Annotated in this window: 44 protein-coding genes (1 of these 44 running past the window's edge); 21 read left to right on the top strand and 23 right to left on the bottom strand. The window is 67.4% G+C overall.

What is annotated here, in order from left to right; translation table 11 throughout:
• The 4 genes from AC1VXD_RS10625 to AC1VXD_RS10610 all read left to right on the top strand — a co-directional run.
• Window positions 1-456 carry the 3' portion of a M23 family metallopeptidase gene (locus AC1VXD_RS10625; RefSeq protein WP_482992037.1) on the top strand. Its footprint begins 429 nt before the window's first position, so only the last 456 of its 885 coding nucleotides appear in the window; its start codon lies beyond the left edge, outside the window; its stop codon occupies window positions 454-456.
• 66 nt (window positions 457-522) lie between these two features.
• The gene (locus tag AC1VXD_RS10620) at window positions 523-2,127 is read left to right on the top strand and encodes a peptide chain release factor 3 (protein ID WP_482992036.1); all 1,605 of its coding nucleotides are present in this window, start codon (window positions 523-525) and stop codon (window positions 2,125-2,127) included.
• 155 nt (window positions 2,128-2,282) lie between these two features.
• Window positions 2,283-2,921: a PAQR family membrane homeostasis protein TrhA gene (trhA, locus tag AC1VXD_RS10615; RefSeq protein WP_482992035.1), complete on the top strand. Its 639-nt coding sequence runs from the start codon at window positions 2,283-2,285 to the stop codon at window positions 2,919-2,921.
• An 82-nt stretch (window positions 2,922-3,003) separates the two neighbouring features.
• The gene (locus AC1VXD_RS10610) at window positions 3,004-4,992 is read left to right on the top strand and encodes an AsmA family protein (protein ID WP_482992034.1); all 1,989 of its coding nucleotides are present in this window, start codon (window positions 3,004-3,006) and stop codon (window positions 4,990-4,992) included.
• Window positions 4,993-5,486: 494 nt separating this feature from the next.
• Here the strand turns inward: AC1VXD_RS10610 and AC1VXD_RS10605 are convergent, their stop codons facing one another.
• The 3 genes from AC1VXD_RS10605 to mtgA all read right to left on the bottom strand — a co-directional run bounded on the left by AC1VXD_RS10605 (window position 5,487) and on the right by mtgA (window position 8,108).
• Window positions 5,487-5,918: a CBS domain-containing protein gene (locus AC1VXD_RS10605; RefSeq protein ID WP_482992033.1), complete on the bottom strand. Its 432-nt coding sequence runs from the start codon at window positions 5,916-5,918 to the stop codon at window positions 5,487-5,489.
• Entirely contained in the window at window positions 5,878-6,897 is a 1,020-nt protein-coding gene (locus tag AC1VXD_RS10600) for a glycosyltransferase family 2 protein (protein WP_116865462.1), read from the bottom strand. Before AC1VXD_RS10600 ends, AC1VXD_RS10605 begins: the two co-directional genes overlap by 41 nt.
• Window positions 6,898-7,352: 455 nt before the next feature.
• Window positions 7,353-8,108, bottom strand: a complete 756-nt coding sequence (gene mtgA, locus AC1VXD_RS10595) for a monofunctional biosynthetic peptidoglycan transglycosylase (protein ID WP_482992032.1) — start codon at window positions 8,106-8,108, stop codon at window positions 7,353-7,355.
• Window positions 8,109-8,185: 77 nt separating this feature from the next.
• Between mtgA and hslO the strand changes: the two genes are divergently transcribed.
• From hslO to AC1VXD_RS10580, 3 genes are all read left to right on the top strand, one after another.
• Entirely contained in the window at window positions 8,186-9,079 is an 894-nt protein-coding gene (gene hslO, locus AC1VXD_RS10590) for an Hsp33 family molecular chaperone HslO (protein ID WP_482992031.1), read from the top strand.
• Window positions 9,080-9,198: 119 nt separating this feature from the next.
• A complete protein-coding gene (locus tag AC1VXD_RS10585; RefSeq protein ID WP_482992030.1) occupies window positions 9,199-10,056 on the top strand; it encodes an XOO1806 family protein in 858 nt (285 codons plus the stop codon).
• 379 nt (window positions 10,057-10,435) lie between these two features.
• Window positions 10,436-13,276, top strand: coding sequence for a TonB-dependent receptor domain-containing protein (locus AC1VXD_RS10580; RefSeq protein ID WP_482992029.1), 2,841 nt, complete (start codon window positions 10,436-10,438; stop codon window positions 13,274-13,276).
• Between the two features lie 138 nt (window positions 13,277-13,414).
• Here the strand turns inward: AC1VXD_RS10580 and AC1VXD_RS10575 are convergent, their stop codons facing one another.
• Window positions 13,415-14,017: a TetR/AcrR family transcriptional regulator gene (locus AC1VXD_RS10575; protein WP_079222832.1), complete on the bottom strand. Its 603-nt coding sequence runs from the start codon at window positions 14,015-14,017 to the stop codon at window positions 13,415-13,417.
• A gap of 141 nt (window positions 14,018-14,158) precedes the next feature.
• Here AC1VXD_RS10575 and AC1VXD_RS10570 point away from each other — a divergent pair, with 141 nt between their 5' ends.
• Together AC1VXD_RS10570 and AC1VXD_RS10565 are read left to right on the top strand one after the other, a co-directional pair.
• Window positions 14,159-15,076: an alpha/beta fold hydrolase gene (locus AC1VXD_RS10570; protein ID WP_482992028.1), complete on the top strand. Its 918-nt coding sequence runs from the start codon at window positions 14,159-14,161 to the stop codon at window positions 15,074-15,076.
• Window positions 15,073-17,550 carry an acyl-CoA dehydrogenase gene (locus tag AC1VXD_RS10565; protein ID WP_482992027.1) on the top strand — a complete coding sequence of 826 codons (2,478 nt, stop codon included), beginning with the start codon at window positions 15,073-15,075 and terminating at the stop codon, window positions 17,548-17,550. Before AC1VXD_RS10570 ends, AC1VXD_RS10565 begins: the two co-directional genes overlap by 4 nt.
• Before the next feature lie 214 nt (window positions 17,551-17,764).
• Here AC1VXD_RS10565 and AC1VXD_RS10560 read toward each other — a convergent pair whose 3' ends face one another.
• Together AC1VXD_RS10560 and AC1VXD_RS10555 are read right to left on the bottom strand one after the other, a co-directional pair.
• Window positions 17,765-18,121, bottom strand: coding sequence for a DUF1304 domain-containing protein (locus AC1VXD_RS10560; RefSeq protein ID WP_482992026.1), 357 nt, complete (start codon window positions 18,119-18,121; stop codon window positions 17,765-17,767).
• A 78-nt stretch (window positions 18,122-18,199) separates the two neighbouring features.
• Entirely contained in the window at window positions 18,200-19,528 is a 1,329-nt protein-coding gene (locus tag AC1VXD_RS10555; RefSeq protein WP_482992025.1) for an NTP/NDP exchange transporter, read from the bottom strand.
• Between the two features lie 284 nt (window positions 19,529-19,812).
• On the opposite strand from AC1VXD_RS10555, the gene AC1VXD_RS10550 reads away from it, so the two are divergent.
• Window positions 19,813-21,213, top strand: a complete 1,401-nt coding sequence (locus tag AC1VXD_RS10550) for a serine hydrolase domain-containing protein (protein WP_116864699.1) — start codon at window positions 19,813-19,815, stop codon at window positions 21,211-21,213.
• A 75-nt stretch (window positions 21,214-21,288) separates the two neighbouring features.
• On the opposite strand, the gene AC1VXD_RS10545 is transcribed toward AC1VXD_RS10550, so the two are convergent.
• Window positions 21,289-22,047, bottom strand: a complete 759-nt coding sequence (locus AC1VXD_RS10545; protein ID WP_482992024.1) for an SDR family oxidoreductase — start codon at window positions 22,045-22,047, stop codon at window positions 21,289-21,291.
• Window positions 22,048-22,161: 114 nt separating this feature from the next.
• On the opposite strand from AC1VXD_RS10545, the gene AC1VXD_RS10540 reads away from it, so the two are divergent.
• Window positions 22,162-23,055, top strand: coding sequence for a LysR substrate-binding domain-containing protein (locus AC1VXD_RS10540; protein WP_482992023.1), 894 nt, complete (start codon window positions 22,162-22,164; stop codon window positions 23,053-23,055).
• An 87-nt stretch (window positions 23,056-23,142) separates the two neighbouring features.
• On the opposite strand, the gene AC1VXD_RS10535 is transcribed toward AC1VXD_RS10540, so the two are convergent.
• The 5 genes from AC1VXD_RS10535 to AC1VXD_RS10515 form a co-directional block, all read right to left on the bottom strand.
• The gene (locus AC1VXD_RS10535; RefSeq protein WP_482992022.1) at window positions 23,143-23,670 is read right to left on the bottom strand and encodes a hypothetical protein; all 528 of its coding nucleotides are present in this window, start codon (window positions 23,668-23,670) and stop codon (window positions 23,143-23,145) included.
• Window positions 23,671-24,444: 774 nt separating this feature from the next.
• Entirely contained in the window at window positions 24,445-24,840 is a 396-nt protein-coding gene (gene gcvH / locus AC1VXD_RS10530; protein WP_482992021.1) for a glycine cleavage system protein GcvH, read from the bottom strand.
• Window positions 24,841-24,934: 94 nt separating this feature from the next.
• Entirely contained in the window at window positions 24,935-26,047 is a 1,113-nt protein-coding gene (gene gcvT, locus AC1VXD_RS10525; RefSeq protein ID WP_482992020.1) for a glycine cleavage system aminomethyltransferase GcvT, read from the bottom strand.
• Window positions 26,048-26,699: 652 nt separating this feature from the next.
• Window positions 26,700-27,443 (bottom strand): FadR/GntR family transcriptional regulator, encoded by a 744-nt coding sequence (locus AC1VXD_RS10520; protein ID WP_108769676.1) that lies wholly within the window; start codon window positions 27,441-27,443, stop codon window positions 26,700-26,702.
• 102 nt (window positions 27,444-27,545) lie between these two features.
• A complete protein-coding gene (locus tag AC1VXD_RS10515; RefSeq protein WP_482992019.1) occupies window positions 27,546-30,437 on the bottom strand; it encodes a TonB-dependent receptor in 2,892 nt (963 codons plus the stop codon).
• Between the two features lie 240 nt (window positions 30,438-30,677).
• Here AC1VXD_RS10515 and AC1VXD_RS10510 point away from each other — a divergent pair, with 240 nt between their 5' ends.
• From AC1VXD_RS10510 to AC1VXD_RS10485, 6 genes are all read left to right on the top strand, one after another.
• A complete protein-coding gene (locus tag AC1VXD_RS10510) occupies window positions 30,678-32,117 on the top strand; it encodes a polysaccharide lyase 6 family protein (RefSeq protein ID WP_482992018.1) in 1,440 nt (479 codons plus the stop codon).
• The gene (locus AC1VXD_RS10505; protein WP_482992017.1) at window positions 32,114-34,342 is read left to right on the top strand and encodes an oligoalginate lyase; all 2,229 of its coding nucleotides are present in this window, start codon (window positions 32,114-32,116) and stop codon (window positions 34,340-34,342) included. The genes AC1VXD_RS10510 and AC1VXD_RS10505 overlap by 4 nt, the downstream gene beginning before the upstream one ends.
• Entirely contained in the window at window positions 34,339-35,643 is a 1,305-nt protein-coding gene (locus tag AC1VXD_RS10500; RefSeq protein WP_482992016.1) for an MFS transporter, read from the top strand. Before AC1VXD_RS10505 ends, AC1VXD_RS10500 begins: the two co-directional genes overlap by 4 nt.
• Before the next feature lie 46 nt (window positions 35,644-35,689).
• Window positions 35,690-36,442, top strand: coding sequence for an SDR family NAD(P)-dependent oxidoreductase (locus tag AC1VXD_RS10495; RefSeq protein ID WP_079222850.1), 753 nt, complete (start codon window positions 35,690-35,692; stop codon window positions 36,440-36,442).
• An 18-nt stretch (window positions 36,443-36,460) separates the two neighbouring features.
• Window positions 36,461-37,648, top strand: a complete 1,188-nt coding sequence (locus AC1VXD_RS10490; RefSeq protein WP_482992015.1) for a GDSL-type esterase/lipase family protein — start codon at window positions 36,461-36,463, stop codon at window positions 37,646-37,648.
• 209 nt (window positions 37,649-37,857) lie between these two features.
• Window positions 37,858-38,160 (top strand): Mpo1-like protein, encoded by a 303-nt coding sequence (locus tag AC1VXD_RS10485; protein WP_108757977.1) that lies wholly within the window; start codon window positions 37,858-37,860, stop codon window positions 38,158-38,160.
• A 126-nt stretch (window positions 38,161-38,286) separates the two neighbouring features.
• Here the strand turns inward: AC1VXD_RS10485 and AC1VXD_RS10480 are convergent, their stop codons facing one another.
• The 4 genes from AC1VXD_RS10480 to nudE are packed head-to-tail and all read right to left on the bottom strand — an operon-like array spanning window position 38,287 to window position 40,820.
• Window positions 38,287-38,613: a YnfA family protein gene (locus tag AC1VXD_RS10480; RefSeq protein WP_482992014.1), complete on the bottom strand. Its 327-nt coding sequence runs from the start codon at window positions 38,611-38,613 to the stop codon at window positions 38,287-38,289.
• A complete protein-coding gene (gene mazG, locus AC1VXD_RS10475; RefSeq protein ID WP_482992013.1) occupies window positions 38,610-39,443 on the bottom strand; it encodes a nucleoside triphosphate pyrophosphohydrolase in 834 nt (277 codons plus the stop codon). The genes AC1VXD_RS10480 and mazG overlap by 4 nt, the downstream gene beginning before the upstream one ends.
• Window positions 39,444-39,456: 13 nt before the next feature.
• Complete coding sequence (gene cysQ, locus AC1VXD_RS10470) at window positions 39,457-40,260, bottom strand: 3'(2'),5'-bisphosphate nucleotidase CysQ (protein WP_482992012.1); 804 nt, start codon at window positions 40,258-40,260, stop codon at window positions 39,457-39,459.
• A complete protein-coding gene (gene nudE / locus AC1VXD_RS10465; protein WP_482992011.1) occupies window positions 40,257-40,820 on the bottom strand; it encodes an ADP compounds hydrolase NudE in 564 nt (187 codons plus the stop codon). The genes cysQ and nudE overlap by 4 nt, the downstream gene beginning before the upstream one ends.
• 77 nt (window positions 40,821-40,897) lie before the next feature.
• Here nudE and bioA point away from each other — a divergent pair, with 77 nt between their 5' ends.
• Both bioA and AC1VXD_RS10455 read left to right on the top strand, forming a co-directional pair.
• Window positions 40,898-42,289: an adenosylmethionine--8-amino-7-oxononanoate transaminase gene (bioA, locus tag AC1VXD_RS10460; protein ID WP_482992010.1), complete on the top strand. Its 1,392-nt coding sequence runs from the start codon at window positions 40,898-40,900 to the stop codon at window positions 42,287-42,289.
• Window positions 42,280-43,017, top strand: a complete 738-nt coding sequence (locus AC1VXD_RS10455; protein ID WP_482992009.1) for a 16S rRNA (uracil(1498)-N(3))-methyltransferase — start codon at window positions 42,280-42,282, stop codon at window positions 43,015-43,017. The genes bioA and AC1VXD_RS10455 overlap by 10 nt, the downstream gene beginning before the upstream one ends.
• An 88-nt stretch (window positions 43,018-43,105) precedes the next feature.
• On the opposite strand, the gene AC1VXD_RS10450 is transcribed toward AC1VXD_RS10455, so the two are convergent.
• From AC1VXD_RS10450 to pilG, 7 genes are all read right to left on the bottom strand, one after another.
• Window positions 43,106-43,570 (bottom strand): chemotaxis protein CheW, encoded by a 465-nt coding sequence (locus AC1VXD_RS10450; RefSeq protein WP_367380079.1) that lies wholly within the window; start codon window positions 43,568-43,570, stop codon window positions 43,106-43,108.
• Window positions 43,567-44,907, bottom strand: coding sequence for a chemotaxis protein CheB (locus AC1VXD_RS10445; protein ID WP_482992008.1), 1,341 nt, complete (start codon window positions 44,905-44,907; stop codon window positions 43,567-43,569). The genes AC1VXD_RS10450 and AC1VXD_RS10445 overlap by 4 nt, the downstream gene beginning before the upstream one ends.
• A complete protein-coding gene (locus AC1VXD_RS10440) occupies window positions 44,894-51,595 on the bottom strand; it encodes a hybrid sensor histidine kinase/response regulator (protein WP_482992007.1) in 6,702 nt (2,233 codons plus the stop codon). The genes AC1VXD_RS10445 and AC1VXD_RS10440 overlap by 14 nt, the downstream gene beginning before the upstream one ends.
• Before the next feature lie 100 nt (window positions 51,596-51,695).
• Entirely contained in the window at window positions 51,696-53,732 is a 2,037-nt protein-coding gene (locus AC1VXD_RS10435) for a methyl-accepting chemotaxis protein (RefSeq protein WP_150455357.1), read from the bottom strand.
• 41 nt (window positions 53,733-53,773) lie between these two features.
• Window positions 53,774-54,304 carry a chemotaxis protein CheW gene (locus tag AC1VXD_RS10430; protein ID WP_150455356.1) on the bottom strand — a complete coding sequence of 177 codons (531 nt, stop codon included), beginning with the start codon at window positions 54,302-54,304 and terminating at the stop codon, window positions 53,774-53,776.
• Window positions 54,304-54,666 (bottom strand): response regulator, encoded by a 363-nt coding sequence (locus AC1VXD_RS10425; RefSeq protein WP_108769692.1) that lies wholly within the window; start codon window positions 54,664-54,666, stop codon window positions 54,304-54,306. The genes AC1VXD_RS10430 and AC1VXD_RS10425 overlap by 1 nt, the downstream gene beginning before the upstream one ends.
• Before the next feature lie 17 nt (window positions 54,667-54,683).
• Window positions 54,684-55,085, bottom strand: a complete 402-nt coding sequence (pilG, locus tag AC1VXD_RS10420) for a twitching motility response regulator PilG (protein WP_005418455.1) — start codon at window positions 55,083-55,085, stop codon at window positions 54,684-54,686.
• 240 nt (window positions 55,086-55,325) lie between these two features.
• On the opposite strand from pilG, the gene gshB reads away from it, so the two are divergent.
• Window positions 55,326-56,273, top strand: a complete 948-nt coding sequence (gene gshB / locus AC1VXD_RS10415) for a glutathione synthase (protein WP_482992006.1) — start codon at window positions 55,326-55,328, stop codon at window positions 56,271-56,273.
• The gene (locus AC1VXD_RS10410) at window positions 56,273-57,157 is read left to right on the top strand and encodes an energy transducer TonB family protein (RefSeq protein WP_482992005.1); all 885 of its coding nucleotides are present in this window, start codon (window positions 56,273-56,275) and stop codon (window positions 57,155-57,157) included. The genes gshB and AC1VXD_RS10410 overlap by 1 nt, the downstream gene beginning before the upstream one ends.
• Window positions 57,158-57,671 lie beyond the last annotated feature (514 nt).

Raw genomic sequence — 57,671 nt, 5'->3', positions numbered from 1 at the left:
CGCGTGGACCAGGCCCCGAACGGCCGCTTCAGCCATCAGGACGACGAAAACCGCGACGCGGTGGATTTCGCCCTGCCCGAGGCCACCCTGGTGATGGCCGCGCGCGAGGGCACCGTGATGCAGGTGCAGGATGGCTTCAAGGCCAATGGCCAGATCCGCGAACGCGATGCCGGCCGCGCCAACTTCATCCGCATCCTGCACAGCGACGGCAGCATGGCGCTGTACGGCCACCTGCAGGCCGGCGGCATGCGCGTGCGCCCGGGCCAGGCGGTGCAGGCCGGGCAGCCGATCGGCCTGTCCGGCAACAGTGGCTACAGCACCGCCCCGCACCTGCACTTCGTTGTGCAGGTCAACCGCGGCATGGGCCTGCGCTCGGTGCCGGTGCGCATTTTCACCTCGCAGGGCCAGCTGCAGTTTGCCCGCCAGGGCGACGCCGACGGTGGCATCGGGCGCTGACCGGCCCCGGCCGGTATAATCGGGCGCTTATCTCCTTGAAAAGCGCCCCGGGCGGGCGCCACTGCCATGTCCGAAGTCGCCAACGAAGCGTCGCGTCGCCGCACCTTCGCCATCATTTCCCACCCTGACGCCGGCAAGACCACGCTGACCGAAAAGCTGCTGCTGTTCGGCGGTGCGATCCAGATGGCCGGTTCGGTGAAGGGCCGCAAGGCCGCCCGCCACGCGACGTCCGACTGGATGGCGCTGGAAAAGGAGCGCGGCATCTCCGTCACCTCTTCGGTGATGCAGTTCCCGTACGAAGGCAAGATCGTCAACCTGCTCGACACCCCCGGCCACGCCGACTTCGGCGAGGACACCTACCGCGTGCTGACCGCGGTGGACTCGGCGCTGATGGTGATCGACGTGGCCAAGGGCGTGGAAGAGCGCACCATCAAGCTGATGGAAGTCTGCCGCCTGCGCGACACCCCGATCATGACCTTCATCAACAAGCTCGACCGCGAGGGCAAGGACCCGATCGAGCTGCTGGATGAAGTGGAGACCGTGCTGGGCATCCAGTGCGCCCCGGTCACCTGGCCGATCGGCATGGGCCAGCGCCTGAAGGGCGTGGTCCACCTGCTGACCGGCGAAGTGCACCTGTACGAACCGGGCCGCAACTTCACCCGCCAGGATTCGACCATCTTCCCGTCCATCGATGCCCCCGGCCTGGCCGAGAAGATCGGCGCACAGATGCTGGCCGAGCTGCGCGACGAACTGGAACTGGTGCAGGGCGCCAGCCACCCGTTCGACCTCGACGCCTACCGCGCCGGCAAGCAGACCCCGGTGTTCTTCGGCTCGGGCGTGAACAACTTCGGCGTGCAGCCGCTGCTGGACTTCTTCGTCGAGCACGCCCCGCCGCCGCAGGCGCGCACCACCACCGGGCGCGTGATCGCGCCGGAAGAGAGCAAGCTGAGCGGCTTCGTGTTCAAGATCCAGGCCAACATGGATCCGCAGCACCGCGACCGCGTGGCGTTCATGCGCATCTGCTCGGGCCGCTTCAGCGCCGGCATGAAGACCTTCCACGTGCGTACCGGCAAGGACATGAAGCTGGCCAACGCACTGACCTTCATGGCCAGCGACCGCGAGATCGCCGCCGAAGCGTGGCCGGGCGATGTCATCGGCATCCACAACCACGGCACCATCTCCATCGGCGATACCTTCACCGAAGGCGAAGCGGTCACCTTCACCGGCATCCCCAACTTCGCCCCGGAACTGTTCCGCCGCGCGCGCCTGCGCGATCCGCTCAAGCTCAAGCAGCTGCAGAAGGGCCTGGCCCAGCTGTCCGAGGAAGGTGCGACCCAGTTCTTCCGCCCGCTCACCAGCAACGACCTGATCCTGGGTGCGGTGGGTGTGCTGCAGTTCGACGTGGCCGCCTACCGCCTGAAGGACGAGTACGGCGTGGAAGCGACCTTCGAGCCGGTCAGCGTCACCACCGCGCGCTGGGTCCACTGCAGCAACGAGAAGAAGCTGGAAGAGTTCCGCGAGAAGAACGCACTGAACCTGGCCCTGGACGCCGCCGGCCACCTGGTCTACCTGGCCCCGACCCGGGTGAACCTGCAGCTGGCCCAGGAACGCTCGCCGGACGTGCGCTTCTCGGCCACCCGCGAAGCGGCGCACACCGTCCCGGCGGGTTGATGCAAGGGGGGGCAGATCCGCGCCTCGGTAGATCCACGCCATGCGTGGATAGGCGCGGATTCATCCCCCATACGGTGACGGGGGTGCAAGCGCCCGCCATCGCGGCGATGATAGGGGGGCTGCGGGTCCCCCTCCCCGCGAACCACGTCATCACCATGTCCTCCACGCCTGCTGCCTCCATCCGTGAAGAAATCGCCAGCGCCCTGACCCACGGGCTCGGCGCCGTGTTCGCGCTGGCCGCCAGCGCGGTCCTGATCACCCTGGCCGCCATCTACGGCGACGGCTGGCAGCTCGCCAGCGCCATCGTGTTCGGTATCGCCCTGCTGCTGCTGTACACCGCCTCCACCCTGTACCACGCCATCCAGCACCCCACGGCCAAGGGTCGTCTGAAGGTTTTCGACCACTGCGCGATCTACGTGCTGATTGCCGGCACTTACACCCCGTTCACCCTGATCGGCCTGCGCGGGCCTTGGGGCTGGGGCCTGTTTACCGCCATCTGGGCGCTGGCCCTGGGCGGGGTGGTGTTCAAGCTGTTCTATACCGGTCGCTTCAAGGCGCTTTCCACCGGCATCTACATCGCAATGGGCTGGCTGGTGATCGTGGCGATCAAGCCGATGTGGGCCTCCATCGACGGCGGGACCCTGGCCTGGCTGTTCGCCGGCGGCCTGTCCTATACGCTCGGCACCTATTTCTACCATCGCGAATCGATCCCCTATTCGCACGCGATCTGGCACCTGTTCGTGATCGGCGGCAGCGTCTGCCACTTCGTCGCGGTGACCATGCAGGTCCTGTAACAATGACGGCAGGCGCCCGTGTGCACACCATGCACATGAGCACTTCGCGCCCCGTCCACCCGGATGGGGCAACCATGGCAGCGTGAATGCTGCCCCTGCCCCTGCTGCACCGCGCGCTTCGCGCTGGCGCCTCCGCCGCCCCGGCCGACGTGGCCAGCGCTGGCTGGCGGTGCTGGTGTTCCTGCTGGCCGCATTGCTCATCCTCATCGCGCTGTGGGACTGGAACTGGTTCAAGGGGCCGGTGGAACGCGCGGTACAGGCCCGCACCGGCCGCGCCCTGCACATCGGCCACCTGGATGTCGACCTCGGCCGTACCAGCACCATCCGCGCCGATGCGATCACCTTCGCCAATGCCGCGTGGTCGAAGCAGGCCACGATGGCCAATGCCGACCGCGTGGAGATCGACGTCCGCGTCTGGCCGTTGCTCCGTGGCAGCATCCAGCTGCCGGAAGTACGCCTTACCCGCCCCGACGTGCTGCTGGAAGCCGCCCCGCGCAAGGGTGAGGCCGGCAACTGGGATTTCCTGCCGGCCAGCGATGGCAAGAGCTCGCTGCAGCTGAAGGGCCTGCGCATCGACGACGGGCGCCTGCAGTACCTGGACGCCCTGGGTCGCACCGACATCCGCGTCGGCGTGCGCAGTGGCGAAGCGACCACCACCGCAGACACGCGGGTTGACGCCGCCCCGCCGCTGCTGGTGAAGGGCCAGGGCCGCTGGCAGGGCAATCCGTTCACTCTCAGCGGTGGTACCGAATCGCCGCTGCAGCTGACCGACAGCGCGCATCCCTTCCGCATCCACCTCGATGGCCGTGCCGGCAGTACCCATGCCGTGGCCACCGGCACGCTGACCAACCCGTTCGCGCTGCAGGTGTTCGACCTGCAGTTCGCGCTCAGTGGCCAGGACCTGGCCGACCTCTACCCGCTGCTGGGCATCGCCATCCCGCCCTCGCCGCCGTACGCCCTCGATGGCCGGCTCAAGCGCGACCACAACGTGTGGCGCTACGAGGGCTTCACCGGCAAGGTCGGCGACAGCGACCTGGGCGGCAACCTGCAGTTCGAGGTGGGCCGCGACCGCCCGCGCCTGACCGCCACGCTGGAATCGCGCCGGCTCGATTTCGACGACCTGGCCGGCTTCGTCGGCGCCCCGCCGAAGACCGGCGGCGGCGAGACCGCCAATGCCGAACAGAAGGCGCAGGCCGCACAGGCCGCCGCCAGCCCGCGCGTGCTGCCGGACAAGCCGTACAACCTGGGCAAGCTGCGCGCGATGGATGCCGACGTGCGCTGGAAGGCCCACCGCATCAATGCGCCCTCGCTGCCGCTGGACGACATGGACGCGCACCTCCTGCTGGACGATGGCGTGCTGCGGCTGGATCCGCTGAACTTCGGCGTGGCCGGCGGTGACATCCGCAGTACCATCCGCATGGATGCACGCCAGCCGCAGATCGCCACGGCGCTGAAAGCCAGCGTGCGCGGCGTGCAGCTGGGCCAGCTGTTCCCGGATGCGAAGCTGGCCGAGCAGGCCAAGGGTGGCATCAGCGGCCAGATCGACCTGACCGGCCGCGGCAATTCCATTGCCGCCATGCTCGGCGGCAGCAGCGGCGACGTCGGCGTGGCGATGGGCCGTGGCCATGTCGGCAACCTGGTGATGGAGCTGGCCGGCCTGGACATCACCGAGTCGCTGAAATTCCTGTTCACCGGTGACCGGCAGATTCCGCTGCGCTGCGCCTTCGCCGATTTCGGCGTGCGCGATGGCCTGATGACCAGCCGTGCGTTGGCGGTGGACACCACCGACACGATCATCATTGGCGAAGGTACGGTGAGCCTGCGCGATGAGCGGATGGACCTGCTGCTGAAGCCGCGTCCGAAGGACAAGAGCATTCTGGTGCTGCGCTCGCCACTGCGCATCGGCGGCACGTTCAAGGACCCGTCGTTCCGCCCGGATTTCAAGGCGCTCGGTCTGCGCGGCGCGGTGGCCCTGGCGCTGGGAAGCATCGCCCCGCCGGCAGCGCTGCTGGCCACGATCGAAACGGGGCCGGGCAAGGATGCCAACTGCGGTGGGCAGTACGCGAAGTAAAAGCGGTTGTTCGCGGCGCCTCTGTTGATCCTGGTGTGAGTGGGACGGGTGGGCCAGTCAGGACACGTCGTAAACCCGTCCTTGGGGGCTCGATGGCGCCATCCATGGCGCCAACGGTCCTGCCTTGCCCACCCGTCCCACTCCTGACAGTTTCCTGCGCGCGCGGAACGAGAGCGGGAATTCAAAAGAAAACAGCAAAAAGCCAAATCAAAAGCTGTGCCAACCAAGGTTGGCACCTACCAGGAGCGGATGTTCGGCGCTGAAACGCACCGCGCTCGCGGGATATGTCTGGAGGCGGAGGGCATGGCCGTGCAGGACCGTAGGCGCCAAGGACGACGCCTACGAGCTACATGGACGTATTTACCGCGTGTCCTGCACGGCCATGCCCTTCGCCTCCCCACGCATCAGGAGGCGCTGCTCTTGAGCTCTGGCTCTGGCTCTGGCTCTTGCTTCGAAAAGCGGGCCGGCGGGCTGCAAGCCCGCCAGCGAAAAACTCACCCCGCCACGATGTACTGCTGCAGCCGGTCCAACTCCCGCCGCTGCGCATCGATCACCGCCTTCACCAGGTCGCCGATGGAAATCACCCCCAGCACCGACCCGTTCTCCACCACCGGCAGGTGGCGGATGCGGTAGTCGGTCACCAGCTGCAGGCAATGTTCCACCTGCTCACCCGGCGACACCGTCACCACCTTCGCCGTCATGATCTCCGACACCGCCGTATCGCGCGAGGAACGATCGTGCAGCACGATCTTGCGCGCGTAATCGCGCTCGGACAGGATGCCGACCAGTCGCGGCCCGTCCATCACCAGCACCGCGCCGATGCCCTTCTGGGCCATCAGCCGGATCGCATCGATCACCGCCGCGCCGGGCGCGACCGCGTGTACTTCAGGGGACTTGCCGTCCAACAGTTGCCGTACCGACGTCATCTGCCTGCCCTCCCAGGGTGGGTTGCAGGGCCGAGTCTGCCACGGAAGGTGCTAGCCACGCGTCAACCAGGTACAGGGGCCGCTGCTTGGACTCCTCATACAGGCGGCCCAGGTACTCGCCGATCAGCCCCAGCGCGATCAGCTGCACGCCGCCCAGGAACAGGATCACCGCCATCATCGTCGGCCAGCCCGCCACCCGGTCGCCGTACAGCGCCGCCTTGATGATCACCCAGACGCCGAACACGAACGCCGCCGCCGCGGTCGCCAGGCCCAGGTAGGTGGCCGCCCGCAGCGGCACGGTCGAGAACCCGGTGATGCCTTCCAGTGCAAAGTTCCACAGGTTCCAGAGGCTGAACTTGCTGTTGCCGGCCAACCGCGCGTGGCGGTGGTAGGGCACGGCCACGCGGCGGAAGCCGACCCAGCTGAAAAGGCCTTTCATGAAGCGATGGCGCTCGCGCATCTCGCGCAGCGCGCTCAGCGCCCGCGGCGACAGCAGGCGGAAATCGCCGGTGTCGGCGGGAATCGGCGTGCGCGACAGGCGGCCGATCACGCGGTAGAACATGGCCGCGGTGGCCCGCTTGCTCCAGCTTTCGCCGTCGCGCACCTTGCGCGTGCCGTAGACGTTGTCATAGCCCTCTTTCCAGTGCGCGACGAAGGTCGGCACCAGTTCCGGCGGATCCTGGCCATCGGCATCGAGAATCATCGCAGCGCCTTCGCGCACCTGGTCCAGGCCGGCGGTCAGCGCAGCCTCCTTGCCGAAGTTGCGCGACAGCCGCAGGGCCGAGACACGCGGGTCGGGATGGGCGAGGTGTTCGATCACCGCCCAGGTAGCGTCGGTGCTGCCGTCATCGACATACAGGATGTGGCCGTCGACATCGTCCAGCGCGTCGAGCACCGCGCACAGGCGCGGGTGCAGCTGGGGCAGCGCCAGTTCCTCGTTATGGGCGGCGATGACGAAGGTCAGGCGTTGGCGGCTCATGCCTGGATTGTACGTTGCTGGCGGGCTTGCAGCCCGCCGGCCCGCTAAAGGCAACGGCCAAATCGAGAGCAACTGCAGCGCCTTCCTGATACGGGGGGAGGCGGAGGGCATGCCCCGGGCCCATGGCGCCTACGGTCCTGCACGGCCATGCCCTCCGCCTATGGACACATTCCCGCGAGCGCGGTGCATGGACGCGCTGCCCCCCCCCACCGCTTTTGGTAGCTGCCAACCTTGGTTGGCACAGCTTTTGATCTTGCTTCTTGTTTTGATTTTTAATTTCCGCTCTCGTTCCGCGCGCGCAGGAAACTTTCCGGAGGCGGAGGGCTACCGCAGGCAGGACCGTTGGCGCCATGGACGGCGCCTACGAGCTACATGGACGTATTTACCGCGTGTCCTGCCTGCGGTAGCCCTCCGCCTCACCCATGAACCGGAAGGCGCCGCGAAACGATCTACCGTTACTTCTCCAGATACCCCGCCCCACCCAGCTGCCGGGCCTGCCGCTGTATCCACGTCGCTCGCCGCTGCACGTACGGCCCCGGCCTGGCCGCGTTGTACCGCCGCGGCGCCGGCAGCACCGCCGCCAACCGGGCACTTTCACCCGGTGCCAGCCGCGACGCATCCTTGCCCCAGAATTTCTGCGCCGCCGCCTGCGCGCCATACACGCCATCGCCGAACTCGGCGATGTTGGCGTACATCTCCAGGATGCGTTCCTTCGGCCAGAACGCCTCGATCAGCACCGTGTACCAGACCTCCAGACCCTTGCGGATCCAGCTGCGGCCCTGCCAGAGGAACAGGTTCTTGGCCACCTGCTGGCTGATCGTGCTGGCCCCGCGCAGGCGCCCGCCCTTGGCGTTGTGGTCACGCGCCTTTTCGATGGCCTGCAGGTCGAAACCGTTGTGCTCCGGGAATCGCTGGTCCTCGGCCGCCACCAGCGAGATCGGCAGGCTGGGCGCCATCTGGTCCAGGTCGCGCCACTGGTAATGCAGGCGGTAGGACCAGTCGCCCTCGCCCAGTGCCTCGCCATAGCGCCACAGCATCACCGTGGACAACGGCGGGTCGATGAAGCGCAGCACCAGCACCTGCAGGCAGCTGAAGCCCACGAACAGTACCGGCAGCCACAGCAGCCGCTTCCAGCGCCAGCGTCGCCGGACCGGCGTGGTCGCCACGGCCTGCACGGCCTCCACCTTGTCCTGCTCTCCCCCTGCCCCCATTACTGGTGCATCCTTCTCATGCCTGGTTGTCGGCGCATTATCCGGCAACCGCCCCTGTTTACGCGCGATGTGAGCCGATGACCGCCCAAACCGATTCCCTGATCCGCTTCCTGCTGCCCGACGCCGGCGTCCGTGGCGTGCACGTGCAACTGCAGGCCACCTGGCAGGAAATCCTGTCCCACGCCATGTACCCGGACAACGCCGCCGAACTGCTCGGCGAGGCGTGCGTGGCCTCGGCCCTGTTCACCGGCCACACCAAGGTGGACGGCCGCCTGTCCATCCAGCTGCGCAGCAACACCGGCCTGCGCACCCTGTTCGCCGAGTGCACCGCCGCCGGCACCCTGCGCGGCATCGCCCAGCTGGCCGACGGTGCCGACGCGCCGCGCGACCTGTCCAGCCTGGGCAGCGACGCGCTGCTGGCGATCACCATCGAGAACCCCGGCCTGGACCCTCGCGAACCGCAGCGCTACCAGAGCCTGGTCGGCCTGACCGCGCCGGCGCTGGATGAGGCCTTCGAGGACTACTTCCGCCAGTCCGAACAGCTGCCGACCCGCCTGCTGCTGGCCGCTGACCGCAACGGCGCCGTGGGCCTGCTGCTGCAGAAGCTGCCCGGCGACGAGGGCGACGAGGACGGCTGGGCCCGCGCCAGCGCCCTGTTCGATACGCTGGGCAAGACCGAACTGCTGGCCACCCCGGCCGAGCAGATGCTGCACCGCCTGTTCCACGAGGAGAAGCCGGAACTGATGGGCAGCAAGCCGCTGGCCTTCGGCTGCTCCTGCTCGCACGAGCGGGTCGCCTCGATGCTGGTCTCCCTGGGCGAGGAAGAAGCCCGCGCGGCCGCCGAAGACACCGGCGCGGTGGACGTCCGCTGCGAATTCTGCGGACGGGAGTATCACTTTCCGTTGACGGAGTTCGGCATACTGTTCCACGGTGCCGAGGGGACTGTACCGGCACCTGAACGACTTCAATGAATGAGCAGGTCTTGTGTTCTGGGGAGGATCAAGGCTTGTTAAGATTTCATAAACACCCTAGGATCGAGTTCCCGCCCCAGCGGGAACTTCCGTTGTCCGTCACTGTCTGAACTGGTCCGATGCGTACTTTCCTGCGTCTACCGCTGGCCCTGCTGATCGCCCTTGGCGCGATCACGGGCGCGCATGCGCAGAGCAAGGACACCCGCACCGTGCTGCCGGTCTGGAACAAGGGCAGCGGCAAGGTCGAGGCCCTGCTGTACCTGGAACCGACCGGCGAACAGGCCGCGGGTGCCCGCTGGCACTTCGGCCGCAACTCGCTGGACGCGGCCTTCGGCCTGTCCTCGGGCGACTCGCTGGGCCTGCTGTGCAGCAACAGCAGCGGCAGCAGCATCAGCGGGTTGGCCAGCCACTGCATGCTGGCCAGCCTCGGCGATGACGATGACGCCATCGGTGCCAACAACCGCCGCCTGACCGGTACCGCCGCACTCAACCGCGGCAACAACCGCCTGGGCATCACCGCCGGTACCAGCCGCGAGACCCTGCCGGCCTGGCTGGCCTCGCCGAACAAGACCCCGGCCCTGCGCGGCGAACAGAACGACCTGACCGTGTTCGCCCAGCGCAACATCGGCCGCGAAGGCTTCGTGTCCATCGCCGGCACCTACGCCAAGGCGCGCCTGGTGCCGATCTCCGATGCATCGCCCGCCCTGGTCGACCGCTGGGACAGCAAGAGCCTGAGCCTGGGTGCCGGCTACGGCAATTTCACCGGCAGCATCATCGGCCGCGTGGTCGACGTTCCCGGCAAGCCGGGCAAGTGGGAAGGCCTGGGCATCGGCCTGACCTGGCGTACCCCGTGGTCGGGCCAGCTGACCGTCGGCGCCGAAAACGTGATCACCCGCGGGAAGAATCCGTTCTCCCCGCGCAACGAAAGCAACGACGACGGCACCGTTCCGTACGTCCGCTACGAGCAGGACCTGTAAGCGGTCCAGCGTCTTGCGACACCGACTGGATGAAAGAGGGGCGCCTGCAGGGCGCCCTTCTTGTTTCCGCAGGTAACGCGTTCGTTAAATGCATGTGCATTGTTACATATCGAAATATTACGAAATGTATCAACACAAACATTTTTTCAGACGAAACGATACTCAATGGGTCCGAGTGTCCCAGTCATGTACCACAAGTCATTGAATCGTAAAGATTCCCGGGTATTGACACCGACTGGCATTGCTGAAGTTAACGTAGCTTTAATTTTCTGGAGGGCGCCGTTACTATCGATTCAGCCTCGCGTTTTTTTGGAACGACATTTTGCGTTCCGCACGCAGGCAATAACCCAGCCAAGATTTCCTTGGAGAGAGAGAGCCAATGAACTTCAAGTCCAACAAGCTGCGTGATGCGGTCGTCATCGCGCTGGTCGCCGGTGCATCCGTCGCGACCGCCCAGGCGCAGGACGCAACCAACCTCGATCGCATCGAGGTGACCGGTTCGCGCATCCGCCAGGTCGATACCGAAACCGCCCAGCCCGTGCTGGCCATCAGCCGTGACCAGATCGAGAAGCAGGGCTTCAAGTCGGTCGCCGACATCCTGCAGAACATCTCCGCCGCCGGTTCTCCGGCCATCAGCCGCACCTCGCCGCTGAGCTCGGGTGAAGCCGTCGGTGGTTACTACATCGATCTGCGCAACCTGGGCGCCAACCGCACCCTGATCCTGATCGACGGCCGTCGCCTGGGCATCACCAACGATGGCCTGCAGGACGTTGCGTCGATTCCGGCCGCCATCGTCGAGCGCATCGAAATCCTGAAGGACGGCGCGTCGACCATCTACGGTTCGGACGCGATCGCCGGCGTGGTGAACATCATCACCCGCAAGGACTTCGAAGGCGCTGAAGCCAACGTCTATTTCGGTCAGTACGACCAGGGCGACGGCAAGCGCGAAAACTATGACTTCATCATGGGCTTCCGTGGCGAGCGTGGTTCGCTGACCGCCGGTGTGGAATACACCAACGAAGATCCGGTGTGGGCGAAGGACCGCTGGTTCTCGCGTGACCGTTTCCCGACCGGTGAAAAGAGTGCACCGCGTCCGGGTGGCCTGTCGGGCACCAGCCAGTACGGCCGCTTCATCTACAACGGCCAGGCCTACACGCTGCGCCGCGATGTCGCCGGTCTCGATCCGACCGACTTCGCCAGCTACCGCCTGGTTGATCCGAACATCGACGTGTCCAATCCGGCGCTGGCATCGACCCTTCAGAGCGGCATCAAGCGCAAGTCGGCCTTCTTGAATGGTCGCTTCGACTTCACCGACAACGTCCGCTTCGACACCAGCGTCCTGTACACCGACCGCGACGCGTTCGCGCAGAACGCGGGCTATCCGTTCGCCAGCGGCAACTTCGAGCTGAGCGCCAACGGCCTGACCGCTGACAGCGTGTTCAATCCGGTGGGTGAGGACGTGCAGTACGTGCGTCGTGGCTGGGAAGTGCCGCGCGGCGTCTTCAACAGCCTGACCACCACCCGCTTCACCGGTGTGTTCAGCGGTTCGTTCCAGACCGGCGAGCGCTTCTGGGATTGGGAAGCCGGCTATCTGTACAACCAGAACAAGGGCACCCAGATCAGCACGGGTAACCTGAATACCTACGCCGTCGGTCAGGCGACCGGTGCGTCGTTCATCAATGCCGATGGTCTGGCGCAGTGCGGTACCGCTGCCAACCCGATCCCGCTGGGCACCGGCCCCGGGGCCTGCACCCCGTGGAACCCGCTGATTCCGGACGGCTACAACTCGGCCAACAGCCTGGCTGATCCCAACGTCCAGGCCTACCTGTACCAGCCGGGCCAGGCGCTGTCGCGCACCACGACCAAGAACTACTTCGCCAATATCGCCGGCACCATCGCAACCCTGCCGGCCGGCGATCTGGGAATGGCGCTTGGCTTCGAGCGTCGTGAGGAAAGCGGCTCGTTCTCGCCGGACGCACTGGCCCAGACCGGTATCTCGACTGATCTGGCAGCCGGCCCGACTTCGGGTGGCTACGACCTCAATGAAATCTACGCCGAACTGCAGATCCCGATCCTGGCCGACCTGCCGGGCGCAAAGGAACTGACCCTCACTGCGGCCACGCGCTACTCGGACTACAACACCTTCGGCGACACGCTGAACAGCAAGTTCGGCCTGAAGTGGAAGCCAGTGGATTCGATCCTGGTCCGCGGCACCTGGTCGGAAGGCTTCCGTGCTCCGACCGTGGCTGACTTGTACGGCGGCATCTCGCAGACCTTCGAGGACTACACCGATCCGTGCGACACCTCGTACGGCCCGGCCGCAGGCAACGCACGCTGCCTGCAGGACGTCCCGGCCGGCTTCCGCCAGCTCAATGCTTCGGGTACCGCACCGTCGCCGGGCCCGGGTGAGCAGACCAACGTGCCGTTCGTAACCGGCTCGACGCCCACCCTGACCCCGGAAACCTCGGAATCCAAGACCCTGGGTATCGTCTGGAGCCCTGCGTTCCTGACCGGCTTCAACGCCTCGCTGGACTGGTGGAACATCCGCATCGACAACACCATCGTTGCCGACACCCCGACCGATCTGCTGAACGATTGCTACCTGCGTGGCATCGAGTCGCGCTGCGTGGGCTTCACCCGCAACGCCGCCGGCAACGTCACCTCGCTGAACTTCGGCCTGCGCAATGCGGGTTACGTTGAAACCGAAGGCTTCGACTTCGACGTCAACTACCGCTTCGAGACCGGCTTCGGTGCGTTCAACGCCGTCTGGCAGACCACCTACGTGGCCAAGAACGAGATCAAGCAGGACAACTCGGACAACCCGCCGAGCCAGCAGAACGGCTTCGGTGGCAACTTCCGTGTCCGCTCGAATCTGTCGGTGGGCTGGACGCTGGACAACCTGACCGTGACCTGGTCGGCCCGCTACTACTCGGGCACCAAGGAACAGTGCTACTTCGACGACCGCTGCACCCTGCCGAACTACAGCGCTCCGGATACGCAGGGCCAGATCCTGCCGATGAACGAGCTGGGCTCCAACACCTTCCACGACCTGCAGGTGTCCTACAACCTGCCGTGGAATGCGACGGTGGCCGTCGGTGCCAACAACGTGTTCGACCATTGGGCGGCTCCGGCCTACTCCCAGCCGAACGCGGGCTACTCGTACTACGGTGGCTTCGAAGTGGGTCGCTTCATGTACATGAAGTACCAGCAGAAGTTCTGATCGGTTGATCGATCACTGACTTCAGCAACGGCCCCGCAAGGGGCCGTTGTTTTTTCCGCACCACCGGTTTTCCGCGTGATGCGTCGGACAAAAAAAAGCCGCGATCCAATCGCGGCTCTTCGTGGGCTGCAGGCAACGTCAGCCGTTCGGGATCAGCGTCTCGATCAGGTGCTCGACGTAGGCTTCGAAATCCTCGCGTGCCTGCTTCGGCTGCTGCAGCTGCAGCGACAGCTGCAGGAAGCCGACATAGGCCGCGTAGGCCAGCCGGGCGCGATGGCGTGCATCGGTCGAACTGAGCCCGGCCTGGCGGAACGAGGCCACCAGGTAATCCAGGCGCCGCTGCGAGACCCGGTCGATCACCGGCCGCACCATCGGGTGGTCCAGCGCCTTCAGCAGCTCGCTGTAGATGATGTGCGGCTGCACTTCGTGCGCCACCATCTGGAACAGCTGGCGCAGGCGCGCACGCGGATCGGGCACGTCTTCGAGGCTGCCGAAGACCTGCTCCTGTTCGAACAGTTCCCAGCGTTCAAGCGCGGCCTGCAGCAGTGCATCGCGCGAAGGGAAGTGCCAGTAGAAGCTGCCCTTGGTCACGCCCAGGCGGCGCGCCAGCGGCTCCACCGCGACCGCGCCCACGCCTTGTTCAGCGATCAGATCGAGGGCCGCCTGTGCCCAGTCTTCGGCACTGAGGCGGCTGTTGCGGCCGGCACGCGGTTCGCCGGCAGAAGCGTCAGGTTGATTCATGGGGTGATTTAACCATACGGCGGGGTTCGTTGCAGTACGCCGTTGCGGCCGAAACCGTCGCGGGGCGGGCGATGGCGCCTTCCGCAGCGCACCATACTGCATGGTATTGACTTCCGTCACCAGCCATCCATACTAGCGAGTATGGTTACATCCCCTACTCCCGCCGCGTTCCACGACCTGCGTCTGGAGGCGGCCCATGGCGCCCATCTGGCGGCCACGGCCAGCGACCACGGTCGCCGCGGCCGCGTGCTGTTCGCCCATGGCTTCGGCCAGACCCGGCATGCGTGGAATACCACCGCACGGGCGCTGTCTGCCGTCGGCCTGCAGACGCTGGCCTACGATGCTCGCGGCCATGGCGATTCGGACTGGAACGCCGCCGACCTGCCCTACCACGGCGAACAGTTCGCCGATGACCTGATCGTGCTGGCCGGCGAGCAGCCGCGCCCGCCGGTTCTGGTTGCCGCCTCGATGGGCGGGCTGTTCGGCCTGCTTGCCGAATCGCGCTGGCCGGGCCTGTTCTCGGCGATGGTGCTGGTCGACATCACCCCGCGCTGGGACACCGCCGGCGTCGAGCGCATCCTCGCCTTCATGACCGCCCATCCCGATGGCTTCGCCTCGCTGGCCCAGGCCGCGGACGTGATCTCCGCCTACCTGCCGCACCGCCCGCGCAAATCCGAGCAGTCGCTGCGTGCGCTGCTGCGCGAGGATGGCCACGGCCGCTGGCGCTGGCACTGGGATCCACGCCTGGTGGCCGAACTGGCCCGCGACAGCGAACAGCATCAGGATGCGCTGGCCGAAGCCGCACGACATGTGAAGTGCCCGCTGCTGCTGGTCAGTGGTGGCCGCAGCGACCTGGTCACGCCGCAGACTGTCGCCGAATTCCTCGCATTGGCGCCGCACGCACGCCACGTACAGTTGCCGCAGGCCACACACATGGTCGCCGGTGATGACAACGACGCCTTTACCGCTACTGTGTTGGACTATCTGGACGTGTTGCCCGCAGCGGATGCTGCAGCTTCGTCCGCCACAAACGAGCACGTCACCGGAGCACGCTCATGAGCATCGTTCTTCCCTTCCTCGCCCTGCTGCTGGCAGGCGCGTTCGTCGCCTACCACCGCATGCGCCTGCTGACCTGGACGCTGATCAGCCTGGCCCTGCTGGCCATCTGCTGGTTCGTGCCATACGTCAACCAGACCGCCACGATCGTTGCTGCCGCCGTGCTGGCGGTGATCGCCGTGCCGCTGCTGCTGCCGTTCATCCGCAAGCCGCTGCTGACCGGCCCGATGATGAAGGTGTTCCGCAAGGTGCTGCCGCCGCTGTCGCAGACCGAACGCATTGCGCTGGAAACCGGCTCGGTCGGTTTCGAAGGCGAGCTGTTCACCGGTGATCCGGACTGGAACATCCTGCTGAACTACCCAAAGCCGCAGCTGACCGCTGAAGAACAGGCCTTCCTCGATGGCCCGGTCGAAGAGCTGTGCACGATGGTCAACGACTGGGAAATCACCCACGTCCATGCCGACCTGCCGCCGGAACTGTGGGCCTTCATCAAGAAGAACAAGTTCTTCGGCATGATCATCCCGAAGGAATACGGCGGCCTCGGCTTCTCCGCGCTGGCCCACCACAAGGTCATCCAGAAGCTGGCCTCGGTCTCGTCGGTGGTCAGCTCCACCGTCGGCGTGCCGAACTCGCTGGGCCCGGGTGAACTGCTGGTGCATTACGGCACCCAGGAACAGAAGGACCAGTACCTGCCGCGCCTGGCCGATGGCCGCGAAGTGCCCTGCTTCGGCCTGACCGGTCCGTTTGCCGGTTCCGACGCCACCTCGATTCCCGATTACGGCATCGTCTGCAAGGGCGAGTGGAACGGCGAGCAGGTGCTCGGCGTCAAGCTGACCTTCGACAAGCGCTACATCACCCTGGCCCCGGTCGCCTCGCTGATCGGCCTGGCCTTCCGCATGTACGATCCCGATGGCCTGATCGGTGAGACCCGCGACATCGGCATCACCCTGGGCCTGCTGCCGCGCGATACCGCCGGCGTGGAGATCGGTCGTCGCCACTTCCCGCTGAACTCGACCTTCCAGAACGGTCCGATCAAGGGCAAGGACGTGTTCATCCCGCTGACCCAGCTGATCGGTGGTGCCGCGATGGCCGGCAAGGGCTGGAACATGCTCAACGAGTGCCTGGCCGTGGGCCGCTCGATCACCCTGCCCTCCACCGCCAGCGGCGGTGCCAAGGCCGGTGCAGCGGTCACCGGTGCCTACGCGCGCATCCGCAAGCAGTTCGGCCTGTCGGTCGGCCGCTTCGAAGGCGTGGAAGAAGCGCTGGCCCGCATCGGCGGCAAGGCCTACAAGATCAGCGCGCTGTCGCAGGCCACTGCGGCGGCAGTCGACCGTGGCGATGTGCCGTCGGTGCCGTCGGCCATCGCCAAGTACCACTGCACCAGCATGAGCCGTGAAGTGATTTCGGACGTGATGGACGTCATCGGCGGCAAGGGCATCATCCTCGGGCCGCGCAACTTCGCCGGCCGCAGCTGGCAGGCCGCGCCGATCGCGATCACCGTGGAAGGCGCCAACATCATGACCCGCAGCCTGCTGATCTTCGGCCAGGGTGCGATCCTCTGCCACCCGTGGGTGCTGAAGGAAATGAAGGCCGCGCAGGATCCGGACACCCGTGCCGGCCTGCAGGACTTCGACCGCAGCCTGTTCGGCCACATCCGCTATGGCATCTCCAATGCCGTGCGTTCGTTCTGGTTCGGCCTGACCGGTGCGCGCTTCGGTGCCGCCCCGGGCGATGCCTACACCCGCCGCTACTTCCGCAAGCTGGACCGCTACTCGGCCAACCTGGCGCTGATGGCCGACATCTCGATGATGACCCTCGGCGGCAAGCTGAAGTTCAAGGAATCGCTGTCCGGTCGCCTGGGCGACGTGCTGAGCCACGTCTACATGACCAGTGCCATGCTCAAGCGCTACCACGACGAAGGCGCGCCGCAGGCCGACCAGCCGCTGCTGGCGTGGGCCTTCCATGACAGCGTGCACAAGATCGAAGAGTCGCTGTCGGCGGCCCTGCGCAACTTCCCGATCCGTCCGATCGGCTGGCTGATGTGGGCGCTGATCTTCCCGCTGGGCCGTCGTGCCGAAGCCCCGGGTGACCGCCTGAGCCGTCGTGTCGCCGCCCTGCTGATGGCCCCGAACGAAGCCCGCGACCGCCTGGCCAGTGGCGTGTTCCTGACCCCGTGTGAGAACAACCCGGGTGGCCGCATCAACAGCTACCTGAGCAAGGCGATCATGGCCGAGCCGGTGGAGCGCAAGTTCCTGAAGGCGCTGAAGAGCAAGGGCATCGAGGCGCTGGACTTCAAGGCGCAGCTGGACGAGGCCGTGGCCGAAGGCGTGATCACCCAGGACGAACGCAGCCTGCTGGAAGAACTGCGCACGCTGACCCTGGACACCATCACCGTGGACGACTTCGACACCCACGAACTGCGCGCGGCCAGCTACTACGACCGCCAGCACAAGGACCCGCATTCGCAGGCAGCGTGATCGCCTGCGTCATGCGCATACAGAAACGGCGGGCCTCGGCCCGCCGTTTTTGTTTGCATGGTGCGAAGCCACGCATGGCGTGGCACTACCACCGCCGCCTTGGAGCCACGCATGGCGTGGCACTACCACCGCCGCCTTGGAGCCACGCATGGCGTGGCACTACCACCGCAGTAGAGCCACCCCATGGGTGGATGCGCGCAGCGCCGACCGGCAATCAGGCCGGCACGAACCACCAGGCCACCACCGCCAGCACGGCCGGCACTGCCTGGATGAAGAAGATCCGCTTGTTGACGCTCCACGCGCCGTAGCAGCCGGCCACGATCACGCAGCCCAGCGAGAAATTCACCAGCATCGGCAGGTGGTCGAACAGGCCCCAGAACAGGCCGGCGGCGAGGAAGCCGTTGTACAGGCCCTGGTTGGCCGCCAGCACGCGGGTGATCTCGGCCTTCTCCGGCGTGTTGCGGAACGTCTTCAGGCCCAGCGGGCGGGTCCACAGGAACATTTCCAGCACGAGGAAGTAGACGTGCAGCAATGCGACCAGCAGGGTCAGGGCAAGTGCGATCCAGTACATGCAGGGTTCCTTGGGCAGGTTGATGGGGTGATGGGGTCGGAGTCCTCTCCGTGGGAGAGGGATCCAACCCCGCGCGGCTCAGCGGTCGCGCAGCAGCTTCTTCTCTTCGCGCAGCACGCCGAACGCGGCCAGGGTCATGCACGCCGCCACCAGCATGCCGCCGGCGAACACCACATGCGAGCCGAACAGCGACAGCCCCTTGTGCACCCAGGTGAAGCTCAGGTCGGCGCCGCGGTAGACCACGGTGTCGATGGCTGCGCCGGCCTTGTAGCGCCACTGGCGGCCCACGCGGGTGTAGATGGTCTCGCGGGCCGGCTTGAACAGCGAGAACTCGCTGGCCCGGGTCAGCACCTGCACCACCGCCACCATCATCGGCAGCGGCGACGCCGCCAGCACCGAGAAGCCGAGCAGGATGGCGAAGGCGGGAATCAGCAGCGCCGGCGCGATGCCGTGGCGCGACAGCAGCCAGCGGGTCAGGCTGAGCTGCAGCAGCAGGGTCAGCGCGTTCACCGCGAGGTCGATACGCGAGAAGAACGCCGTGCTGGCCGCCGGGTCGCTGAAGGCCGCCCGCACGATGCTCGCCTGCTGGTTGTACAGCATCGTGCCCACGCCCACGCCGAACACCACCAGGATCGCCAGCCAGCGCAGCAGCGGCTCGCGCACGATCAGCTTGAGGCCGTCGAGCACGCTGCCGCCCATCGGCTTTTCGCCGGACACCAACTGCTGCTCGCGCTCGCGCAGCACCGCCCAGTGCCGCAGCCGCCAGATGCAGAACAGGCAGACCACCAGGAAGCCGGCCGAGACCAGCATCAGGTTGGCGATGCCCACGCGCTGCACCAGCGCGCTGGTGAGGACCGGGCCGAGAAAGGCACCGACCGTGCCGGCCGCGCCGATGTAGCCGTAGTACGCGCGTGCCTGCACGTTGCTGAAGACATCGGCCATGAAGCTCCAGAACACGGCCACCGCAAACAGGTTGAAGACCATCACCCAGAGGAAGAAGGCCATGCCCCGCCCCGGCACGCCGCTGTCGAACAGTACGTAGAACACCAGCAGGGTGGCGATGAAGAAGCCATAAACAACCGGCAGGAACACCCGCCGCGGGAAGCGGCTGACCAGCCAGCCGTAGACCGGCTGCAGCACCAGCATGATCAGGAACACGCAGGTGAACAGGAACTGCAGGACGAAGTCCTTCAGGGCGATGCCATGGCTGCCGAACCAGCCGATCAGCAGCGGCGGGAACAGCGTCTCCAGGTCGGAGGAGGCCGCCATCGCCTCGCGCACCGGGCGCAGCACGTAGTAGCCGCTGAGCAGGCAGAAGAAATACAGGAACGACCACCACAACGCCGGCGATTCGCGCAGCGCCGCCACGAGCCCACGCAGCGGCCCCTTGCCCGCGGCCGCGCTCACGCGGTGGCCCCGGCCGGGACGCGGCAGTTGGATGGCGGCATGACAGGCTCCGGGGGCAGTGAAGCGCGTACGTTAGACAATGCACTGCAACATCGCCAGCAGGCCGTGCGCGATGTCCGCAGGCGGGCTCATGCGGAGGGCGTCCGCGGGCGCATCCAGATCACGTCGCCGGGCATCAAAAATCCAACTTTTTCAATCAGATGCGCATTCATCTTCGCTTTGTTTGTGCACAGGCGAAAAGCGGCGCTAGAATCACAGACAGCAGTCGCGCACGGGTCCAACCGATGAAAATGAACAACCTGCGTCGCCCGGTCCGGGCGGCGACCACCGGTTTGCTGGGCATGTTGATGCCCGTGGCCTTGTCCACCACCGCGCAGACACCGCCGGCCCTGCCGCCGATGCCGACCAACATCGAAACCGCCGCGGGTCCGGGCGTCGCCCACACCCAGCCGGCGGCCTACCGCACCGGCCTGGTGCCGCAGGTGCAGCTGCCTGCCGCCGGCTTCAACGTCGCCCATATCGAATCGATGGCGCAGCAGCTCACCTACGGCGAGCGCGTGCCGGGCATGGCCGTGGCCATCGTGCAGGGCGGCCGCGTGCTCAGCGCGCGCGGCTACGGCGTCACCGACGTCAACAATCCGCTGCCGGTCGACGCGCACACCGTGTTCCGCCTGGCGTCGCTGTCCAAGGCCTTTGCCGGCACCATGGCTGGCCTGCTGGTCAACGACGGCACGCTGCGCTGGGACAGCAAGGTGACCGACTACGTGCCGGGCTTCCGCCTCAACTCGCCCGAAGCCACCGACCGCCTGACCGTGGCCGATGTGCTCAGCCACCGCGTCGGCCTGCCCTACAACGCCTACGACCGCGACATCGAAGGCAATGCCGAGTACTACTCGCTGACCCAGAAGCTGGCCAACACCAGCCTCAAGTGCCTGCCGGGCGACTGCTACGCCTACCAGAACGTGGCCTTCAGCCTGATCGGCGACGTGGTCTATGCCGCCTCGGGCAGCTTCTACGAACAATCGGTCGAACGCCGCATCTTCAAGCCGCTGGGCATGAACGATGCCAGCCTCGGCCTGGCCGGCATCCAGGCCAGCTCGCGCTGGGCGCGTCCGCACGTGCGCAGCCGCAATGGCTGGGTGTCGCTGACGCCGAAGCCGACCTACTACCGCGTTGCCCCGGCCGCCGGCGTCAACGCCAGTGCCAGCGACATGGCGCAGTGGCTGCTGGCGCACACCGGACATCGCCCCGACGTGCTGCCAGCGCCGCTGCTGGCCACCCTGCATTCGAGCCTGATCAACACCCCGGGCGAGATGCGCTCGGGCTGGCGCCGTGAGCGCCTGCACTCGGCCGGCTACGCGCTGGGCTGGCGCACCTTCGATTACGCCGGCCACGACGTGGTCTTCCATGCCGGTGCGGTGCAGGGTTACCGCGGCCTGGTCGCACTGGTGCCCGAACGTGACCTCGGCATCGCCATCCTCTGGAACGGCGAGAGCGGCCTGCCCAGCGGCCTGCTGCCGACGGTGCTCGATTCGGCACTGGGCCTGCCGGCGCAGCGCTGGCTGGACGTGGATACCGATTTCGGCAGCGACAGCCTGATGGCCGAAGGCGCGACCCCGGCGCAGCAGGACAAGCGCAAGGGCAAGGGCGCCTCGGGCAACCGCGCAGTGGCCTCGCCGCGCTGAGTGCGGCAGTCTGCCGGTGATTGGTAGGGTCGACTGGCAGTCGACTCTACCCACGGCGGTGAAGCACACGCAGGCTCAGTGCGCGAAATAGTGCATGCCGCCGTCCACCGGGATCACCGCGCCGGTGATGTAGCCCGCCGCTGGCGACGCCAGGAACGCCACCAGCGGCGCGACCTCCTCCGGTTCGCCGAAGCGCCCGATCGGAATGTTGCGGTCGATGAAGGCGCGTCGGCTTTCCTCGGTGGGATGCAACCGGCCGAGGATCTGCGCGCTGTTGATCCGCCCCGGCGCGATTGTGTTGACCGTCACGCCCTGCGCCGCCACCTCCGATGACAGGCCCTTGCTCCACAGGTGCAGCGCGGCCTTCGCCGCCGTGGCGGCATTCACCGCACGCGGTTCCATCGAGCCGCTGAAGTTGATCACCCGCCCCCAGCCCTGCACCTGCATGCCGGGCAACAGCGCCTGGGTCAGCCGTCGCGACGCGGAGAAGTTCAGTGCCATCGCTTCGTCCCATACGTCGTCAGCGGCGTCGACAGACGTCGGCCGCGAGCCACCCGCCGTGTTGACCAGGATGTCCACGCGCTGCAGCCCGTCCTGCGCCCCGGCGGCGATGCGCGCCAGCTGCGCGGCGTCGGTGAGGTCACCCGGCAGGATCAGCGGCGCGGCTGCACCGCTGGCTGCGATCTCCGCCGCCAGCGACCGCAGCGGCTCCAACCGTCGCGCGCTGATCGCGATGCGTACGCCGAGCGTCGCCAGCTGCCGCGCAACCGCCGCGCCAATGCCGCTGCCCGCGCCGGTCACCAGTGCGGTACGTCCTTCAAGACTCAAATCCATGGTGTTCTCCGTCATGCGTGGCCGGCACATCCGGCCCGTGCAGCGCATGCTCTTTGATCACCCCTGATTGATAAACTCCGCGCAGGTTTCAGCATTCAACACCCGGAGTGTCAGATGAACCTGCTGGAGAGCATGCAGGTCTACGTGCTGATCGTGGACAAGGGCAGCCTCAGCGCTGCGGCCGCGGCGATGGACATCTCGGCGACGATGGCTGGCAAGCACCTGCGTGCACTGGAAGCGCGTCTGGGCATGCTGCTGCTGAGCCGCACCACGCGCCGCCAGCACATGACGCCGTTCGGCGAGGACTACTACGCCCGCTGCCGGGACATCCTGCGGCTGGTGGAAGAGACCGATGCGCAGGCCGCCCACCAGCAGATGGCGCCGGCCGGCACGCTGCGCATCAGCGCACCGGTGATCTTCGGCACGCACGCACTGGTGCCGGCCCTGGCCGACTACATGCAACGCCATCCGCAGGTGCGGGTGGAGGCGAGCCTGAGCGACCGCGTGGTCGACCTGGCCGAGGAAGGTTTCGAAGCCGCACTGCGCATCGGCAGCCTGGCTGACAGCGATGCACGGGTGGCACGCCCACTGACGCCCTACCGGTTGATGATGTGTGCCGCGCCGGCCTACCTCGCCCGCCACGGCACGCCTCGCACGCTCGCCGAACTGGCGTCGCACCAGTGCCTCTCGTTCGAACCCCGCGCGCTCGCGCAGTGGCTGCAGGACGAGGCCGGCGGCCTCGAGCGTATCGCCGCTGCGCGCCTGCAGATCAACAACGGCGAAGCGCTGCGTGCGGCGGCGCTGCATGGGCTGGGCATCGTGCTGCAGTCGACCCTGCTGCTGGCCGCGGACGTGGCCGCCGGGCGGCTGGTGCAGCTGTTCCCGCAGCACGGCCAGGCGGGTCGGCCCATGCACGTGGTGTACGCCCACGATCGCTACCGCTCCACCCGCCTGCGCAGCTTCGTGGATTTCCTGGTGGAGCGGTTCCCGCCGGTACCCCACGGGTAAGCCCGACCACGGTCGCCCATAAAAAAAACCCCCTCCCCGCTGGGCAGCCAGGGAAGGGGGTTTCAGGGTACGGCTATCGGGAAGTACTTAGATCAGCGGCGCCGGGGTTGCCGGCAGAGCGACCGGAGCGGCCTTCTTCTTGCGAGCGGCCGGCTTGCGCTTGGCAACCGTCTTGGCAGCCTTCTTCGGGGCAGCCTTCTTGGTGGCCTTCTTCGCAGTCTTCTTCACTGCCTTCTTGGCAGTAGCCTTCCGGGCAGTCGCCTTCTTGGCGACCTTCTTCGCGGTCTTCTTTGCCGGCTTCCTGGCGACCTTCTTTGCCGCCTTCTTCGCAGTGGCCTTCTTCGCAGTTGCCTTCTTCGCAACCTTCTTGACGGCCTTCTTCGCGGTCTTCTTAGCCGGCTTCTTGGCGACCTTCTTTGCCGCCTTCTTTGCAGTGGCCTTCTTCGCAGTTGCCTTCTTGGCAACCTTCTTGACGGCCTTCTTGGCGGTCGCCTTCTTGGCAGTCGCCTTCTTCGCGACCTTCTTCACTGCCTTCTTGGCAGTGGCCTTCTTAGCGACCTTCTTCACCGCTTTCTTGGCGGCAGGCTTTTTCTTCGCAGCTTTCTTGGTTGCCATGGGATGGCTCCTCGTCAGTGATAGGGAGTTGAAACGCCCAGGTGGATCAAACCCGCGGTTGCTGCGTGCGGGGACCGCCGGCGCGTCAGGCGCGCCGTTACGGATGCGGCAATGCCCGCCTCGATCGGCGGAGCGGGCATCGGAACAGGAGATGCCTTGCGTTTCTCCGGGGGAAGCGGGGCCATGCCCACCGTCGGCAGAATCGCGGTGGTCTTGAAGGGGCTGCTTCGCATCGGACGATTGATTCGGCGCACTCGGTTTGGCAGGCAAGGTCTGCTGAGGCGAAACCTAATCACCGTTTTTTTTACTGTCAACAACCCCCGCGAAAAAATTTCACATCCGCGTCCATCCGAACGCCGCCGGCACCGCCACCACACGGCACCTTCCCGGCCCTGCGTCGCGCACCGCCAACGCCACGCGCGGCAACACGTGATCGCACCTGCTGAATAAAAAGCGCTTGAAATAAGCACTCTGCGTTGATAGGCGACAACAGATGCCGCGCCATGCACCACGTCGTCCGGCACACGTCAACGCGCACATCCGCCGCACCACAACGGGTCTGCAATGGGAGGTAAAAGTTTTCACATCCGAACGCGCAATCGCGGGACGGAAAGGCGGATTTGCGCAAAACTGCGCACGCCTGATCGCGCCGTTCGATGCCGCCTGATGCCACGCCGAAGGTGTGCCGCGAACCCGATGGCATGAGTCGACGACGGAGGCGGGAACGAAAACGGCCACCCGAAGGTGGCCGTTCTGGAAGCGGGAAGCGCGGACTCAGTGGTCTTCGTTTTCCAGGGCTTCGGCGTACGCGTCCGGATCCAGCAGCTCATTGAGCTCGTCGGAGCTGGTCAGCTCGACCACGTACATCCAGCCTTCGCCGTAGGCATCTTCGTTGATGGTTTCCGGCTTGTCCGACAGCGCCGAGTTGACCTCGACGATCGTGCCGCTGACCGGGCTGTAGACGTCCGAGGCGGCCTTGACCGACTCGACGACGGCGATCTGCTCGCCCGCCTTGGCCTCGGCGCCGACTTCGGGCAGCTCGACGTAGACCAGGTCACCCAGCAGGCCCTGGGCATGGTCGGAAATGCCGACGGTGACGCGGCCATTGCCTTCGACGCGGGCCCACTCGTGGGACTTGAGGAACTTGAGGTCGCCGGGGATCTCGCTCATGGGAACTGCTCCAGGTTTTGCAGGGGGTGGAAAAAACGGGGCTAGTGTAACCAACCGACCGCCACTGCTGTCAGTGACGGCCGGCACGTTCGGATCAGGCGTCGGCGAGCACGCCGGGCTGGGCCTGGCCTTCGCGGACGAACGGGAACTTGACCACGCGCACCGGCACCTGCCGGCCGCGGATATCGACGGTGACCTGGCCGAGTTCACCCGCCGGCACGCGGGCGAACGCGATGCCCTTGGCCAGGCTCGGCGAGAAGGTGCCGGACAGGATTTCGCCCTGTCCGCCGGCGGTGGTCACCACCTGGCCATGGCGCAGCACGCCCTTCTCGTCCATCACCAGGCCGATCATCTGGCGCGCGTTGCCGGCGGCCTTCTGCGCCTCGAGCACGTCGCGGCCAATGAAGTCACGGCCTTCGTCCAGCGACACGGTCCAGGCCAGCGCCGCTTCGTACGGGCTGATCGCTTCGTCCATGTCCTGGCCATACAGGTTCATACCGGCTTCCAGGCGCAGGGTGTCGCGCGCGCCGAGGCCGGCCGGCTTCACCCCCGCCGCCAGCAGGCGGTTCCAGAAGGCGACCACGGCGTCCTGGGGCAGCAGGATCTCGAAGCCGTCTTCGCCGGTGTAGCCGGTGCGGGCGACGAACAGTTCAACGCCGTCGCCCGCCTTGACCTGCAGGGCAGCGAAGCGGCCGAGCTTGGCCAGCGCGTCGCGATCGCTGCCGCCGACCAGGCCGACCACGCTGTCGCGCGCCTGCGGGCCCTGCACGGCAAGGATGGCCAGGTCCGGGCGCTGCTCGACGCTGACGCCGAACGGTGCCGCCTGTTCGCGCAGCCAGGCCAGGTCCTTCTCGCGGGTGGAGGCGTTGACCACCATGCGGAAGAAATCATCGGCCAGGTAGTAGACGATCAGGTCGTCGATGACGCCGCCGGCCGGATTCAGCATGCACGAGTACAGCGCCTTGCCCGGCACCTTCAGCTTGTCGATGGAGTTGGCCAGCAGGCGGCGCAGGAACGGCTTGACCTGCTCGCCGCGCAGGTCGACCACGGTCATGTGGCTCACGTCGAAGACGCCGGCTTCGCGGCGCACCAGGTGGTGTTCGTCCAGCTGCGAGCCGTAGTGGATGGGCATGTCCCAACCCCCGAAATCGACCATCTTGGCGCCGAGGGCGCGGTGGGTATCGTTGAGCAGCGTCTTCTGGGTCATGACCGGTCCGGCAGCAGGATAAACAAGAGCGTCCATTATCCCAGATCGGTCGGTCGCAGGTCGTGCCGCAGCGCAGCGGGGTCTGTGTTTGGCCGGCCTGCGGCCGGCGCCGCGTTTCTACAGCCAGGGCTGGGAGCGCAGAGCATTGGTTCGTCGGCTCTGGGTTCTTTCGGTTTTGGCGGGGCGGTGTGGGGTTGCGGGACACGCCGTGAACCCATCCATGGGAGCTCGTAGGCGCCATCCATGGCGCCTGCGGTCCCACAACCCCACACCGCCCCACCCCTGCCAGGTTCCGTGGTGACGGATGGCAAGTGCCAGAGCAGAGCAGGAGCAAGAGCAGATGTGGATGTCGATACATATATAGAGAGGGGTCGGATCCTTTTCCTGCGGAAAGGGATCCAACCACGCGAGCGCAGCGACCGGCTTTTGCTTTTGCTCTTCATTTCTTTTCCGTGGGCTGGACGCGCACGGAAACTATCGGGGGGCGGGCGGTTTGGGTTCGCGGGACCGTTGGCGCCATGGAAGGCGCCATCGAGCCCCCATGGACGGGTTTACGGCGTGTCCCGCGAACCCAAACCGCCCGACCCAGCACACAGACCCCGATGCATCAAGCGACCGACCCACGAGGGGCTGCGCCGTTGGCTGGAAACCCTTAGATGCGCGTGGTGGCCAGGAAGCGCTCGCGGTCCTGCTGGGTGCGCCGGCGGATTTCTTCCAGCGCCTGGCTCTCGGTCGCTTCCAGCATCGCCTCGAACAGGCGCTGGAAGTGGTAACGCATGGCATTGCGCGCGGCCACCGGGTCGCGGCTGCGCAGCGCCTCGAAGATCGCCATGTGCTCGTCGGCGCGGCTGGCACCGTCGTCGTGGCAGACCCGCGCGTAGACCTCGGCCACCCGCGGCAGATCGCTGCGCATGCGCCAGATCTGCTGGATGAAGTACTCCACCACCGGGTTGCCGGACAGGCGCGCGATGGTCAGGTGGAAGCGGCGGTCGAAGTCGCCGGCCTCCTCATCGGTCAGGTCGCGGCGGCACAGCGCCTGGGCCAGCACCTGCAGTTCGGCGATGCCGGCCTCGTCGATGTTGCTGGCAGCCAGCGCCGCGGCCTCGGCCTCGAACACCGCGCGGGCGGCGGTCAGGTCGAAGGCGCTGACATCGGGCAGGCCACCGGAGGCCTGCGTCGGGCGTGGCTTCACGTACACGCCCGAGCCAATGCGGATGGCGATCCAGCCCTGGGCTTCCAGGGCGATCTCGGCTTCACGCACGGTCACCCGGCTGACGCCGAAACGTTCGGCCAGCTCACGCTCGCCCGGCAGGCGCGAGCCCGGCGGAAATTCGCCGTCCTCGATCAGCTTGCGGAGCTTGGCGGCGATGGTCTGGTAGAGGCGGTTGGCGGACATGCGGCTGACCCTTGGCGGTTCCCTCCGGGCCCGTCCCGGGCCACCGTGCGCGGTGCGGGTCCGGATGGAGCGACGGCGCGACCACTGGCCGCGCCGCCCTGTTCAGAACTTGTATCGTACACCGAAATACGCACGCCGCCCGTAGGTCACCACTTCACGGAAATTGCCGTAAAGCGGCTGGTACGCCACGCGCGGTTCGTTGGTCAGGTTCATCAGCTCCAGCGACAGCGACAGCTGCTTGTTGACCTTGTAGCGCATGCGCAGGTCGACGCTGGTGTTGTCGTCGTAGTAGCGGTTCTGCTGCGCGGTGTTGCCGGTGAAGTCCTGGTAGTAGTGCGAGCGGAACTTGCCGATGGCCTGGATGTTGAAGCGGCCCACGTCCCAGTAGATCGAACCGGACAGCACGTGCCGCGAGAAACCGCTGAGGCCGGCCGGCGGCACGATGGCCGGGATGACGCTGCCATCGGCGGCCAGCTGCTCGCCCAGTCGCGAATCCTGGGTCTCGTAGTCGGCATCGGCGTAGTTGTAGCTGACCTTGAAGCCCAGCCCATCGAACGGCTTGGGCAGGTAGGACAGGCGATGGGTGACGCTCAGCTCCAGGCCGGTCAGGGTGCTGTCATCGTCGGTGGTGACCTGCTGGCGCACCGGCACGGTCACCGTCTGCCCGTTGATCGTGTAGGTCTCCGGCACCAGCGCGGTGGCGGTGCCGCCGTTGAACTGCTTCCAGTACACCGCGCCGGCCAGCATGGTGTCCGGGTTCGGGTACCACTCCAGCGACAGGTCGCCGTTCCAGGACATCAGCGGCTGCGCCGCTGGGTTGCCGCTGGCACTGATGTCGTCCAGCGCATCGGCCAGGTTGCCGTAGGTGGCATCGCTGCTGACATTGATGGTGCGGCCGGCACCGAGCGCCGCGATGTCCGGGCGCGACATGGCGCGGTAGGCACCGACGCGCAGCAGCACGTCCGGACGCAGCTCGAAGGCCGCGTTCAGGCTGGGCAGCAGCTTGTCATTGCCGGCCTTGAACACCTGGGTGGTGTAGTCACCGGTCGGCTGCAGGCGGATCGTGCCGTCGCCGTTGTCCTCGATCTGCAGGTCGGTGCGCACGCCTTCCGAACGGACGTCGGTCTTGACCCAGCGCAGGCCGACGTTGCCGGTCACCGGCAGCCCGAACAGACTGCTGCTGAACTCGCCCAGCAGGTACAGCGCGCGGGTCTTCTCGGTGATGTCGACGTTGTTGGGATCCTGGAAGTCCGGATCCAGGCCGCTGTCGAGGCTGCCACGGAAGGATTGGTACAGGCAGTCCGGATCGAAGTAGGACCACGAGGAGATCGTGTTGCCGCTGGCGGCATCCATGAAATCGCTCTGCGGGAACGGTGCGCGGCAGGCCTGGTTGGCAGCGATGATCTTCGCCTTGTCGGCGGCCACGCGCTGGTCGTAGTCGGTCACCAGGGTGTTGTCACGCAGGCTGTAGTCGGCCTGGCTGGCGCGCACGCCGCCCTTGATGCGGGTAAAGAAGCCCGACTCTGGCATGAAGCTGGCGTCGAAGCGGCCGGCCTTGATCTTGTGGTCGTTCTCGGTGGCGCTGGAGGTGACGCGGGCTGCACCGGAGTACACATCCCAGTTCTGCACATCAAAGTTCGGCGCCAGGGCCACGCTCGGCACTTCGCCATGCCAGTCCCAGTCGTAGTCGACATAACCGGTGGTGCCGCTGCTGATGCCCGGCACGATGGCATTGTTGATGTCACGCTGGTTGGCCCGCAGGCGGGTCATGCGCTCGCTGTCCAGGCGGTTGGTATGCGAGTAGGACAGATCGGTGGACAGTTCCCAGGCCGGGCTCGGCCGCACGATCAGGTTCAGGCCGCCACCGGTGTATTCCTCGCCGCGCCAGTAGCGGTTGGAGGTGGAATCGATCGAGGTACTGCCATGCAGGTGGCGGACGATGCCGTTTTCGTCCACCTCGCGCTGGGTGATGCCACGGCGCGCGTTGGACAGGCTCAGGTCGCTGCGGTTTTCATACCAGTTGCGCTGGGTGTGCTCGAAGTCGACGTTCACTTCGACCACATCATTGGGCCGCCACTGCACCGCGGCGAACTCGCTCTGGCGGTCGTTGCGTTCCTGCTTCAGGCGGTAGATGCGGCTGCTGGGCACCAGATAGTACGGCGCACCGTTGGCGATGGCCTGCGCGCCCACTTCGGAGCAGTTGGCGTTGGCCACGTTCTGGTTGCCATCGCAGGCGTACCAGGTGGAACCGCTGGTGATGCTCTCTTCCGGGTCGGTGCCGTCCAGGCGCTGGAAGCCCAGCGAGACACCCAGCTTCTGGCCGTCGCCGAACTCGAACTGGTCGATGTAGCTGGCGGTGCCGCGGTAGCCGATGCCATCGTCATCGCGGTACTTCTTGTCATACTCGGCCCAGCTGCCGCGCAGGTCGAACTGCACCGAGCGCTTGCCGTATTCCAGCGGCTTCACCGTTTCCAGGCCGATGGTGCCGGCCACGCCACCTTCGATGATGTCGGCGCGCTGGGTCTTGTAGATGGCCACCGTATTGATCAGCTCGGCCGGGAACATGTTGAAGTTCACCGAGCGGTCGCCGCTGCCGTTGGTGATCTCACGGCCGTTGAAATTGGTGCTGCTGAGGAAAGCGCCGAGGCCGCGGATGGAAATCTCCGAGGCACCGGTCTTGTCGCGGGTCGAGGCGGCGCCGGTCAGCGTTTCGATCGCATCGGCCAGGGACGGTGCCGGCAGGTCGCCGATGTCGTCTGCCGAGAGCACGTCGGCGATGACCGTGTCGTCGCGCTTCTTGTTGATCGAACTCTGCATCGATTCGCGGATGCCGGTGACCTGCACCTGGTCCAGCGTGGTGGCGTCCTGCCCGGCACTGCCGCTGGTGGACTGCGCCTGCGCCAGCGGAGCGGCGGCCAGCGCGGCAAGCAAAGCCACGACGAGGGGCGTGGGTGACAGCGTGATGGTGCGTACAGCTCCGGCAGATTGCCGCATGGTTTCCTCCTCCCAAAGGATCGCCTGGTTGGCAGGCGTGGACGCAGCTTCGACATGCAGACACCGAAATGTCAACCAACTGGACTGGATTTCTATTAATACCTTTGTTTCATACCAATTGGCTGTCATTGAATGTGCTGATGCAGCATGACTTTGCGCGAAAGCTGGCTTACAACAGATTCCGCAATTGGTATGCACACCCACCCCGAACGACGGCCCGGCCGTCCCTGGAAGGACTTCATGCGCACCGAATCGACTTCGTACCGCCAGTCCAACCCGTTTCCTGGATCATTCCTCGCTACTGGTCTGGCAATTTGTCTGACCACTTCGTCGGCACAGGCCGCCAGCTGGCTGGTCCACGATGCCGCCGAGTTCACCATCGCCGCCGCCGCCCTGACGGCCGGCGATGAAATCGTGCTGGCCGACGGCACCTGGACCGACACCCGCCTGCTGTTGAAGGGCCAGGGCACCGAGGCCGCGCCGATCACCCTGCGCGCACAGACCCCGGGCAAGGTGATCCTCAGCGGGCGCTCGGACCTGCGCCTGGCCGGCAGCTACCTGCAGGTTTCCAATCTGGTGTTCCGCGATGGCTACACGCCCGGCGATGCCGTCGTCGCGTTCCGCGAATCGAGCAAGGCGGTGGCCAGCCACAGCCGGGTGACCGGCCTGGTCATCGACGACTACACCAACCCCGATGCCAGCGACCAGGACTACTGGGTGTCGCTGTACGGCAGCCACAACCGCCTCGACCACAGCCAGCTGCGCGGCAAGACGAATGCCGGTCCGACCGTGGTGGTGGTGCGCGATGCCACCCAGGGCCTGGACAACCAGCACCGCATCGACCACAACTGGTTCGGGCCGCGCCCGCTGCTCGGCGTCAACGGCGGCGAAACGATCCGCGTCGGCACCAGCGATACCTCGCTGAGCGATTCCAACAGCACCGTGGAAAACAACTGGTTTGAAGGCTGCGACGGCGAGACCGAGATCGTCTCCAACAAGTCCGGTGGCAACACCTACCGCAGCAACGTCTTCTATCGCTCGGCCGGCGCGCTGACCCTGCGCCACGGCAACGGCAACCGGGTGCTCGACAATGTCTTCCTCGGCGACGACAAGGCCGGTACCGGCGGCGTGCGCATCATCAACGCCGACCAGACCGTCAGCAACAACTACTTCGAGCGCCTGGCCGGTTCCAGCAACCGCTCGGCACTGGCAATCATGGACGCGCAGGCCGATCCGCCGCTGTCCGGCTATGCGCCGGTGGTCAACGCCACCCTCAGCCGCAACACGTTCGTGGATGTGGCGAAGATCAGCTTCGGCGTCGGCCACGACGCGGCCAAGGGCATCGACGTGGCCGCCAGCAGCAGCCGCTTCAGCGCCAACCTGATCGTCAACCGCACCAGCAGGAACCCGCCCACCGCCGCCAGTTCGCTGGCCGGCATCGCCTTCAGCGGCAATGTGCAGTCGCCGCAGGCAAGCGCCGTGTTTCCCAGCGGCGTCGAAAGCCGCAGCGTGACCCTGCAGCAGGCCGCCAGCGGCCTGTGGACGCCCACCCCTGCCCTGCCCGCCACCGGTGCCGATCCGGCGCTGGCGATGACCGCGCGCGAGGCCACGGGGGTGGACTGGTATCCCAAGGTGGGCGAGGTTGCCCTGTCCCGCACCAGCACCGGAGTTGATCGATGAGGTTGCAGCCGCTGTTTGTTTCCCTGGCCCTGGCCGTCCCCTTTGCCCTGCTGCCGGCCGCACCGCTGCTGGCGGCCCCGGCCGCCGCCGCGCGCCAGGCCGACACTGCGCCGGTGCTGGTGACCGCTGCGCAGTGGCAGCAGATGGCCAGCGAAGGCAGCCGCTACCCGTGGTTCGCCAAGGAACAGGCGCGCACCGAGGCATCGCTGAAGAAGATGATGAAGGCCGGCATCGACGTGCCGGTGCCCAAGGACAAGGGCGGCGGCCGCACCCATGAACAGCACAAGCGCAATTACCAGGCGCTGCTGGCGGCCGGCACGCTGTACCGGCTGACCGGCGACAAAGCCTATGTCACGTACTCGCGCGACATGCTGCTGCAGTACGCCAAGCTCTACCCGACGCTGGGCGCGCACCCGGAAGGCCGCGGGCAGATTCCCGGCCGCGTGTTCTGGCAGGTGCTCAACGATTCGGTGTGGCTGGTCAACGCCATCCAGGGCTACGACGCGATCCGCGACGCGCTGTCCGCGCAGGACCGGCAGACCATCGAGTCGCAGCTGTTCCGGCCGATGGCCGAATTCCTGATCAGCGAGCCGAAGAACTACGACCAGATCCACAACCACGCGACCTGGGCGGTGGCCGCCACCGGCATGACCGGCTACGTGCTGCGCGACCAGGAGCTGGTGGAGAAATCCCTGCGCGGCAGCCAGAAGGACGATCAGTTCGGCTTCATGCGGCAGATCGACCTGCTGTTCTCGCCCGATGGCTATTACGAGGAAGGCCCGTACTACCAGCGCTATGCGCTGGCGCCGTTCCTGCTGTTCGCCAACGCCATCGAACGCAACGAGCCGCAGCGGAAGGTCTTCGCGCGCCGCGACGGCGTGTTGCTGAAGGCCGTGGATGTGCTGGTGCAGACCAGCTACGACGGCCTGTTTTTCCCGATCAACGATGCGATCCTCGACAAGGGCATCGATACCGAGGAGCTGGTGGCCGGCATCGGCATCGCCTATGCGCGCACCGGCGATGACCACCTGCTGTCGGTGGCCCAGCAGCAGAAACGCCTGCTGCTCTCGCCCGAAGGCCTGCAGGTGGCGCAGGCGCTGGCGGCCAACAAGGCCAAACCCTTCGATTACAGACCGATGCTGCTGCGTGATGGCCCCGACGGTGACCGCGGCGGCCTGGCGATCCTGCGCATGAACGGCGAGGACGGCCAGGCGCTGGTGCAGAAGGACACCATGCAGGGCATGGGCCACGGCCACTTCGACAAGCTCAACTGGCTGTTCTACGACAACGGCAAGGCCGTGGTGACCGACTACGGCGCGGCGCGCTTCCTCAACGTGGAAGCCAAGCGCGGCGGCATCTACCTGGCCGAGAACCGCAGCTGGGCCAAGCAGACCGTGGCCCACAACACCCTGGTGGTGGACGAGCAGAGCCACTTCAAGGGTGACTGGAAGCGCGGCGAGGAGCATGCGCCGCAGGTGCGCTTCTTCCAGGCCGACACCGATACCCAGATCGCCTCGGCGACCATGCGCGACGCCTACCCCGGCGTGGTGTTCACCCGCACCCAGGCGCTGCTGCGCCACCCAGAACTGGGCCTGCCGGTGGTGCTGGACCTGCTGCAGGTGCACGGTGACAAGGCCGCGCGCTACGACCTGCCGCTGCATTTCAACGGCCACATCGTCACCACCGGTTTCGAGGCCGAGCACTTCACCAGCCAGCGCCCGGTGCTGGGCAAGGACAACGGCTACCAGCACCTGTGGCTGGATGCACGCAGCAAGCCCGGCAGCGAGCCGCGCACGCTGGCCTGGCTGCTCGATGGCCGCTTCTACACCTATCGCTTCGGCAGCAGCGCGCCCGCGCAGGCGCTGCTGGTGGAAAGCGGTGCCAACGATCCCGAATTCAACCTGCGCCGCGAGCCGGCCCTGCTGCAGCGCGTGGAAGGCCAGAAGGACGTCACCTTCTTCAGCGTGCTGGAGCCGCATGGCGAGTACAACGGCACCGCCGAGTACGTGCACGGCGCCGACAGCCGCATCAAGGACATCGTGCGCACCCGCGGCAGCGATGCCGAGGTGATCGAGCTGCGCCTGGCCAGCGGCGCACGCATCGCCCTGGGCGTGGCCGATGACAGCAGCGCCAAGGGCGAGCACAGCGTGACCGTCGATGGCCACGCCTACCGATGGAGCGGCAGCCACGCGCGCATGGACCGCAGCAAGGGTGACGCGAAATGAACGGCCCTGCGGTGGTGGGCCAACTGCGCAAGGTGCCGGTGCGCTCGGCCGTACGCTGGCTGATCGTCGGCCTGATCGCCGTGGCCACGGTCATCAACTACATCGACCGCAATGCACTGGCGGTGATGTGGCCGGAAATCGCCAAGGAGGTAGGCGCGACCAAGGATGACTACGCGCTGCTGGTGACCGTGTTCATGCTGTTCTATGCCGCCGGCCAGTTCCTGTTCGGCCGCCTGTTCGACATGATCGGCACGCGCCTGGGCTTCGCCCTGTCGATCAGCGTGTGGTCGATCTCCATCGCCCTGCATTCGGTCACCCATTCGATGCTGTCCTTCAGCCTGGTGCGGGCGATGCTCGGCATCAGCGAAGCCGGTGCCTGGCCGGGCGCGGTGAAGGCCAATGCCGAGTGGTTCCCGGCGCGTGAACGCGCACTGGCGCAGGGCGTGTTCAACGCCGGCGCGTCGATCGGCGCCATCGTGTCCGCACCGGCCATCGCCGGCCTGTACCTGTGGCTGGGCTGGCGCGGCACCTTCGTGCTGGTCGGTGCCATCGGCTTCCTGTGGCTGCTGCCGTGGCTGTTCGTCTACCGCGCCGGCCCGGACAAGCACCCGTGGGTGAGCGATGCCGAGCGCCGCCTGATCATGGAAGACCAGGCCGGGCAGCAGGATGCCGCCGCGCCCAAGGTGAGCGTGCGTTCGCTGCTGGCCCACCGGCAGAGCTGGGGCATGCTCGCCTGCCGCTTCCTGCTGGACCCGATCTGGTGGCTGTTCGTGTCCTGGCTGCCGATCTACCTGGCCGAAACCTTCGGCTTCGACATCAAGCAGATCGGTCTGTTCGCCTGGGTGCCGTTCGTGGGCGCGATGTTCGGCAGCCTCAGTGGCGGCTGGCTGTCCGGGCGTCTGATCCGCGGCGGGCAGAGCGTGGACCGTGCACGCAAGCTGTCCATCACCCTGGGCTGCGTGATCATGGCCCCTGCCCTGCTGGGCGCGGTGCTGGCCAACCAGCCGTTGTTTGCCGTGCTGGCGATTGCCGCGGTGCTGTTCGGTTTCCAGGTCGCCATCGGCAACATCCAGACCCTGCCGGGTGATCTGTTCGATGGCCGATCGGTCGGCACCCTCGCCGGCCTCGGTGGCCTGGCTGCAGTGGCCGGCACGCTGATCACCACCTGGCTGGTGCCGGTGCTGACCCGGCATTCCTACGCCCCGATCTTCATCCTCGTCGCCGCGCTGGTGCCGCTGTCGCTGGCCGCGCTGTGGTGGTGGACCGGCCCCATCCACAAGCTTGACCGCCGTGGCGGCTGAGCACGCGTTTCCCTTTCATTCCCCCGCAAACCAAGGAGTTTCCCGCATGTCGTTCCAGGACAAGGTGGCCATCGTCACCGGTGGTGGCCGTGATATCGGCCGTGCCGTCTCGATCAAGCTGGCCGCCGCCGGCGCACGCGTCTGCATCAACTACGCCAACGATGAAGCCAGCGCCAATGAAACGCTGGCGCAGATCCAGGCCGCCGGTGGCCAGGCCATCGTGCACCGCGCCGACGTGACCGATGCCGCAGCCGTGGCCGGGCTCGTCGCCGCGACCCAGGCCGCGTTCGGCGAGCGCATCGATCTGCTGGTGAACGTGGCCGGCGGCATGGTGCAGCGCCGCCCGCTGGCCGAGATCGACCCGGCGTTCTTCCACACGGTGATGGACCTCAACCTGACCTCGACCTACCTGACCACCCACGCGGTGGTGCCGCACATGGGCGAAGGCGCGGCCATCGTCAATTTCGCTTCGCAGGCCGGCCGCGATGGCGGTGGCCCGGGCGCGTCGATCTACGCCACCGCCAAGGCCGCGGTGATGACCTTCACCCGCGCCATGGCCAAGGAACTGGGGCCGAAGGGCATCCGCGTGAACGCGCTGTGCTGCGGCATGATCGCCACCCGTTTCCATGATGAATTCACCAAGCCGGAAGTGCGCACCGCCGTTGCCGGCAACACCCCGCTGCGCCGGCAGGGCGTGCCGGACGAAGCCGCCGATGCGGCGGTGTTCCTGGCCTCCGATGCAGCGGCGTTCATCACCGGTGCGAACCTGGACGTCAACGGCGGCACCTACTTCTCCTGACCTGAGCGGACACCTGCCATGCAGCGCTGGATCACCCTGCTTTCGCTGGCCATCGGCGCTGCCGTGGCCGCCCCCGTCGCCCAGGCCGCTCCGGTCTGGGTGACCGCCTGGACCGCTTCACCGGCACCGGACCGCAAGGACGGGAAGCCAGAGGCACCGGTACAGTTCGCCGCGCAGACCGTGCGCCAGGACATCCGGGTCGGCAGCCGTGGCGAGGCGTTGCGCCTGCGCATCAGCAACGAGCTGGGCGATGCACTGCTGCATGTCGAAGACATCCGCGTGCGCCTGAAGGATGGCAGGGCCGCGGCGCTGCCAGTCACCGTCGATGGCCGCCGTGCCATCGACGTACCGGTGGGTGCCGCGCTGCTGAGTGATCCGGTGGTACTGCCGGTGGCGGCACTGCAGGAGGTCAGCGTGACCGCGTACTTCCCGCAGCCGACCCGGCCCGCGGTGCGGCGTACCGTGGTGCGCGTGGCCGACGGCAGACAGGAGGCGGTAACCGACACGGTGCGCGTCAGCTACCAGCAGAATGTGTTTTCGGCGGTGATGGTGCAGCGTGAGCAGCGGCCGTCGGTCATTGTGGCGTTGGGTGATTCGATCACCGAAGGCGCGACCGCCACGCGCGGTTCGTTCAACCAGTGGCCGGAGCGGCTGGCGCAGCGCCTGCAGCAGGCCTGTCCGGACCGCTTCGTGGTGCTCAACCAGGGCATCAGTGGCAACAAGCTGCTGGACCATGGCCGCAGCCACAGTGCGCTGTCACGCCTGGACCGCGACGCGATCGCGGTGGCCGACGCCGACCAGGTGATCCTGTTCGAAGGCATCAATGACATCCGCCACGGCGGCGGTGCGCAGCCGCTGCCCGGGCGCAACGCACCGGACATGCTGCTGGGTTACCAGCAGGTGGCCGCGCGCCTGCACGCGCATGGCATCCGCGCCTACCTGGGCACGCTGACGCCGTTCGGCGGCTCCGAGCGCTACGACCCGGTCTCGGCCACCACCCGCGCCTCGATCAACCAGTGGGCGCGCGGCAAGGACAGCGGCTTCGATGGCGTGGTCGATTTCGATGCAGCGCTGCGCGACCCGAAGCAGCCGGAATCGCTGCCGGCCAACATCACCCGCGATCACCTGCATCCGAACGACGAAGGCTACCGGCGCATGGCCGAAGCGATCGATTTGAAGATGCTGGGGTGCGAGGCCCCGCGCTGAGGCGGAAACTGTAGAGCCGAGCCATGCTCGGCTGCCGTTGCTGCCTGTAGAGCCGAGCCATGCTCGGCTGCCGTTGCCTCCTGTAGAGCCGAGCCATGCTCGGCTGCCGTTGCTGCCTGTGGAGCCGAGCCATGCTCGGCTTGTTCTGGCCGAAGCAGCCGAGCATGGCAAGGCGCATGATGTAATCGGTCATCGCCCGGATCACGTGCATGTCCCGCTTCGCCAGCTTCCGCGAGTTCTACCCGTTCTACCTGGACGAGCACCGCCATCCGGTCTCGCGGCGCCTGCACTTCATCGGCAGTTGTGGCGTACTGCTGCTGGTGGCCGCAGCGCTGCTGCGCGGCCAGCCGATGCTGCTGCTGGCGGCACTGGCATGCGGCTATGGGTTCGCTTGGGTCGGCCATTTCTTCTTCGAGAAAAACCGCCCGGCCACCTTCCGCCACCCGCTGTACTCATTCGTCGGCGACTGGGTGATGTTCGCTGACATCCTGCGCGGCCGGATCAGGTGGTGACCCGTTTTTGTAGAGTCGAGTCATGCTCGAGTGCTTTTGGCAGAGCCAGCCGAGCATGGCTCGGCTCTACAGAGGATCGAAGGCAGCCGAGCATGGCTCGGCTCTACACAAAACCAACAGCCGCCATCACACCGGATGGCGCGGCCCGAACATGATCACGGCCATTCCGGCCAGGCACAGTGCGGCGCCCAGCACGTCCCAGCGGCTGGGACGGATGCCATCGACCAGCCACAGCCAGAACAGAGCGGTACCGATGTACACGCCACCGTAGGCGGCATACACGCGGCCGCTGGCGGTGGGGTGCAGGGTCAGCAGCCAGGCGAACAGGGCCAGGCTGGCCGCGGCCGGCAGCAGCAGCCACACGCTGCCGCCCTTGCGCAGCCACAGCCACGGCAGGTAGCAGCCAACGATCTCGGCCAGTGCGGTCAGCAGGAACAGGGCGAGGGTCTTCACGCCTTCTCGGCGGCCTTGGCGTGCTGCCACAGCGCTTCCTGCGCATCCAGGTCGAGCGCGGCCAGGCTTTCGCCCTGCGCGCCCGCCTGCGCTTCCATGGCGCGGAAGCGGCGTTCGAACTTGTGGTTGGCACCACGCAGCGCCGCGCCCAGGTCGATGTCGGCATGGCGGGCCAGGTTGGCGCAGACGAACAGCAGGTCACCCAGCTCTTCCTGCAGCCGCGCCTTGTTGCCCGCGATGTCGCCGCGCTCGAATTCCTCGCGCAGTTCCTGCAGTTCTTCAGCGGCCTTGTCCAGCACGGGCAGCGGGCCGGGCCAGTCGAAGCCGACCTTGGCCGCGCGCGACTGCAGCTTCACCGCACGCTGCCATTCGGGCAGCCCGCGCGAGATCCCGGCCAGCGCCGACGTGTCCTGGTCGCCCTTGGCCGCGCGCTCGGCGCGCTTGATCGCCTCCCAGTTGCGCATCACGCCATCGGCATCGTCCACGCTGACATCGGCAAACACATGCGGATGGCGGCGCTGCATCTTGTCGCTGATCGCGCGCGCCACTTCGGCGAAGGCGAATGCGCCCTGCTCCTCGGCCATGCGCGCATGGAACACCACCTGCAGCAGCAGGTCGCCCAGCTCGTCGCAGAGGTCGTCCAGGTCGCCGCGGTCGATCGCATCGGCGACCTCGTAGGCCTCTTCAATGGTGTACGGGGCGATGGTGGCGAAGTTCTGCTCCAGGTCCCAGGGGCAGCCGCCCTGCGGATCGCGCAGGCGCGCCATGATCGCCAGCAGGCGCTCCAGTTCGGTGCTGGCGGCACTGCCGGCGGTGGGGGTGTCGCTCATGCGGGCTCCAGTGTCAGTCGGACAGCCAGTCCCGCCACGGCAGGCTGGTGTCGCCAAGGGCGATGAAATCACCGTTCAGCAGGGTGCTGCGGCGGTTGTAGCGGAACGGCTTGCCACTACTGGCCGAGAGCACCGCGCCACCGGCCGCGTGCAGCACGCACTGGCCGGCAGCAGTATCCCATTCGGAGGTCGGGCCAAGGCGCGGGTATACGTCCAGCCCGCCTTCGGCGATGCGGCAGAACTTCAGCGAGGAGCCCTGCGCCACCGTTTCGATGTCGCCCATGCGTTCGAGCAGGGCGATGGTTTCCGGCGAACGGTGCGAGCGGCTGGCTGCCACCCGCAGCGGCGCGGTGGCCGGCGTGCGGGTGCGCAGCACGCTGTCGTGCAGGCCCTGGCGGCGGTAGGCCAGCTCGCCACGCATGGCGTGCCAGACGATGCCGGTCACCGGCGCCTGGACCACGCCGAAGGCCGGCGCGCCCTGGTAGATCAGCGCGATGTTGACGCTGAACTCGCCGTTGCGCTTTACGAATTCGCGGGTGCCATCCAGCGGGTCGACCAGCCAGTAGGCGCCCCAGTGCTGGCGCTGCTCCCACGGCACCAGCGCCGATTCCTCGGAGAGGATCGGCAGGTCGGGGGTCAGTTGGCGCAGGCCCTGCTGGATGATCCGGTCAGCGGCGAGATCTGCGGCGGTCACCGGGCTGTCGTCGGCCTTCAGGGTGACGTCGAAACCATCGCTGTAGACCTGCATGATCGCCTGCCCCGCTTCCTGGGCGATGGCGATCGTGGTCTCGCGCAGCTCGGTGGTCAGCTTGATCATCGGCGTTCCTGCAGCCACTGGCGCGCGATGAACAGCGCGGCCAGCGAGCGCCCTTCCGAGAAGTCCTCGCGCAGCATCAGCTGGTCCAGCTCGGCCAGCTTCCACGGCACCACTTCCAGCTCTTCCGGCTCGTCGCCGGGCAGCTTTTCGGGGTACAGGTCGCGCGCCACCACCAGCCACGACTGGTGGCTCATGTAGGTCGGCGCCAGGGTCATCGCGCGCAGCACGTCGACCTGGCGCGCGCCGTAGCCGGCCTCTTCCTTCAGTTCGCGGTCGGCGGCCTGTTCAGGGGTTTCACCGGCATCGATGCGGCCCTTGACCAGGCCCAGCTCGTAGCGGTGCACGCCAGCGGCGTATTCACGCACCAGCAGCACGGTCTCCTCGTCCAGCATCGGCACCACCACCACGGCACCATGGCCACGGCTGACCAGGCGTTCGAAACGGCGGTGTTCACCGTTGGAGAACTCCAGGTCCAGGTGCTGGCGCTGGAACGGGCCGTTCTCCTCGTCGGTGATCCGGTGAATGATCGGCAGGCGACGGCCGCTGCGGTCGTCGTTCATGCGGAATCTCCGCGGCGGCCGGCGCGTGCGCCGGGGCCGATAGAATGTGCAGGCAGCAACATGTTCATGAGCCCGAAATGCTAGCAGACCCAACCCCCTCCCCGCTGGCCCGGCAGTGGCGGCAACGCGACCTGCAGGTGCTGTGGCACCCGTGCACGCAGATGCGCGAGCATCCGGACACCCTGCCGCTGGTGCCGATCGCGCGTGGCCAGGGCGTCTGGCTGATCGACCACGACGGCAACCGCTACCTGGACGCGGTCAGCAGCTGGTGGACGAATCTGTTCGGTCATGCCGAACCGCGCATCGGCGCGGCCATCGCCGCCCAGGCCGGTCAGCTGGAGCAGGTGATGCTGGCCGGGTTCAGTCATGAACCGGCGATCCTCCTGGCCGAGCGCCTGCTGGCGCTGTCACCGCGCCAGCCCGGGCGCGCGCCGCTGTCCAAGGTGTTCTACGCCGACAACGGCTCGGCCGGGGTGGAAGTGGCACTGAAGATGGCCTTCCAGTACTTCCAGAACCGCGGCGAGACCCGGCGCACGCGCTTCATCGCGCTGGAAAACGGCTACCACGGCGAGACCCTGGGCGCGCTGGCGCTGGGCGACATCCCGCTGTACCGCCGCGTCTACGCGCCGCTGCTGGCCGAGGGCCTGTTCGCACCCTCCCCCGATGCCTATCTGGCCGAACCGGGGCAGAGCGCCGCCGACCATGCGCGGCAGGCCGCCGACGGCCTGGCCACCCTGTTCGACCAGCACTCCGGCGAGATCTGCGCGGTGATCCTGGAACCGCGCCTGCAGTGCGCCGGCGGCATGCGCATGCATGACCCGGTCTACCTGCAGCGCGTGCGCGAGCTGTGCGATGCGCACGGCGCGTTCATGATCGCCGATGAGATCGCCACCGGCTTCGGCCGCACCGGCACGATGTTCGCCTGCGAACAGGGCGGGGTGATGCCCGACCTGATGTGCCTGTCCAAGGGCCTGACCGGCGGCTTTCTGCCGCTGGCCGCGGTGCTGGCCACGCAGGCGCTGTACGACGCCTTCCTCGATGATTCGCGCGAGCGCGCCTTCCTGCATTCGCACAGCTACACCGGCAACCCGCTGGCGTGTGCGGCTGCACTGGCCACGCTGGACATCTTCCGCGACGAGGACGTGATCGCGCGCAACCGCGGCACCGCCGCGGTGATGGGCACGCTGGCCGCGCCCTTCGCCGACCACCCGCACGTGGCCGACGTGCGCCAGGCGGGCATGGTGGTGGCCTTCGAGCTGTCGCGCGGCGGCAACCGGCGGACCCCGTTCAACCCGGCGCTGCGGCTTGGCCTGCACGCCTACAAGGCCGCGCTGAAGCGCGGCGTGGTACTGCGCCCGCTGGGCGACGTGCTGTACTGGATGCCACCTTACTGCGTGGATGACGAACAACTGGAGTTGCTGGCACATACCACGCTGGCAGCCATCGAGGAGGCGATTGCATGCGCGTGACCCGCTGTCCCATCGACCTGGCGCTGCACAGCGGCCAGACCGTGACCCTGCCGGAAGAGACGGCCAACCACCTGGTGCGGGTGATGCGCCTGCGCGAGGGCGATACCTGCGTGCTGTTCAACGGCGATGGCCACGACTACAGCGCCACCCTGACCGTGGCCAGCAAGCGCGAGGTGCAGGTGCGCATCGACGCGGTGCAGGCGGTAAACAACGAATCGCCACTGGCGATCACCCTGCTGCAGGGCATTGCCCGTGGCGAGAAGATGGACCTGATCCTGCAGAAGGCCACCGAGCTGGGCGTCAGCGCCATCGTGCCGGTGAATGCCGAGCGGACCGAGGTGAAGCTGGACGCGGCGCGTGCCGAAAAGCGCGTGGCGCACTGGAACAATGTGGTGACCTCGGCCTGCGGGCAGTCCGGGCGCGCGCGCATCCCGCAGGTGGGTTCGCCGCTCTCGCTGGCGCAGGCGGCGGCGACGCTGCCTGCCGATACGCTGCGGCTGACGCTGGACCCGCAGGGGGCGCACCGGTTGTCGACGCTGGCAGCAGCGCCTGCGGGCGGCATCGTGATCGCGATCGGCCCGGAGGGAGGCTGGTCACCGCGTGACCGTGACCAACTGGCCGCTGCGGGCTTCCAGGGCCTGCAGCTGGGGCCGCGCATCCTGCGCACGGAAACCGCCGGCCTGGCCGCGATCGCGGCGCTGCAGGCGCGGCTGGGGGATCTGGGGTAAGGCGACGGATCACCGTGACCGCTTCGCTCGCCGGGCACGGCCCGGCGCTACCACGCTTCGGTAGCGCCGGGCCATGCCCGGCGGATTGTCAGGCGGCCAGCGAATCCAGCGCCGATTCCAGCGCGTCCAGGTTGGGCAGCAGCGCGCTTTTTTCACCCAGCAGCACGCGCATGTGCACGATCTCCGGCAGGGTTTCTTCCGAAGCGTCGGCCAGCAGGCCGTCGCGCGGCACCGAGATCAGCTGCGGGAAGTTCTGCGTCAGCAGCGCGTAGTACGGGCGCTGCGCGTTGCCGCTGAGAGCCTTCAGCACCACGACCTTGTTGTGCCCGCCCACCACTTCTTCGCCCAGCCCGGACAGGCGGGCGAAGGACAGCAGCGGCACCTGCCAGCCGTGCCAGGCGATCTGCCCGACCAACCAGCGCGGCGCATCGGCCACCGGTTCCACCGCCACGCGCGACATCATTTCGGCCACCGTTGCATTGGGCAGCAGCACACGCTCGCCACCGGACTGGATCAGGACGCCACGGATCTCATCGTTGTTTGCGTAGCTCATGGCGTCTCTCCGTTGTCCTCGTCCACGGCCCAGCGCGCGGCGATGGCCTGCGCCAGTTCCTGCGGTTCACCGGCCACCATGCCGGCAGCGACCACGGCGGTTGCCGCGGCGGGGTCATAGCAGCCTTCACCCACCTGCCCTGCCACCCAGGCGCCGGCCTCGGCCAGGTCCAGGGCCGGGCCGACATGGGCCAGGTCGGCGCCACTGAGCAGGACCAGGGCACTGTGTTCGGCCGGCAGCGCGGCAATCGAGATACCCAGCGGGTCGGTCTGGAAATGCAGGCCATCGGCGGCGGCACGCACGCCGATGTCGTCGGACAGGATGTGGACCTCGCCCGCCGTCGCGCGGCGGCCGGCCTCGGCCAATTGCACCGGCAGCGGCGATACCCGTGCCATCTGCTTGACCAGGTTGCCGTAGCGGCCCCCGTCCAGGCGCATGTGCACCAGCACCGGCACGGCCAGCCCGGTCGGCAGCGCGCCCAGCAGGCGGCGCAGCGCATCGGGTCCACCGATGCCGGCCAGCACCAGCAGCACGCCGGCGCGTGCGCCGGCAGGCAGGCCGGCATCCAGGTCGACCAGGCTCAGGTGGCCGGTGTCGAACGCTGGTGCCGCCACCGGCTCGCCGCGGGTGGGCGCGGCAGCGGCCGGTGTATCAGCGGCCTCGTCGACCAGCGACCAGGCAGTGTGATCGAAGGCCGCCGGCGGCGGCACGGGCGCATCGTCCGCCGGCGCCTCCGCCGCATCGGCAGCGGGCTCCGGCGTGTGCGCCTGCAACGCGGCCAGGTGCTGTTCCAGCGACATCGGTTCAGCGAACGTCGCAGGCGGTGCAGGTGTGGTGTACAGGCTGTCGGCCGGCACGTCGCCGGCCCAGTCCTGGGCCTGCTCCATGTGCGCGTGCAGGACCTCGTCCTTCGGCGGTACCGGCGGCAGCGAAGGCCGGCCCGGTTCCAGCTGCAGGCTGGGTTCGTCTTCGGCGCCCGGCGGCAGCACCTGCTGGTGGCCGTGCAGCTTGGCCGACAGATGGCGGCCCCAGCGCTGCGCTTCCCAGCCGTCGCGGCGCGCGGCCAGTTCGGCTTCGTCGAATACCAGGGTCAGGCCCGGTGCCGACAATGCCGGCTCCAGCCGCTCCAGCGGGTCCTCGATGGCGGCTTCCAGGGCGATCACCACGAACTGCGGATGCGCATCGGCCAGCGCCTGCGGCTCCAGCGTGGTCGGGTCATCTTCCAGCACGATCTGCACATCGGCATGCGAAAGCGCCTCGCGCAGGCGCTCGCGTGCAGCGCCCGGGCGGGCCAGCAGGGCAACGGCCGGAACCGGATTGACGTCACTCACGGACACGGGCGATCCCCAGCAGGTCATACACGTTACGCATCAGGTCCAGCTCCTGGTACGGCTTGCCCAGGTAGCGCTGCACGCCGATCTCGAAGGCGCGCTGGCGATGCTTGTCACCGCTGCGCGAGGTGATCATCACGATCGGCACGTCCTTGTAGCGCGCGTCGGCACGCATCGCGGTGGCCAGCTCGTAACCGTCCATGCGCGGCATTTCGATGTCCAGCAGCATCAGGTCGGGCACGCGCTCTTCCAGCTGCTCCAGGGCCTCGACGCCGTCGCGGGCAACGCTGACCTCGAAGTTGTGGCGTTCCAGGATGCGGCCGGTCACCTTGCGCATGGTCAGCGAATCGTCGACCACCATCACCAGCGGTACCTGGCGCTCCAGGCGCGGCGCGTTGTCCTGCACCGGCGCGATCGGGTTGGCCAGGTAACGGCGCACCAGCGGGGCCACGTCGAGGATGACCACCACGCGGCCATCGCCGGTGATGGTGGCACCGTAGATACCCGGCACCGAAGCGATCTGCAGGCCGACCGGCTTCACCACGATTTCGCGGTTGCCCAGCACCTGGTCGATCGCCACGGCGGCACGCAGGTCGCCGGCGCGGACCAGCAGCAGCGGCACCTGGTCCTGGCCGTCGGCGCGCGCCGGGGCCTGGCCGACCAGGCTGCCCAGGTCGTACAGCGGATAGTCTTCGCCGCTGTAGCGGTAGCTGCTGTCGGCGGCTTCGAAACGCTCGCGCGACAGGCGGCCGATGCCACTGACCGACGCCACCGGCACGGCAAATGTGGTTTCGCCGATCTGCACGAACACGGCCTGGGTGACGGCCAGGGTCTGCGGCAGGCGCAGGGTGAAGCGCACGCCCTGGCCACGCACCGACTGGATGTCGACCGAGCCACCGAGCTGGCGCACTTCGTTGCGCACCACGTCCATGCCCACGCCGCGGCCGGCCAGCTGGCTGACCTGGTCGGCGGTGGAGAAGCCGGCTGCGAAGATCAGGCTGTCCAGCTCCTGCTCGTTCGGCGACGCATCGGCGGCCAGCAGGCCGCGGTCGATGGCGCGGCGACGGATTGCCTCGCGGTCCAGGCCGGCACCGTCATCGGCCACTTCCAGCACGATTTCCGAGCCTTCGCGGTGCAGGCGGATGGCGATCTCGCCTTCTTCCGGCTTGCCGGCGGCGCGACGCTGTTCCGGTGCTTCCAGACCATGGGCCACCGAGTTGCGCAGCATGTGCTCCAGCGGCGCGACCATGCGGTCCAGGACGTTGCGGTCCAGTTCGCCGTGGGTACCTTCGAGGGTCAGGTGCACCTGCTTGCTGGTGTCCATGCCGGCCTGGCGGACGACACGACGCAGGCGCGGCACCAGGCCGTCGAACGGCACCATGCGCGCACGCATCAGGCCGTCCTGCAGCTCAGAACTGACACGCGACTGCTGCTGCAGGAGCGAATCGTACTGGCGCGACAGGTCGTCCAGCACGCCCTGCAGGCCGCCAAGGTCGGCTGCCGATTCGTTCAGCGCACGGCTGAGCTGCTGCAGGGTGGAGAAACGGTCCAGCTCCAGCGGATCGAACTTCTGGTCGGCCTGGTCCTGCTCGCGCTGGTAGCGGGCGACGATCTGCGCCTCGGTTTCCAGGTCGAGTCGACGCAGCTGGTCGCGCAGTCGCGCATTGGTGCGCTCCAGTTCGCCCATGGCGCCACGGAAGGCACCCAGCTGCTGCTCCAGGCGCGAGCGGTAGATCGCCACTTCACCGGCGTGGTTGACCAGGCGGTCGAGCAGGTCGGCGCGCACGCGCACCTGTTCCTGCTGCGGACGCGACAGCGGATCTTCCTCAGGCGCGCCTTCCACCGGCAGCGGTGCCGACAGTGGCGCATCAGCCAGGGCCAGCGGCGCGGTCGCCACCGGTGCCTCGTCAGCCGGGTCGCTGCTGGCTGCAGCAGCCTTGGCAGCGGCGGCAGCATCGCTGCGGGTGCGCGCTTCAAAGGCGTCCACCAGATCCTGCGGCGGCTCGACCACGCGGTGGTCACCGGTGCGGGTCAGCAGCTGGTGCAGGCGATCGAAACCACGCTCCAGCAGCTGCACGTCAGGACGTTCGATTTCGGTGCGGCCAGCGGCCACGGCTTCCAGCAGCGATTCGATGCTGTGGCCGAGGTCACCGATGGCATTGATGCCGGCCATGCGTGCACCGCCCTTGAGCGTGTGCAGGTCGCGCTGCAGGCCGGCCACCACTTCGCGGTCCTGCGGTGTATCGCGCAGTTCGCTGATCAGGCCATCGCAATGGTCGAGCAGGTCCTTGCCTTCCTCGACGAAGATGTCGACGAGCTCGCGGTCGTAGACAGTGAAGTCGAGCTGATCGGCGTCGGCTTCGACGGACTCGGCTTCGATGGCTTCCGGTTCAACGGCTTCGGCTGCGACGACCGTGGCTTCGGCGGCATCCTGGCTGTGGCCCGGCGCCTCTTCCATCTCGAACAGGCGCACCGGTGCGGCCACCTCGGTAACCTCGTCGGTCACGTCGTCAACCAACACGTCGTCATTCACCGTCGCCGGGGACGGCAGGTCGGCGCTCTCTCCTTCACCGACCGCCGCCTCCCCGCCGACGTCCGCATCCTCGGCAAAGGCTTCCCCCTCGCCCGGCGCGAGTTCGCTGGCCTGCAGGCCAAGTACCGGCCACTGGCCGTCCTCGTCCGGCGCCTGTTCGTCCTCGATCACGTGCAGGCCGGCTTCGAGCGCGGCCTCCAGCGTGACCGGTTCTGCGAAGCCCGGCACAGCCACTTCATCCTGAAGGCTGGGTGCGTCGCTGTCGAGCGCCAATGCCTCGATGTCTTCGTCAACCGCCTCAACAACCGGCGCCTGCGGCAGCGGGCTCAGGGCAATTGCGTCATCTTCCGCCGCAACGCCAGCGTCTTCCAGATCGCGGTCATCCACCGGCAGCGCGCTGGCGTCCAGGTACGGCGACAGATCGTCGACCGCGGTCAGGCCGGCGGCATCCACATCGATCGCAACCGGCGCGGTTTCAGCGGTGTCCTGCACGGTGTCAGCGATTTCAGCAACGTCATCGGCTTCGATGGCTTCAACGGCAGTGTCCGCTTCGATCACCGTCGGCAGCGAAGCAGCGGCCTCCGGCATCGACGGCCAGCCGGCGTCGAAGTAGCGTGACAGGTCTTCGCCACCAGTCAGTTCGGCAGCCTCCACACCGGCGTCGGGCGCGGCTTCGGCTTCGACCCCGGCTTCGGCCACCGGTACGGCGGCGTCGGCAGACGCTTCAATGTCAGCCACGACCTTCGTTTCGGCCACGGCAGGTTGCTGCACATCGACCATGCCGATGTCGGCGGGATTCGCTTCGGCTTCGGCTTCGGCTTCGGCTTTGGCTTCGGCTTCGAAGTCGACGTCGTCGAAATCTTCGTCGTCCATTTCCAGACCGACCATCGGCCAGCGCGCTTCCGGCAGTTCACCGGCCAGCGCCTGCAGGCGCTGTGCCAGCTCGGCCTGCGGCGCGATGCGCGGCTGTTCGGCCTGCAGCGCGTCCATGGTGGAGCTGATCGCCTGCGCGGTGGCATCCAGCGCACCCAGCGCCTCGGCGCCCGGCACCACTTCGGCGGCCAGCGCTCGCTTGATGTAGGACTCGGCGGCACCGGTAACGGCAGTGATTTCCGGCACTTCGGTCATCGCGAAGGCGCCGTTCATGGTGTGCACGGCCCGCAGCAGCGCATCGTTCACCGGCTGCTCGGCCTGCTGCGCCGAGTGCAGCCACTGCTGCAGGGTCGCAAGGTGGACTTCCACCTCGGCTTCCAGGATCTCGCGCAGCACGCTGTCGATGTTGGCTGGCGTACCGGCCAGCTCGGCCACGGTGTCGGCGGCAAGCGAATCTTCCACGGCAGCGGCGTCGTCCAGCACCGGCACGTCGGCCACCACTTCGGCCTGCGCCACCGGCTGCGGTGCGGCAGCCACCGGCAGCGGCACGTAGAAGGTTTCCTCACCGGCGGCCACGCGGTCGGCGATGGCCTGCATAGCCTGCAGGTCCACGGTCACGCGCTGGCCATCGCGCAGCGCGGCATTCAGCTGCGGCAGCGCGGTGTTGGCATGGTCGACCATCGCCAGCACGGCCGGGGTGGCCGCACGACTGCCATCGAGCACGCGGTTGAGCATGCCCTCGATCTTCCAGGCGAACTCGCCCAGGGTGCGGGCGCCGACCAGGCGACCACTGCCCTTGAGGGTGTGGAAGATGCGGCGGATCGGACGCAGCCGGTCCATGTTGTCCGGCTGCATGCGCCAGGCCGGCAGCAGCGTGCCGAGATTGCCCATCTCGTCATCGAACTCTTCCAGGAACACCTCGCGGATATCCTGGTCGATGTTCTCGGCATCGTCGTCGAAGCCCGCTTCGAAGCCGGTGGCTTCGGCAGCCACGGCAGCGACTTCCGGTGCCGGCGTCGCCGGCGCAGCCTGCGGATTGAACTCGGCCGCAGCCGCACTCAGTTCGGCGAAGAACTGCGCATCGGCCTCGCTGAAATCGATCGGCGCGATGGTATCGACGTCGATCAGGGACACGGTCGCGGCAGGCGCGGCGGCCGTGGCCAGGGCCTCGATCATTTCAACCGGCGCCGCTTCGGCAACCACATCGGCCATGTCGATCTGCTCGACGGGCTCGATCGTCGCGGTGGACTCCAGCTCCAGTACCTCGACCGGCGCGGCTTCAACGGCGTCGACGATCTCCAGCACAGGCAGCTGCGCGTCGTCTTCCCCGTCCAGCGACAGCGTTTCCATCGCCTGCAGCGACAACACGTCTTCGGCGTTGTCCAGTGCGCTGTTGTCGAAGTGGAATACCACCTCGTCGGCCAGCACTGCCGGGCCATCATGCTCGGCAGCCACCGGATCGAACACCTGCACAGCCGCCAGCTCCAGCGAAGCGCCTGCGGCGTCGTCCAGCGCGGCAACGCCGAAGTCCTCGACGCTGTCTTCCAGCACCAGCGCGTCGCCATCATCGGCCTGCGCCTCTGCGACGCCGGACAACGACCACTGCGGGGCGACGTTCTGGGCCGCACCGTCGTGCTCGAAGCTGACCGGATCGAAACTGTTGAAGGTCGGTGCGCGCTCATCGGCGACGGGCGCGGCGTCATGGCTGCCCAGCTCCCACTGTGGCACGCTCGGCACCGGCGCGGTGGAGGCGGCGAACAGCAACGGTGCCGGTTCGGCCTGCTCCGGCGTGGATGCGGCGATGTCCTGCCCGCCCAGCGCGCCGAACATCAGGCTGTTGTCGGCCACCGGCGCAGCCGGCAGCGGATCGAAGGTGAAGTCTGGCAGCGGCGGCGGGATCTCGCCCGGCGCCGGTGCGGCAGGCTGCACGGCGATCTCCACCGGCTCCAGCTGCAGCGCAGCGGCGGCCAGCGGCACACTCTCGCGCTCGATCGGCCGCAGCGGATCCGCGTCGGCCTCGGTCTCGGCTGCGGTGCTGCTGCGCTCGGGCAACGGCCAGTAGCGCAGGGCTTCCAGGCTGCTGCGGGTAATGTCGAGGATGTCCTCGCGACCCGGGCGGCGGTCACGCAGCGCTTCCAGGTAGTATTCCAGGCTGGCCATGGCATCGGCCAGCGTGTCCAGCTGGCGGCCACTGGGCACGCGCTGGCGGCCGATCAGTTCGGCCTCGATGTACTGCTGCACGCCGCGCAGGTAATCGGCGGCGGTGCCCAGGTCGAGCATGCGCAGCGCGCCGGACACGTCGCCCAGCAGGCGCGGCACGTCCTGCAGTTCGGCATGGTTCCAGCTGGTTTCGATGAAGGCGACGAAATGCTCGCGGGCGGCGGCGAAATTGGCGATCGCCTCGTGCGCCAGCACTTCGACCGTGCGCCGGTTCTCCACCGCGCTCGGGTCGTCCTCGCCACTGCCACCGGCGCCCAGGTGGGCGACCTGGTCGTCCAGCGACGCATCGACATAGAGCAGCGCGCCGGCGATATCCAGCAGCATGTCTTCGTCGATCTGCTGGCGGCCTTCGACCACGGCAAGCAGCGCATCGCGCTGCTGCGCGACCACGCCGCGGGCCGCGCCCAGGCCCATCATGCCCAGCGTGTCGCCGACGGCACCCAGCTTGGTCACCTGTTCCTGCAGCTGCTGCGGCGCACCGCCGGTACGCAGGTGCAGGTCCAGGGCATCCTTGACCTGGAGCAGTTCTTCCTTGACCGCGCTGCCGACCGTATCGAGCAGCTCTCGGTTGCGGCCGCTCAGGCTGCCACGGGCGTGGTCCAGCTCGGCCTCGGTGGCGCTGACGCTGTCCGGCGCGAAGGCGAACAGCACGCTGTCATTGACGCCTTCTTCGCCACGCGCGGCACGGATCTCGTTCAGCAGCGGCATCAGCACGATCGGAATATCGCGGTGGCCGTTCTGCAGGCGTTCCAGGTAATCGGGCAGCAGCACGCTGCCACGCATCAGCGTGGCGCAGGCTTCATCGCGGTCGGCCACGCGGCCTTCGCCGACGGCCACGGCCAGCTGTTCCAGTTCCTCGGCCACCATCGCCGGGGCATACAGCTCGACCATGCGCAGGGTGCCCTGCACCTGGTGCAGGTAGCCGGCGCAGATGCGCATGCGGCTGCCGTCGGCCGGGTCCTCGACGAAGTACTCGACCTCGTGCCGCACCTGGCGCAGGGTCTCGTCCAGCTCCGGCTTGACCCAGCCCAGCGCTGCATGGCTCATCGCATCGCGCAGGCTGCTCATGGACGCGCTCCGGTCGCCGCCGCGCGGAGGCCGCGCGTGTTCTGGCGTGGGAAATGGAAATGCTTCATCGAATGATTCCTTGCTCGCCGCCCTGCCCGCGTCACGCCGGCAGCTTGAAGTCGGCGACCGAACGACGCAGGTCGGCCGCCAACTGCGCCAGGTGGCCGATCGACTCGGCGGTCTGTCCGGCACCCTGCGAGGTCTGGCCGGTGATCTGGCGGATCACGCCCATCGTGCGGGTGATGTCCGAGGCCGCAGCGGACTGCTGCTGGGCGGCGATGGAGATGTTCTTGATGAGGGTGTTGAGGGCGTTGGACACGCGCTCGATCTCGGTCAGTGCGGTACCGGCGTCCTCGGCCAGGCGCGCACCGGAGACCACTTCAGCGGTGGTCTGCTCCATCGAGGTCACCGCTTCGTTGGTATCGGCCTGAATGGCCTGGACCAGGTTTTCGATGCGTCGGGTCGCACCCGAGGTACGTTCTGCCAGGCGCTGCACTTCGTCGGCCACGACCGCGAAACCGCGACCGGCTTCACCGGCCGACGCTGCCTGCACGGCCGCGTTCAACGCCAGGATGTTGGTTTGTTCGGAAATGTCGTTGATCAGTTCCACGATCGAGCCGATCTCCTGCGAGGACTCACCCAGGCGCTTGATGCGCTTGGAGGTTTCCTGGATCTGGTCGCGGATCTGGTCCATGCCCTGGATGGTCTCGCGGACCACGCCGGCACCCTCGGCGGCGATGACCACCGAGCGCTGTGCCACGTCGGCGGACTCGGCCGAGTTGCGCGACACCTGTTCGATGCTCGCCGCGATTTCGCCGATGCGGTCCGAGGCCGAGGTGATCTGGTTGGCCTGGTGGCCCGCCGCCTCTGCCAGCTGCATCGCGGTGGCCTGGGTTTCCTGGGTGGACACCGCGACCTTGGCCGAGGTGTCGTTGATGGTGGTCACCAGGTGGCGCAGTTCGTCCACGGCGTAGTTGATGGCGTCCGCGATGGCGCCAGTCATGTCCTCGGTCACCGAAGCCTTGACGGTCAGGTCACCCTCACCGAGCGAGGAGATTTCGTCCAGCAGCCGCATGATCGCCTGCTGGTTGCGGCTGTTGAACTCCACCTGGGTCTGGTAGCGCAGTTCCTGCTCGCGCGAACGGCTGCGCACGCTGGTGGAAACGAAGCCGATGATCGCGATCAGCGACAGCGCACCGGAGATGACACCGATCCAGAAGTTCGGGAACAGGCGGGTATCGGACACCGAGCCGAACGAGGAGAACGCCTCGAACAGCTTGCGGCTGTCGTCCAGCATCCGCGAGGAGCCCTGGCCCAGCGCGTTGGCGGCGGACTGCGCGGCGAACAGCTGGCGCGAGCTGGCCAGGATCGCGTCGGCGTCCTGCTTCATCGCTTCCCACTTCTGCTGCGACTGTTCCAGCGCAGCGACCGCACCGGCACCGCGCACGGCAGTGATGCCGAGGTCTTCGTTACCGTTGCGCAGGCCATCGAGCACCTGCGAGAACACGGTGATGTCGCGGGCCAGGGCGTCGCCCGAGGCAGCCGCAGCGGCGCCACCGGCGCGCATTTCGGTCACGCGACGGGCCATCGAACCGGCCACCACGACCTGCTGCAGGGCGCTGTACACCTGCGATGCGGGTGCACCGGAAGCGGACATCGCGCGCACCAGCTCGTTCAACTGGGCCTGCAGGCCCGGCACCGCGCCGGTGAAGTTGTTGGCGTTGCCGGCCAGCGCCAGCACCGCCGGCTCGCTGGCGACCAGCTGGCCGGCCTGCTTGCCCAGCGGGGCCCAGGTGTCGGACAGCGTGGTGATCGCCTTGGACACGCCCGGTTCGTTGCCGTAGCGGCCCTGCAGCGTCGACACGTTCTCTTCGATGGCGTTGCGGGTGGCCTTGAAGGCGGTGAACGCCTGCGCGTTGCCGCCCACGGCATCACGGCCCTGGTTGGCCAGCTGCTGCGAGAGCACCTGCAGGTCGGCGGCCTTGGAACCGGCATCGGCCAGGCGGCTGCCCTGCCAGGTGGACACGCCGGTATTCACACCGAACAGGATCATGGACAGGGCCAGCAGGGCCAGCCAGAGGTTGCTGCCGCCCAGCCGCAGCTTGCCGGTCTTGGGAGCGTCCGAAGCAGTACTCATCGTTCAACCTCGATCTTCAATGCAGGGGGCGTTGCCCGGCCTCAGGCCGCGGCTTGCCGGAATTCAGGGGTGCGCGACAGCAACGAGAGCGAGAACACGCCCCAGTCGTGGCCGTCGGCATGGAAGGCGCGATCGACGAAATGACCGTAGCGGCCTTCGGCCAGGGTGCCGGCCTGGACCTGCTGGCCCAGTTCGAAACTGCGCTGGCCGAACAGCTCGTCGATGGTCAGGGCGACGTCGCCGCCGGCCTGGCGCATGATCAGCACGCGCTGGCCTTCCTGCTGCACGGTGCGCGTGCCTTCCAGGAAGTACTTCAGGTCGACCACCGGGAACAGGTTGCCGCGCAGGTTGCCCACGCCCAGCAGCCAGGGCTGCGCGCAGGGCACCGGGGTCACCGGCGGCATCGGCACGATTTCCACCACTTCGCGGAAATCGGACACCAGCCGGCGCTGGCCCACGCGGAAGCCGACGCCACGCCAGAGGTCCTCGGCGAACTGCCGCCCGGGCAGCTGCACCGCATGGGACAGGCTGCGCCGTTCGTAGGCTTCAAGAATGTCGAAGGGCGAACGCATCAGGCCACCAGTTCGTTGATCCGCGCGATCAGGTCTTCCTCGCGCGGCGGCTTGACGATGTAATCGGCCGCGCCCTGGCGCAGGCCCCATGCCTTGTCGGTCTCCATCGCCTTGGTGCTGACGATGATCACCGGGATGTGCTTGATCGCCGCATCGCGCGACATCGCGCGGGTGGCCTGGAAGCCGCTCATGCCGGGCAGGACCACGTCCATCAGCACCAGCTGCGGAACCTGGTCACGCACCAGCTGCAGGCCATCCTCGGCGTTGTCCGCTTCCAGCACCTCGTGGCCGGCACGGCGCAGCCACTGGGTGAACACCGCGCGGTCGGTCGGTGAATCCTCGATCAGGACGATACGAGCCATTGTGCCTTTCCCCCTGGTCAGGCGTTGACGTATGTGCGGATGGCACCCAGCAGTTCTTCCCGCGTGAAAGGCTTGGTCAGGTACTGTTCCGAGCCGACGATGCGTCCGCGGGCCTTGTCGAACAGGCCGTCCTTGGAGGACAGCATGATGACCGGCGTTGCCTTGAACAGCTGGTTGCCCTTGATCAGCGCGCAGGTCTGATACCCGTCGAGACGGGGCATCATGATGTCCACGAAGATGATCTGTGGCTGCTGGTCGGCGATCTTGGCCAAGGCCTCGAAGCCATCGGTCGCAGTCACCACTTCGCAGCCTTCGCGCTTCAGCAGCGTTTCCGCAGTCCGGCGGATGGTCTTCGAGTCATCGATGACCATCACCCGGAGTCCTGCGAGCTCCCCGCCCGCAGTCGTGTTTTCAGTCATTGCCTTTCCCCAAGCGCGCGACCCTTCTGTGCTGGGGGCCGCTACGAAGGCGTATCTATATCGCACTTCCCGCGCCCGCTTCAAGCGCCGCCCACGGCGCTTGGGATGCCGGCCTGCTGAACGTGACAGGTTTGGCAATGACTGCGCAGACGGCTGGACGGACGCAGCGTTGCAGCACCCCGGGCAGGCACGCGGGGGGCGTTGCCGCTACCATCAACGCCTTGCCTGACAGGTGCACCCATGCCGTTGAACGTCATCGTGGTGATGGACCCCATCGCCCACATCAAGATCGCCAAGGACACCACCTTCGCCATGCTGCTGGAAGCCCAGCGCCGCGGCCATGCCCTGCACTATGTGCGGCCCGGCGGCCTGGCCCTGGAAGGCGGCGTGGCGGTGGCCCAGACCGCTCCGCTGCAGGTCCGCGACGACCCCTCCGGCTGGTACGAAATTGGCGCATTCAGCCGCACCGCGTTCGGCCCCGGCCAGATCGTGCTGATGCGCAAGGACCCTCCGGTCGATGCCGAATACGTCTATGACACCCAGGTGCTGGACGTGGCCGCCGCCGCCGGTGCCTGCGTGGTCAACAACCCGCAGGGCCTGCGCGACTACAACGAGAAGCTGGCCGCCCTGCTGTTCCCGCAGTGCTGCCCGCCGACCCTGGTCAGCCGCGACGCCAAGGCACTGAAAGCCTTCGCCCTGGAACACGGCCAGGCCGTGCTGAAGCCACTGGACGGCATGGGCGGCCGCTCGATCTTCCGCAGCGGCCAGGGCGACCCGAACCTGAACGTGATCCTGGAAACCCTGACCGACGGCGGCCGCAAGCTGGCGCTGGCCCAGAAGTTCATTCCTGACATCACTGCCGGCGACAAGCGCATCCTGCTGGTCGACGGCGAGCCGGTGGACTACTGCCTGGCGCGCATCCCGCAGGGTGACGAGTTCCGCGGCAACCTGGCCGCCGGTGGCCGCGGCGAAGGCCGCCCGCTGAGCGAGCGTGACCGCTGGATCGCCGCCCAGGTCGGGCCGGAAATGAAGCGCCGCGGCATGCGCTTCGTCGGCCTGGACGTAATCGGTGATTACCTGACCGAAGTGAACGTGACCAGCCCGACCTGCGTGCGCGAGCTGGACGCGCAGTACGGCCTGAACATCGCCGGCACCCTGTTCGACGCGATCGAGGCCGGCCTGCGCTGATGGACGCCGCGTCCGCCGTGCTCGCCCCGCCGCCGCGCGAAGCGCAGCGGCTGGGGGCCACCCTTGCCCTGTCGGTCATCGTCCACGCCCTGCTGATCCTGGGCGTGGGCTTTGCCGTGAAGGGCGAGGCACCGCTGGTGCCGACGCTGGAAGTGATCTTCAGCCAGACCCGCACGGCACTGACGCCGAAGCAGGCCGATTTCCTGGCGGAGGCCAGCCAGCAAGGCGGCGGCGAGCACGACCGCGCGCAACGCCCGCGTGACAACCAGACCGGCATCGTGCCGCAGGCGCAGACCGGGCTGAGCCCGGTGCCGCAGCAACAGCAGTCGGCCGCGCCGGTGCCGCCGCCGCAGGCGCGGGTGGTCAGCAGCCGCAATGGCGAGGACACCGTGGCGCAGGCGCAGGCCCGCCCCACCCCGCTGGAACCGACCCCGGACGCGGCGCAGACCGCGCGCGAGCAGCGCGATGCGGAAATGGCCCGGCTGGCTGCCGAGGTGCACCTGCGCTCGGCGCAGTACGCCAAGCGTCCGAACCGCAAGTTCGTTTCGGCCAGCACGCGCGAATATGCCTATGCCAATTACCTGCGCGCATGGGTGGACCGCGCCGAGCAGGTGGGCAACCTGAACTACCCGGACGAGGCGCGCCAGCGCCGGCTGGCTGGCCAGGTGGTGATCAGCGTGGGGGTGCGCCGCGATGGCAGCGTGGAAAGCAGCCGCATCCTGAAAACCAGCGGCACGCCGTTGCTGGATGAGGCGGCGCTGCGGGTGATCCAGCTGGCGCAGCCGTTCCCGGCGTTGCCGAAGACCGATGATGGCGTGGATATCCTGCAGGTGACCCGCACCTGGGTGTTCCTGCCGGGTGGCGAACTGCGCGACGACCGGTAGGTTTTCTGTTGCCCGGGCCTGCGGCCCGGGACCCGCTGAGGCAACGGCCGAAGCAACTGCAGGAGCAAGAGCGGCGGTTGGACTGTTGGTTTGGCGGTACGGTGTGGCTATGCAGGACACGCCGTGAACCCCCAGGCCGGCCCAGCCGCTGGCGGCTGTGCGTTCGGGCGCTTGCGAAGCAGTGCTTCGCAAGCAAAGCGCCCTCACCCATGGGGGCTCGTAGGCGCCATCCATGGCGCCTGCGGTCCTGCAAGCCCACACCGCTCCACCCCTGACAGATCGCGGCGCACCTGTGCCTAGCTCGCGCGATGCGACTGCCCGCTTCGGTAGATCCATGCCATGCATGGATGCGAGCGAAGCGATCGGCTTTTGACTTAGATTTTCTTTTTTTGATTTTCCGTGGCGGACGCGCACGGAAACTGTCCGTGGTCGGGCAGGTGGGCTGCGCAGGGGCGTGAGCCGCATGGATGCGGCGACCGAGCTTACATGGACGTACTTGCAGCGTCCCCTGCGC

The organism is Stenotrophomonas sp. STEN054 (assembly GCF_056854535.1).
Note: the sequence above shows the minus strand (reverse complement) of the source record. Positions and strands in the feature narration are given on the sequence as shown.

What these genes read in the sequence shown, in the direction of transcription:
- AC1VXD_RS10620 (WP_482992036.1), top strand. Translation starts at nt 523, where the DNA reads ATGTCCGAAGTCGCCAACGAAGCGTCGCGTCGCCGCACCTTCGCCATC.
- trhA (WP_482992035.1), top strand. Translation starts at nt 2,283, where the DNA reads ATGTCCTCCACGCCTGCTGCCTCCATCCGTGAAGAAATCGCCAGCGCC.
- AC1VXD_RS10605 (WP_482992033.1), bottom strand. Translation starts at nt 5,918, where the DNA reads ATGACGTCGGTACGGCAACTGTTGGACGGCAAGTCCCCTGAAGTACAC.
- AC1VXD_RS10600 (WP_116865462.1), bottom strand. Translation starts at nt 6,897, where the DNA reads ATGAGCCGCCAACGCCTGACCTTCGTCATCGCCGCCCATAACGAGGAA.
- mtgA (WP_482992032.1), bottom strand. Translation starts at nt 8,108, where the DNA reads ATGGGGGCAGGGGGAGAGCAGGACAAGGTGGAGGCCGTGCAGGCCGTG.
- hslO (WP_482992031.1), top strand. Translation starts at nt 8,186, where the DNA reads ATGACCGCCCAAACCGATTCCCTGATCCGCTTCCTGCTGCCCGACGCC.
- AC1VXD_RS10585 (WP_482992030.1), top strand. Translation starts at nt 9,199, where the DNA reads ATGCGTACTTTCCTGCGTCTACCGCTGGCCCTGCTGATCGCCCTTGGC.
- AC1VXD_RS10580 (WP_482992029.1), top strand. Translation starts at nt 10,436, where the DNA reads ATGAACTTCAAGTCCAACAAGCTGCGTGATGCGGTCGTCATCGCGCTG.
- AC1VXD_RS10575 (WP_079222832.1), bottom strand. Translation starts at nt 14,017, where the DNA reads ATGAATCAACCTGACGCTTCTGCCGGCGAACCGCGTGCCGGCCGCAAC.
- AC1VXD_RS10570 (WP_482992028.1), top strand. Translation starts at nt 14,159, where the DNA reads ATGGTTACATCCCCTACTCCCGCCGCGTTCCACGACCTGCGTCTGGAG.
- AC1VXD_RS10565 (WP_482992027.1), top strand. Translation starts at nt 15,073, where the DNA reads ATGAGCATCGTTCTTCCCTTCCTCGCCCTGCTGCTGGCAGGCGCGTTC.
- AC1VXD_RS10560 (WP_482992026.1), bottom strand. Translation starts at nt 18,121, where the DNA reads ATGTACTGGATCGCACTTGCCCTGACCCTGCTGGTCGCATTGCTGCAC.
- AC1VXD_RS10550 (WP_116864699.1), top strand. Translation starts at nt 19,813, where the DNA reads ATGAAAATGAACAACCTGCGTCGCCCGGTCCGGGCGGCGACCACCGGT.
- AC1VXD_RS10545 (WP_482992024.1), bottom strand. Translation starts at nt 22,047, where the DNA reads ATGGATTTGAGTCTTGAAGGACGTACCGCACTGGTGACCGGCGCGGGC.
- AC1VXD_RS10540 (WP_482992023.1), top strand. Translation starts at nt 22,162, where the DNA reads ATGAACCTGCTGGAGAGCATGCAGGTCTACGTGCTGATCGTGGACAAG.
- AC1VXD_RS10535 (WP_482992022.1), bottom strand. Translation starts at nt 23,670, where the DNA reads ATGGCAACCAAGAAAGCTGCGAAGAAAAAGCCTGCCGCCAAGAAAGCG.
- gcvH (WP_482992021.1), bottom strand. Translation starts at nt 24,840, where the DNA reads ATGAGCGAGATCCCCGGCGACCTCAAGTTCCTCAAGTCCCACGAGTGG.
- gcvT (WP_482992020.1), bottom strand. Translation starts at nt 26,047, where the DNA reads ATGACCCAGAAGACGCTGCTCAACGATACCCACCGCGCCCTCGGCGCC.
- AC1VXD_RS10520 (WP_108769676.1), bottom strand. Translation starts at nt 27,443, where the DNA reads ATGTCCGCCAACCGCCTCTACCAGACCATCGCCGCCAAGCTCCGCAAG.
- AC1VXD_RS10515 (WP_482992019.1), bottom strand. Translation starts at nt 30,437, where the DNA reads ATGCGGCAATCTGCCGGAGCTGTACGCACCATCACGCTGTCACCCACG.
- AC1VXD_RS10510 (WP_482992018.1), top strand. Translation starts at nt 30,678, where the DNA reads ATGCGCACCGAATCGACTTCGTACCGCCAGTCCAACCCGTTTCCTGGA.
- AC1VXD_RS10505 (WP_482992017.1), top strand. Translation starts at nt 32,114, where the DNA reads ATGAGGTTGCAGCCGCTGTTTGTTTCCCTGGCCCTGGCCGTCCCCTTT.
- AC1VXD_RS10500 (WP_482992016.1), top strand. Translation starts at nt 34,339, where the DNA reads ATGAACGGCCCTGCGGTGGTGGGCCAACTGCGCAAGGTGCCGGTGCGC.
- AC1VXD_RS10495 (WP_079222850.1), top strand. Translation starts at nt 35,690, where the DNA reads ATGTCGTTCCAGGACAAGGTGGCCATCGTCACCGGTGGTGGCCGTGAT.
- AC1VXD_RS10490 (WP_482992015.1), top strand. Translation starts at nt 36,461, where the DNA reads ATGCAGCGCTGGATCACCCTGCTTTCGCTGGCCATCGGCGCTGCCGTG.
- AC1VXD_RS10485 (WP_108757977.1), top strand. Translation starts at nt 37,858, where the DNA reads ATGTCCCGCTTCGCCAGCTTCCGCGAGTTCTACCCGTTCTACCTGGAC.
- mazG (WP_482992013.1), bottom strand. Translation starts at nt 39,443, where the DNA reads ATGAGCGACACCCCCACCGCCGGCAGTGCCGCCAGCACCGAACTGGAG.
- cysQ (WP_482992012.1), bottom strand. Translation starts at nt 40,260, where the DNA reads ATGATCAAGCTGACCACCGAGCTGCGCGAGACCACGATCGCCATCGCC.
- nudE (WP_482992011.1), bottom strand. Translation starts at nt 40,820, where the DNA reads ATGAACGACGACCGCAGCGGCCGTCGCCTGCCGATCATTCACCGGATC.
- bioA (WP_482992010.1), top strand. Translation starts at nt 40,898, where the DNA reads ATGCTAGCAGACCCAACCCCCTCCCCGCTGGCCCGGCAGTGGCGGCAA.
- AC1VXD_RS10455 (WP_482992009.1), top strand. Translation starts at nt 42,280, where the DNA reads ATGCGCGTGACCCGCTGTCCCATCGACCTGGCGCTGCACAGCGGCCAG.
- AC1VXD_RS10450 (WP_367380079.1), bottom strand. Translation starts at nt 43,570, where the DNA reads ATGAGCTACGCAAACAACGATGAGATCCGTGGCGTCCTGATCCAGTCC.
- AC1VXD_RS10440 (WP_482992007.1), bottom strand. Translation starts at nt 51,595, where the DNA reads ATGAGCAGCCTGCGCGATGCGATGAGCCATGCAGCGCTGGGCTGGGTC.
- AC1VXD_RS10435 (WP_150455357.1), bottom strand. Translation starts at nt 53,732, where the DNA reads ATGAGTACTGCTTCGGACGCTCCCAAGACCGGCAAGCTGCGGCTGGGC.
- AC1VXD_RS10430 (WP_150455356.1), bottom strand. Translation starts at nt 54,304, where the DNA reads ATGCGTTCGCCCTTCGACATTCTTGAAGCCTACGAACGGCGCAGCCTG.
- AC1VXD_RS10425 (WP_108769692.1), bottom strand. Translation starts at nt 54,666, where the DNA reads ATGGCTCGTATCGTCCTGATCGAGGATTCACCGACCGACCGCGCGGTG.
- pilG (WP_005418455.1), bottom strand. Translation starts at nt 55,085, where the DNA reads ATGACTGAAAACACGACTGCGGGCGGGGAGCTCGCAGGACTCCGGGTG.
- gshB (WP_482992006.1), top strand. Translation starts at nt 55,326, where the DNA reads ATGCCGTTGAACGTCATCGTGGTGATGGACCCCATCGCCCACATCAAG.
- AC1VXD_RS10410 (WP_482992005.1), top strand. Translation starts at nt 56,273, where the DNA reads ATGGACGCCGCGTCCGCCGTGCTCGCCCCGCCGCCGCGCGAAGCGCAG.